43 protein-coding genes (2 of these 43 only partly in view) are annotated in these 57,671 nt (G+C 70.9%); 34 read left to right on the top strand and 9 right to left on the bottom strand.

Annotated features, from left to right (window positions below):
• The 6 genes from miaA to hflX all read left to right on the top strand — a co-directional run.
• Positions 1-879, top strand: the 3' portion of a protein-coding gene (gene miaA, locus ACFWXC_RS11080; protein ID WP_384476499.1) for a tRNA (adenosine(37)-N6)-dimethylallyltransferase MiaA. It extends 60 nt beyond the left edge of the window; 879 of the gene's 939 nt are visible here — the last part of the coding sequence; its start codon lies beyond the left edge, outside the window; the stop codon is at positions 877-879.
• Positions 880-985: 106 nt separating this feature from the next.
• Complete coding sequence (locus ACFWXC_RS11075) at positions 986-1,492, top strand: hypothetical protein (protein ID WP_384476685.1); 507 nt, start codon at positions 986-988, stop codon at positions 1,490-1,492.
• A 132-nt stretch (positions 1,493-1,624) separates the two neighbouring features.
• The gene (dapF, locus tag ACFWXC_RS11070; RefSeq protein WP_384476496.1) at positions 1,625-2,488 is read left to right on the top strand and encodes a diaminopimelate epimerase; all 864 of its coding nucleotides are present in this window, start codon (positions 1,625-1,627) and stop codon (positions 2,486-2,488) included.
• A 296-nt stretch (positions 2,489-2,784) separates the two neighbouring features.
• Positions 2,785-4,902 (top strand): RelA/SpoT family protein, encoded by a 2,118-nt coding sequence (locus tag ACFWXC_RS11065; RefSeq protein WP_384476493.1) that lies wholly within the window; start codon positions 2,785-2,787, stop codon positions 4,900-4,902.
• Positions 4,903-5,004: 102 nt separating this feature from the next.
• A complete protein-coding gene (locus tag ACFWXC_RS11060) occupies positions 5,005-6,486 on the top strand; it encodes a M1 family metallopeptidase (protein WP_384476490.1) in 1,482 nt (493 codons plus the stop codon).
• A gap of 158 nt (positions 6,487-6,644) precedes the next feature.
• Positions 6,645-8,138, top strand: coding sequence for a GTPase HflX (gene hflX, locus ACFWXC_RS11055; protein WP_384476487.1), 1,494 nt, complete (start codon positions 6,645-6,647; stop codon positions 8,136-8,138).
• Between the two features lie 148 nt (positions 8,139-8,286).
• Here the strand turns inward: hflX and ACFWXC_RS11050 are convergent, their stop codons facing one another.
• Positions 8,287-9,504 carry a trypsin-like serine peptidase gene (locus ACFWXC_RS11050; protein ID WP_384476484.1) on the bottom strand — a complete coding sequence of 406 codons (1,218 nt, stop codon included), beginning with the start codon at positions 9,502-9,504 and terminating at the stop codon, positions 8,287-8,289.
• Positions 9,505-9,916: 412 nt separating this feature from the next.
• Here ACFWXC_RS11050 and ACFWXC_RS11045 point away from each other — a divergent pair, with 412 nt between their 5' ends.
• Together ACFWXC_RS11045 and ACFWXC_RS11040 are read left to right on the top strand one after the other, a co-directional pair.
• The gene (locus tag ACFWXC_RS11045; protein ID WP_384476481.1) at positions 9,917-11,764 is read left to right on the top strand and encodes a diaminobutyrate--2-oxoglutarate transaminase family protein; all 1,848 of its coding nucleotides are present in this window, start codon (positions 9,917-9,919) and stop codon (positions 11,762-11,764) included.
• A 375-nt stretch (positions 11,765-12,139) separates the two neighbouring features.
• Positions 12,140-14,281, top strand: coding sequence for an IucA/IucC family protein (locus tag ACFWXC_RS11040; RefSeq protein ID WP_384476478.1), 2,142 nt, complete (start codon positions 12,140-12,142; stop codon positions 14,279-14,281).
• Between the two features lie 227 nt (positions 14,282-14,508).
• On the opposite strand, the gene ACFWXC_RS11035 is transcribed toward ACFWXC_RS11040, so the two are convergent.
• The gene (locus tag ACFWXC_RS11035) at positions 14,509-14,772 is read right to left on the bottom strand and encodes an MJ0042-type zinc finger domain-containing protein (RefSeq protein WP_384476475.1); all 264 of its coding nucleotides are present in this window, start codon (positions 14,770-14,772) and stop codon (positions 14,509-14,511) included.
• Between the two features lie 81 nt (positions 14,773-14,853).
• Here ACFWXC_RS11035 and ACFWXC_RS11030 point away from each other — a divergent pair, with 81 nt between their 5' ends.
• Both ACFWXC_RS11030 and ACFWXC_RS11025 read left to right on the top strand, forming a co-directional pair.
• Positions 14,854-15,612 (top strand): GNAT family N-acetyltransferase, encoded by a 759-nt coding sequence (locus ACFWXC_RS11030; RefSeq protein WP_384476683.1) that lies wholly within the window; start codon positions 14,854-14,856, stop codon positions 15,610-15,612.
• A 261-nt stretch (positions 15,613-15,873) separates the two neighbouring features.
• Entirely contained in the window at positions 15,874-17,850 is a 1,977-nt protein-coding gene (locus tag ACFWXC_RS11025) for an ATP-dependent DNA helicase (protein WP_384476472.1), read from the top strand.
• Positions 17,851-18,000: 150 nt separating this feature from the next.
• Here ACFWXC_RS11025 and lexA read toward each other — a convergent pair whose 3' ends face one another.
• Complete coding sequence (lexA, locus tag ACFWXC_RS11020; RefSeq protein ID WP_351728429.1) at positions 18,001-18,780, bottom strand: transcriptional repressor LexA; 780 nt, start codon at positions 18,778-18,780, stop codon at positions 18,001-18,003.
• Between the two features lie 503 nt (positions 18,781-19,283).
• On the opposite strand from lexA, the gene nrdR reads away from it, so the two are divergent.
• Positions 19,284-19,835 (top strand): transcriptional regulator NrdR, encoded by a 552-nt coding sequence (gene nrdR / locus ACFWXC_RS11015; RefSeq protein ID WP_384476468.1) that lies wholly within the window; start codon positions 19,284-19,286, stop codon positions 19,833-19,835.
• 164 nt (positions 19,836-19,999) lie between these two features.
• On the top strand, positions 20,000-22,894 hold the full coding sequence (locus ACFWXC_RS11010; RefSeq protein WP_384476465.1) for a vitamin B12-dependent ribonucleotide reductase: 2,895 nt from the start codon (positions 20,000-20,002) through the stop codon (positions 22,892-22,894).
• Positions 22,895-22,969: 75 nt separating this feature from the next.
• Here ACFWXC_RS11010 and ACFWXC_RS11005 read toward each other — a convergent pair whose 3' ends face one another.
• Positions 22,970-23,503, bottom strand: coding sequence for a TerD family protein (locus ACFWXC_RS11005; RefSeq protein ID WP_384476462.1), 534 nt, complete (start codon positions 23,501-23,503; stop codon positions 22,970-22,972).
• 151 nt (positions 23,504-23,654) lie between these two features.
• On the opposite strand from ACFWXC_RS11005, the gene ACFWXC_RS11000 reads away from it, so the two are divergent.
• The 3 genes from ACFWXC_RS11000 to ACFWXC_RS10990 all read left to right on the top strand — a co-directional run bounded on the left by ACFWXC_RS11000 (position 23,655) and on the right by ACFWXC_RS10990 (position 25,946).
• Positions 23,655-24,260, top strand: coding sequence for a YdbC family protein (locus tag ACFWXC_RS11000; RefSeq protein ID WP_384476459.1), 606 nt, complete (start codon positions 23,655-23,657; stop codon positions 24,258-24,260).
• An 86-nt stretch (positions 24,261-24,346) separates the two neighbouring features.
• Positions 24,347-25,006, top strand: coding sequence for a histidine phosphatase family protein (locus ACFWXC_RS10995; RefSeq protein WP_384476456.1), 660 nt, complete (start codon positions 24,347-24,349; stop codon positions 25,004-25,006).
• A 10-nt stretch (positions 25,007-25,016) separates the two neighbouring features.
• Positions 25,017-25,946 (top strand): ADP-ribosylglycohydrolase family protein, encoded by a 930-nt coding sequence (locus tag ACFWXC_RS10990; protein WP_384476453.1) that lies wholly within the window; start codon positions 25,017-25,019, stop codon positions 25,944-25,946.
• A gap of 547 nt (positions 25,947-26,493) precedes the next feature.
• Here ACFWXC_RS10990 and ACFWXC_RS10985 read toward each other — a convergent pair.
• On the bottom strand, positions 26,494-28,041 hold the full coding sequence (locus ACFWXC_RS10985) for an MFS transporter (protein ID WP_384476450.1): 1,548 nt from the start codon (positions 28,039-28,041) through the stop codon (positions 26,494-26,496).
• A gap of 189 nt (positions 28,042-28,230) precedes the next feature.
• Between ACFWXC_RS10985 and ACFWXC_RS10980 the strand changes: the two genes are divergently transcribed.
• The 3 genes from ACFWXC_RS10980 to ACFWXC_RS10970 all read left to right on the top strand — a co-directional run bounded on the left by ACFWXC_RS10980 (position 28,231) and on the right by ACFWXC_RS10970 (position 30,336).
• Positions 28,231-28,857, top strand: a complete 627-nt coding sequence (locus ACFWXC_RS10980) for a TetR/AcrR family transcriptional regulator (protein WP_384476447.1) — start codon at positions 28,231-28,233, stop codon at positions 28,855-28,857.
• Positions 28,858-28,939: 82 nt separating this feature from the next.
• Positions 28,940-29,641 (top strand): ribonuclease HII, encoded by a 702-nt coding sequence (locus ACFWXC_RS10975; protein WP_384476444.1) that lies wholly within the window; start codon positions 28,940-28,942, stop codon positions 29,639-29,641.
• A gap of 68 nt (positions 29,642-29,709) precedes the next feature.
• A complete protein-coding gene (locus ACFWXC_RS10970) occupies positions 29,710-30,336 on the top strand; it encodes a hypothetical protein (protein ID WP_384476441.1) in 627 nt (208 codons plus the stop codon).
• Between the two features lie 306 nt (positions 30,337-30,642).
• Here the strand turns inward: ACFWXC_RS10970 and ACFWXC_RS10965 are convergent, their stop codons facing one another.
• Both ACFWXC_RS10965 and ACFWXC_RS10960 read right to left on the bottom strand, forming a co-directional pair.
• Positions 30,643-31,263, bottom strand: coding sequence for a hypothetical protein (locus ACFWXC_RS10965; RefSeq protein ID WP_384476439.1), 621 nt, complete (start codon positions 31,261-31,263; stop codon positions 30,643-30,645).
• 285 nt (positions 31,264-31,548) lie between these two features.
• Positions 31,549-33,714: a RecQ family ATP-dependent DNA helicase gene (locus tag ACFWXC_RS10960; RefSeq protein WP_384476436.1), complete on the bottom strand. Its 2,166-nt coding sequence runs from the start codon at positions 33,712-33,714 to the stop codon at positions 31,549-31,551.
• Between the two features lie 129 nt (positions 33,715-33,843).
• Between ACFWXC_RS10960 and ACFWXC_RS10955 the strand changes: the two genes are divergently transcribed.
• The 7 genes from ACFWXC_RS10955 to ACFWXC_RS10925 all read left to right on the top strand — a co-directional run bounded on the left by ACFWXC_RS10955 (position 33,844) and on the right by ACFWXC_RS10925 (position 45,805).
• Complete coding sequence (locus ACFWXC_RS10955; protein ID WP_384476433.1) at positions 33,844-35,343, top strand: DUF4192 domain-containing protein; 1,500 nt, start codon at positions 33,844-33,846, stop codon at positions 35,341-35,343.
• Between the two features lie 359 nt (positions 35,344-35,702).
• A complete protein-coding gene (locus tag ACFWXC_RS10950; RefSeq protein ID WP_384476430.1) occupies positions 35,703-37,814 on the top strand; it encodes a glycogen debranching N-terminal domain-containing protein in 2,112 nt (703 codons plus the stop codon).
• Between the two features lie 167 nt (positions 37,815-37,981).
• Complete coding sequence (locus ACFWXC_RS10945; protein ID WP_384476427.1) at positions 37,982-38,740, top strand: NUDIX domain-containing protein; 759 nt, start codon at positions 37,982-37,984, stop codon at positions 38,738-38,740.
• 80 nt (positions 38,741-38,820) lie between these two features.
• The gene (locus ACFWXC_RS10940) at positions 38,821-41,715 is read left to right on the top strand and encodes an ATP-binding cassette domain-containing protein (RefSeq protein WP_384476424.1); all 2,895 of its coding nucleotides are present in this window, start codon (positions 38,821-38,823) and stop codon (positions 41,713-41,715) included.
• A 162-nt stretch (positions 41,716-41,877) separates the two neighbouring features.
• Complete coding sequence (locus ACFWXC_RS10935; protein WP_351728463.1) at positions 41,878-42,765, top strand: FadR/GntR family transcriptional regulator; 888 nt, start codon at positions 41,878-41,880, stop codon at positions 42,763-42,765.
• Between the two features lie 498 nt (positions 42,766-43,263).
• On the top strand, positions 43,264-44,817 hold the full coding sequence (locus ACFWXC_RS10930; RefSeq protein WP_384476420.1) for an RNA polymerase sigma factor: 1,554 nt from the start codon (positions 43,264-43,266) through the stop codon (positions 44,815-44,817).
• A gap of 121 nt (positions 44,818-44,938) precedes the next feature.
• A complete protein-coding gene (locus ACFWXC_RS10925) occupies positions 44,939-45,805 on the top strand; it encodes a serine protease (protein WP_384476418.1) in 867 nt (288 codons plus the stop codon).
• Between the two features lie 102 nt (positions 45,806-45,907).
• On the opposite strand, the gene ACFWXC_RS10920 is transcribed toward ACFWXC_RS10925, so the two are convergent.
• Entirely contained in the window at positions 45,908-46,138 is a 231-nt protein-coding gene (locus ACFWXC_RS10920; RefSeq protein ID WP_351326738.1) for a hypothetical protein, read from the bottom strand.
• A gap of 441 nt (positions 46,139-46,579) precedes the next feature.
• On the opposite strand from ACFWXC_RS10920, the gene ACFWXC_RS10915 reads away from it, so the two are divergent.
• The 6 genes from ACFWXC_RS10915 (at position 46,580) to ACFWXC_RS10890 (ending at position 54,036) form a co-directional block, all read left to right on the top strand.
• Entirely contained in the window at positions 46,580-48,703 is a 2,124-nt protein-coding gene (locus tag ACFWXC_RS10915; RefSeq protein WP_384476415.1) for a type IIA DNA topoisomerase subunit B, read from the top strand.
• 755 nt (positions 48,704-49,458) lie between these two features.
• Positions 49,459-49,992, top strand: a complete 534-nt coding sequence (locus ACFWXC_RS10910; protein WP_384476412.1) for a DUF1453 domain-containing protein — start codon at positions 49,459-49,461, stop codon at positions 49,990-49,992.
• Positions 49,989-51,140: a sensor histidine kinase gene (locus ACFWXC_RS10905; protein WP_384476409.1), complete on the top strand. Its 1,152-nt coding sequence runs from the start codon at positions 49,989-49,991 to the stop codon at positions 51,138-51,140. The genes ACFWXC_RS10910 and ACFWXC_RS10905 overlap by 4 nt, the downstream gene beginning before the upstream one ends.
• Complete coding sequence (locus ACFWXC_RS10900) at positions 51,137-51,820, top strand: response regulator (RefSeq protein ID WP_384476406.1); 684 nt, start codon at positions 51,137-51,139, stop codon at positions 51,818-51,820. Before ACFWXC_RS10905 ends, ACFWXC_RS10900 begins: the two co-directional genes overlap by 4 nt.
• 69 nt (positions 51,821-51,889) lie before the next feature.
• Positions 51,890-52,447, top strand: coding sequence for a DUF485 domain-containing protein (locus ACFWXC_RS10895; RefSeq protein ID WP_384476403.1), 558 nt, complete (start codon positions 51,890-51,892; stop codon positions 52,445-52,447).
• Positions 52,444-54,036 (top strand): cation acetate symporter, encoded by a 1,593-nt coding sequence (locus ACFWXC_RS10890; protein WP_384476400.1) that lies wholly within the window; start codon positions 52,444-52,446, stop codon positions 54,034-54,036. Before ACFWXC_RS10895 ends, ACFWXC_RS10890 begins: the two co-directional genes overlap by 4 nt.
• 15 nt (positions 54,037-54,051) lie before the next feature.
• Here ACFWXC_RS10890 and ACFWXC_RS10885 read toward each other — a convergent pair whose 3' ends face one another.
• Positions 54,052-54,744, bottom strand: a complete 693-nt coding sequence (locus tag ACFWXC_RS10885; RefSeq protein ID WP_384476397.1) for a response regulator — start codon at positions 54,742-54,744, stop codon at positions 54,052-54,054.
• Positions 54,745-54,902: 158 nt separating this feature from the next.
• On the opposite strand from ACFWXC_RS10885, the gene ACFWXC_RS10880 reads away from it, so the two are divergent.
• The 3 genes in view from ACFWXC_RS10880 to ACFWXC_RS10870 are tightly spaced (at most 53 nt apart) and all read left to right on the top strand, a layout consistent with a single transcriptional unit that may run on beyond the window.
• Positions 54,903-55,718, top strand: a complete 816-nt coding sequence (locus tag ACFWXC_RS10880) for an ABC transporter ATP-binding protein (protein ID WP_384476395.1) — start codon at positions 54,903-54,905, stop codon at positions 55,716-55,718.
• A complete protein-coding gene (locus tag ACFWXC_RS10875; RefSeq protein ID WP_384476392.1) occupies positions 55,708-56,571 on the top strand; it encodes an ABC transporter permease in 864 nt (287 codons plus the stop codon). The genes ACFWXC_RS10880 and ACFWXC_RS10875 overlap by 11 nt, the downstream gene beginning before the upstream one ends.
• A gap of 53 nt (positions 56,572-56,624) precedes the next feature.
• A protein-coding gene (locus ACFWXC_RS10870) for an ABC transporter substrate-binding protein (protein ID WP_384476389.1) crosses the window boundary here: on the top strand, positions 56,625-57,671 show its 5' portion. It continues 12 nt past the right edge of the window; the window shows 1,047 of its 1,059 coding nt (coding positions 1-1,047); the start codon lies at positions 56,625-56,627; its stop codon lies off the right edge, out of view.

Below are 57,671 nucleotides of genomic sequence, written 5' to 3'. Positions count from 1 at the left end.
AAGTCCGACCTCGGCGTCTTCCTGGCCCAACGGCTCGGCGGCGAGGTCGTCAACGCCGACTCCATGCAGCTGTACCAGGGGATGGACATCGGCACCGCCAAGCTGACGCCCGAGGAGCGCGCCGACGTGCCGCACCACCTGCTCGACATCTGGGACGTGACCGTCACGGCCTCCGTCGCCGAGTACCAGCGCCTCGCCCGCGCCCGTATCGACGCCCTGCTCGCCGAGGGCCGCTGGCCGGTCCTGGTCGGCGGCTCCGGGCTCTACATCCGCGGCGCCGTCGACAACCTGGAGTTCCCGGGCACCGACCCCGAGGTCAGGGGCCGCCTGGAGGAGGAACTCGCGCTGCGCGGCTCCGGCGCCCTGCACGCCCGGCTGTGCGCCGCCGACCCCGAGGCCGGCCGCGCCATCCTGCCCAGCAACGGGCGCCGAATCGTCCGGGCCCTGGAGGTGATCGAGATCACCGGCCGGCCCTTCACCGCCAACCTCCCGGGCCATGACTCGGTCTACGACACCGTCCAGATCGGCGTCGACGTGGCCCGCCCCGAGCTCGACGAGCGCATCGCGCTGCGCGTCGACCGGATGTGGGAGGCCGGGCTCGTGGACGAGGTACGCGCACTGGAGGTGCAGGGGCTGCGCGAGGGCCGCACGGCATCGCGTGCGCTCGGCTACCAGCAGGTCCTCACGGCGCTCGCCGGGGAGTGCACGGAAGCGGAAGCACGGGCCGAGACCATTCGTGCCACCAAGCGCTTCGCGCGCCGTCAGGATTCATGGTTCAGGCGCGACCCCCGGGTGCACTGGTTGAGTGGGGCCGCGGCGGACCGCGAGGAACTTCCGCGGCTGGCCCTGGCGTTGCTCGAACGACCGGTCACAGCCTGATCACGTCATGGCATCGGGATGCGCCACCGGTCATCGGGGCCTCCGGCGCCGTGCCATCATCGAGCTTCGATCGCAAGTGGAGTCCTAGTTGGGAGGGCGCGTGGCGATGGAGGCCGGCCCTCGCGACACCGCACGAAACACCGAGCACGTCGCCGTGGAACCGGGTGATCCGGACGAGGGCGAGATCCGACTGACGCCGGACGGTCCGGACGACACGGTGGGCGGCGGGGTGACCGCCGACGGCCCCGAGCCGGAGGAGATGTTCACCAGCGGCCCCGAGGTCGAGGTCGAACTCCGCCCGCAGCGCCGGCTGCGCCTGTGGCAGCTGGCCCCGATCGTGGGCCTGGCCGCGGTGGGCTCCCTGATGTTCGCCTTCCCCCTGGCCTTCGACTTCGGCGACAGCGGCGCGGTGATCGCGATGCTGGGCCTGCTGATCTGCTCCTGCGCGGCGGGCTGGGGCCTGACGGCGGCCCGCCGGGTGGGCTACACCCTGCCGGGCTTCCCCGCGAAGGGCTCGGGCCGCAGGCCCGACTGGCGCGTGGTGATCGGATACGTGGTCCTGGTGGCGATCGTGGTCGTCCTGGCTGTCTGGCGAGTGGCGCGACTGCGCTGAAAAACGCCCTGGACCGCGGCGCCCCGTAGGGGAGCGGGGCTGCATGGGGTATGCGGCTCCGTCGCGTGGGCGCCACCAGCCCCCACCGGCCCGCAGCCAGAGCACCGCGCACCCCTCCCGTACCCTCGAAGAATGACCATCCCCTTCCTCAAGGGCCACGGCACCGAGAACGACTTCGTGATCGTCCCGGACCCGGACAACGCCCTGGACCTCACCCCGGCCGCCGTAGCCGTCCTCTGCGACCGCCGCGGCGGCCTCGGCGCGGACGGCGTGCTGCACGTCGTCCGGTCCGCCGCGCACCCCGAGGCCAAGGGGATGGCCGCCGACGCGGAGTGGTTCATGGACTACCGCAACGGCGACGGCTCGATCGCCGAGATGTGCGGCAACGGCGTCCGCGTCTTCGCCCGCTACCTCCAGCGTGCCGGTCACGTCACGGAGGGCGACCTCGCCGTGGCCACCCGCGGCGGCGTGAAGACCGTCCACATCGCCAAGGACGGCGACATCACCGTCGGCATGGGCCGCGCCCGCCTCCCCGAGAGCGACGTCACGGTGAGCGTCGGCGACCGCACCTGGCCCGCCCGGAACGTGAACATGGGCAACCCGCACGCCGTCGCCTTCGTCGAGGACCTCGCGCACGCCGGCGACCTCTACAGCCCGCCCCCCTTCAGCCCTCCGTCGGCCTACCCCGAAGGGGTCAACGTCGAGTTCGTCGTCGACCGCGGCCCCGGCCACGTCGCGATGCGCGTGCACGAGCGCGGCTCCGGCGAGACCCGCTCCTGCGGCACCGGCGCCTGCGCGGTCGCCGTGGCCACCGCCCGCCGCGACGGCGCCGACCCCGCGGTCACCGGAACCCCGGCGACGTACACCGTGGACGTGCCCGGCGGACGCCTCGTCATCACCGAACGACCCGACGGCGAGATCGAGATGACGGGTCCCGCCGTGATCGTGGCCGAGGGCGAGATCGACGCCGATTGGCTGGAAAACGTCACTCGTTGAACCGGCCGGACGTCGTGAACCGTGGTCGGGGGCCTCGTACAACATCCGGATCCACGGCCCGCGTTGTCCCTGGTGGCGAGAAACGTCGGCCACCCCCCGAACAGGTGGCGCAAAACCGTAAACCTCCAAGTCGTCGCTCGAATGGGTGATCCGTTTCACGCTGGGCGGGAGGCGGTCAGTCGGGCGTGTTGGGCTCGGTAGCATCAAGCACCGGCACGGACGGGGGAATGTCACCAATCCCTGAGCCGTTGCATGCCCAGGGATCCCGTCCGCCGGTCCACGAGCCGGAGGTGCCCATGAGTGCGGAGGCCACGAACCCTGCGACGCCCGGACCTGTAGTGCCCACAGCGGCCCGCAGGAAGGCCCGCCCCCGGATCGACCTGCGCCGGCTCGGCCGGGCCGCGCTCCTCGGCAACGCGGCGCGCGGCAAGCTGCCCGACGCCATCGGCCATGTCGCCGAGGCGCACCGTGCCCACTACCCCGACGCCGACCTCGAACCCCTGCGCCGCGCCTACGTCCTGGCCGAGTCCTCGCACCGCGGCCAGATGCGCAAGAGCGGCGAGCCGTACATCACCCACCCCCTCGCGGTCACCCTGATCCTCGCCGAACTCGGCGCCGAGACCACGACCCTGACGGCCTCTCTGCTCCACGACACCGTCGAGGACACCGATGTGACCCTCGACCAGGTGCGGGAACAGTTCGGCGAGGAGGTCCGCTACCTGGTCGACGGGGTGACGAAACTCGAGAAGGTCGACTACGGGGCCGCCGCCGAACCCGAGACGTTCCGCAAGATGCTCGTCGCCACCGGCAGCGACGTCCGCGTGATGTCGATCAAGCTCGCCGACCGTCTGCACAACATGCGCACCCTCGGCGTGATGCGCCCCGAGAAGCAGGAGCGCATCGCCAAGGTCACCCGTGACGTCCTCATCCCGCTCGCCGAACGGCTCGGCGTGCAGGCCCTGAAGACCGAGCTGGAGGACCTGGTCTTCGCCATCCTGCACCCCGAGGAGTACGCGCACACACGTGAGTTGATCGCCGAGAACGCGGCCCGCACGGACGACCCCCTCGCCGAGATCTCCGACGAGGTGCGCGGGGTGCTGCGCGAGGCCGACATCCCCGCCGAGGTCCTCATCCGGCCACGGCACTTCGTCTCCCTCCACCGCGTCAGCCGCAAACGCGGCGAGCTGCGCGGTGCCGACTTCGGCCGGCTCCTTGTGCTGGTCAACGAGGACGCGGACTGTTACGCCGTGCTCGGCGAACTGCACACCTGTCTGACCCCGGTGGTGTCGGAGTTCAAGGACTTCATCGCCGTACCGAAGTTCAACCTGTACCAGTCGCTCCACACGGCGGTGGCCCGCACCGACGGGCAGGTCGCCGAAGTCCTCATCCGCACCCACCAGATGCACAAGGTCGCCGAGGCCGGTGTCGTCGCCCTCGGCAACCCCTACGCCCCGGCCGCCGACGCGCCCGGCGCCGAGGCCCCGGCCGACGGCGAGCGGGCCGACCCGACCCGCCCCGGCTGGCTCTCCCGCCTCCTCGACTGGCAGAAGGCCGCGCCCGACACCGACACCTTCTGGTCCACCCTCCGGGAGGACCTCGCCCAGGACCGCGAGATCACCGTCTTCCGCCCCGACGGCGGCACCCTCGGCCTTCCCGAGGGGGCCACCTGCGTCGACGCCGCCTACGCCCAGTACGGCGAGGACGCGCACGCCTGCATCGGCGCCCGGGTCAACGGCCGCCTCGCCACCCTCAGCACGGTCCTCAAGGACGGCGACACCGTCCAGCTGCTGATGGGCCAGGACCCGGCCTCCGAACCCTCCCGGGAGTGGCTGGAGCACGCCCACACGCCCGCCGCGCGCATCGCCATCCAGCGCTGGCTCGCCACCCATCCGGACAGTACCGAAGAGCCCCACGCCCCCGTGGCCGTACCCACGCGCCCCGTCCCGGAGGCCCAGGCACCCACGCCCCGCACCGCCAGCGCCATGGTCGTCGACCGGCCCGACGCGACCGTACGGCTGGCCGGCTGCTGCACCCCCGTACCGCCCGACGAGGTCACCGGCTTCGCCGTGCGCGGGGGAGTGGTCACCGTGCACCGCGTGGCCTGCGCATCGGTGGCGCACATGAAGGGCACCGGGCGCCCCGAGACCGCCGTGAGCTGGGGCGACAGCACCGCCTGCCGGGTCACCCTGGTCGCCGAATCGTTCGGCCGCCCCCATCTGCTCGCCGACCTCACCGAGGCGATGGCCCAGGAGGGCGCCGAGATCGTCTCGGCCACCGTGGAACCACCCAGCCAGCAGCGCGTCCGCCACACCTACACCGTCGAGCTCCCCGACGCGGCCCACCTGCCCGCCCTGATGCGCGCGATGCGCAACGTGGCCGGGGTGTACGACGTGGACCGAGCCCAACACCAGTAGGCGGCCGTCCGAGCCGACGACAGGCGCGTCTGAGTTACTCGTTCGAGTGGATCGGGCGCGCGTCGTCGCCGGCAGCCGGGAGCGCGCTGGTAGCGGTGGTTCATGTCGCTCACCCTCCGCGCCGGTCGGCCCCGGCGCCGGCACACCGCCCTGCTCGCCTCCGCCGTCTCCGTCGCCCTGCTCGGCGCGAGCGCCCCGCCGACGTCGCTGGGCATCGGCGACCGGCTCTTCCCGAACCTCGGCAACCCGGGGTACGACGTGGCGTCGTACGACCTCTCCTTCACCTATCCCGGCAGCAACGACAAGCCGCTCCAGGCCGTCACCACCATCGACGCCTGGGCCACCACCGACCTGGACCGGGTCAACCTGGACTTCGCGCACGGCAAGGTCGAGTCCGTCGAGGTCGACGGCCGGGCCGCCGTCTTCGACAGCGCAGGCGACGACCTGGTCGTCACCCCGGACCAGCCGCTGCGGCAGGGCAGCTGGACGCGGATCACCGTCAAGCACACCAGCGACCCGGTGGCCGCCAAGGGCCAGGACGGCGGCTGGGTGCGCACCACCGACGGGCTCGCCATGGCCAACCAGGCCGACGCCGCCCACCTGGTCTTCCCGTGCAACGACCACCCGTCCGACAAGGCGATGTTCACCTTCCACATCACCGCCCCGAACGGCTACACCGTCGTCGCCAACGGCCTCCCCACCGAGTCCGCCCGGATCGGCCGGCAGACCACCTGGACCTACCGCACCCAGCACCCCATGGCCACCGAACTGGCCCAGGTCTCCATCGGCCGCTCCGCCGTACTGCACCGCACCGGCCCGCACGGCCTGCCCGTCCGGGACGTCGTCCCGAGCGCCGACGCCAAGACCCTCGAACCCTGGCTGGCCAAGACCCCGGACCAGATCGCCTGGCTGGAGGGCAAGGTCGGGACCTACCCCTTCGAGACCTACGGCGTGCTCATGGCACAGGCCTCCACCGGCTTCGAGCTGGAGACCCAGACCCTCTCCCTCTTCGAGAAGAACCTGTTCACCGAGGCCGCGTACCCCAAGTGGTACATCGAGTCGATCATGGTGCACGAGCTGTCCCACCAGTGGTTCGGCGACAGCGTCAGCCCGCGCGTCTGGTCGGACGTATGGCTGAACGAGGGCCACGCCACCTGGTACGAGGCGCTGTACGCGGAGGAGAAGGGCAACCGGCCCATGATCGACCGGATGAAGGCCGCCTACGGCGCCTCCGACCGCTGGCGCGCCGCCGGCGGACCGCCCGCCCTGCCCAAGGCGCCCGACCCCGGCCAGAAGATCAGCATCTTCCGCCCCAACATCTACGACGGCGCCGCCCTCGCCCTCTACGCCCTGCGTCAGGAGATCGGCAAGCCCGCCTTCGAGCGCCTGGAGCGGATCTGGGTGCAGCGCCACAAGGACGCCACCGCCACCACCGCCGACTTCGTGAAGCTGGCCTCCGCGGTCGCGAACCGCGACCTCACCGCCTTCTTCGACGCCTGGCTGTACGGCGAGAAGACCCCGCCCATGCCCGGCCACCCGGACTGGAAGCAGACCCCGGCCCCGGCCAAGCACACCAAGAGGTGACGGCGGCGCGGCCTCCGGAATAACACGGTGCCGTGACGGGACGTACCGTGCGACCATCATGAGGTCGGCACGGTACGGGTCGCGGGGAATCTCCCGGGGTACTCGTACGTTGAGCAAGTGAACGCCGATTTCGGCATCCCCATCGACGTAAGGACCCAATGACCTCCTCTTCTTCCCCTTCCCAGGACAGCAGGCGCCTCGCGCAGGACTACCCCGAAGGTCTTCGGGCCGATGCCCTGATGGAAGAGGACGTCGCCTGGAGCCACGAGATCGACGGAGAGCGGGACGGCGACCAGTTCGACCGCTCCGAGCGCGCGGCCCTGCGCCGTGTGGTGGGCCTCTCCACCGAACTCGAGGACGTCACCGAGGTCGAGTACCGACAGCTCCGTCTGGAGCGGGTCGTGCTGGTCGGGGTGTGGACCACGGGCACCGTGCAGGACGCGGACAACTCCCTCGCGGAGCTGGCCGCCCTCGCCGAGACGGCGGGCGCGCTGGTGCTCGACGGTGTCATCCAGCGCCGCGACAAGCCCGACGCGGCCACCTACATCGGCTCCGGCAAGGCCCTGGAGCTGCGCGACATCGTCGTCGAAACGGGCGCGGACACCGTCATCTGCGACGGTGAGCTGAGCCCGGGCCAGCTGATCCAGCTGGAGGACGTCGTCAAGGTCAAGGTCATCGACCGGACCGCCCTGATCCTGGACATCTTCGCCCAGCACGCCAAGTCCCGAGAGGGCAAGGCGCAGGTCGCGCTCGCACAGATGCAGTACATGCTGCCGCGCCTGCGCGGCTGGGGTCAGTCGCTGTCCCGGCAGATGGGCGGCGGCTCGGGCGGCGGCCTCGCCACCCGTGGTCCCGGTGAGACCAAGATCGAGACGGACCGGCGGCGGATCCGCGAGAAGATGGCGAAGATGCGCCGGGAGATCGCGGAGATGAAGACCGGGCGCGACATCAAGCGCCAGGAGCGCAAGCGCCACAAGGTGCCGTCCGTCGCCATCGCGGGCTACACCAACGCCGGCAAGTCCTCCCTGCTCAACCGCCTCACCGGCGCCGGTGTCCTGGTCGAGAACGCCCTGTTCGCGACCCTGGACCCGACGGTCCGCCGCGCGGAGACCCCGAGCGGCCGCCTCTACACGCTGGCCGACACCGTCGGCTTCGTGCGCCACCTGCCCCACCACCTGGTCGAGGCGTTCCGTTCCACCATGGAGGAGGTCGGCGACGCCGACCTGATCGTGCACGTGGTCGACGGCTCGCACCCGGTCCCGGAGGAGCAGCTGGCCGCCGTGCGCGAGGTGATCAGGGACGTCGGTGCCACCGACGTACCCGAGATCGTGGTGATCAACAAGGCGGACGCGGCCGACCCACTGGTCCTCCAGCGGCTGCTGCGGAACGAGAAGCGCTCCCTCGCGGTCTCGGCCCGCACCGGCCAGGGCATCCAGGAACTCCTCGCCCTGATCGACAACGAGCTGCCCCGCCCGTCGGTCGAGATCGAGGCCCTGGTCCCGTACACCCACGGCAAGCTGGTCGCCCGCGCCCACAACGAGGGCGAGGTCCTCTCGGAGGAGCACACCCCCGAGGGCACCCTGCTCAAGGTCCGGGTCCACGAGGAACTGGCGGCCGAGCTCGCGCCGTACGTTCCGGCTTCTGCTGCGTAACGACTGCTGAGTGAAGGGCCGGCCCCCTTTCAAGGGGGGCCGGCCCTTCATGCCTTCAGCGGCGCGGGAAACCGCGCGAGCAACTACAACGGCGAGTCAGCCGCCGACACACCGTCCCTCTACGGCTCGAAGGCGACCATCAATGCCTTCACTGATCGGCGAACTCCTTGCTGACCCCCTCGTACACACCCTTGGCCACATCACCGAACCGCGGCCCCGCCAGCCACCCCGAACTCACCGGTCCGATCGACGTGTTGGACACCAGCGCCGCCTTGCCGTCGGCACCCGTCTCCACCCAGCCGCCACCGGACGCACCGCCGGTCATCGTGCAGCCGATCCGGTACATCGTCGGCGCCGACGCGTCGACGGACAACCGCCCCGGCTTGTCCGCGCACTGGTACAGCAGCGACCCGTCGTACGGCTTCGCCGCCGGATACCCGGTGGCCGTGATGCTCGACACCTTCGGAACGGCCGGGCCGTCGAAGTTCACCGGAAGCGCCGAACCGACCGTCTCCTCGAGGGACTTGCCGCCACTGCCCTGCTCCGGTGTCACATGGATCACGGCGTAGTCGTACGACGCGCCGTCGCCGCCCGTCTCCCCGCCCTGGTTGATCCACTGCTGCGAGGTCTGCGCCCCGTCACCCCACCAGACGCCGTACGGCGCGATCCGGGAGCGCGTCGCCTGCGTGAGCGCCGTGCCCGTCAGCCCCTGGTCGTTGTACGACGGCACGAACGCGATGTTGCGGTACCAGCCGCCGTTCTTGCCGGCGTGCACACAATGGCCCGCCGTCCACACCAGGTTGGACTTGCCCGGGTGCGCGGGGTCCTCGACGACCGTCGCCGAGCAGACCATCGTGCCCTCGGGGGAGTCGAAGAACACCTTCCCGGCGGTGGCAGCGTTGGCGTGGTAGGTCGGCTGCACGGCCTTCGCCTCGACCGGGTCCGGCGTCGGGTCGGTCACCCCCTGGTCACCGGAGAGGTCGTTGTCGTCGACGCCCTTGTCCTTGTCCGGGTCGTTGGCGTCCCGCATCCGGTCCGGGTCCCACAGGCCCTTGATGATGGGGTTGATGAAGTCGTTGGCCTCGCGCAGCCAGTCGTCCTTGTCCCAGTTCTTCCAGGCGCCGTTCTTCCACTTGTCGATGTCGATCCCGTGCTCTTTGAGCTTGTCCTTGATGTCGTCCGGGATCTTGATCTTGCCGTCGCCGGTGTCGGCCGTGGCGGACGCGGAGGCCGGGCCGCCCGCGTTGTCGTCGCCGGAGCTGCCGCAGGCGGTGGCGGTCAGTGCCAGCGCCGAGGCGAGGGCGACGGCCGCCAGCGCCCGGGGCGCGCCCCTTCGAAGGGTGAACGACGGCCGGATGGATCGCATGGTGGTGACTCCCCCTGTCGGTAAGGAACTTCAGCGCCACACACTATGCGCTCGCTGTGCGGGGCTTCCCATGGAAGGGCAACGGTTTCGCTACGGCCCCTCCGCCCGGACAACCTCGCTCACCTGCACCTCCGGCCACAACCGTCCTCCGTCGGCACGGAGCCCTCACCAGCGCGGGAGCCGCGGCTCGTACTCCGGGTGGATCGGGGAGTGTGCCGAGTGGTGGGCCCTTGTCCGGCAGGCCGAACGGTGGCGGCGGGCAGGTGAGGAGCCGGTCAAGGGCGCGGCAAGGATCTTGAGGCAACCCGTAACCCGCTGGACGGTCCGGGGTTGGTAGCGGTGGGGTTCCGGCTGCCTGTGCCCGGTGCCCGCCGATCAACTCGCCTCTGAACAGCGGGGAGGACAGCGAACCGTGGCCGTGACGGAGTCGGTGACCGGGGGGACGTTCGGGGGAGCGCATACGGCGCACGAGGGGATCCTTAGACGCCAGTCGGCGCGCGAGTCGCGGGCGCGGACCTATGCGCGCGCCCTCCCCATCGTGCCGGTGCGGGCCCGCGGCCTGACCATCGAGGGCGCCGACGGCCGCCGTTACCTGGACTGCCTCTCCGGCGCCGGTACCCTCGCGCTCGGCCACAACCACCCGGTGGTGCTGGAGGCGATCCGCAAGGTCCTCGACTCCGGCGCCCCGCTCGCCGTCCTCGACCTGGCGACCCCCGTCAAGGACGCCTTCATCACCGAACTGTTCCGCACCCTGCCGCCCGGCCTCGCGGACCGCGCCCGCGTCCAGTTCTGCGGACCCGCCGGCACGGACGCCGTGGAGGCCGCCTTCAAACTCGTCCGGGCCGCGACCGGCCGGACCGGCATCCTCGCCTTCACCGGTGCGTACCACGGCATGACCACCGGCGCGCTGGCCGCCTCCGGCGGAGCCGGCGACGTCCGCGTGGCCCGGCTGCCCTACCCCCAGGACTACCGCTGCCCGTTCGGCGTCGGCGGCCCGGGTGGCGCCGAACTCGCCGCCCGCTGGACCGAGTCCGTCCTCGACGACCCCAAGTCCGGCGTCCCGCTGCCCGCCGGGATGATCCTCGAACCCGTCCAGGGCGAGGGCGGCGTGATCCCGGCACCGGACGACTGGCTCCGCCGGATGCGCCGGCTCACCGCCGACCGCTCCATCCCCCTCATCGCGGACGAGATCCAGACCGGGGTGGGCAGGACCGGCGCCTTCTGGGCCGTCGAGCACAGCGGTGTCACCCCCGACGTGATGGTCCTCTCCAAGGCCATCGGTGGCAGCCTCCCCCTCGCCGTCGTCGTCTACCGCGACGACCTCGACGTCTGGGAACCCGGCGCCCACGCCGGCACCTTCCGCGGCAACCAACTCGCCATGGCCGCGGGCACGGCCACCCTCGCCCACGTCCGCGAGAACGGCCTCGCCGAACGCGCGGGCCTCCTCGGCTCCCGAATGCTCTCCCAACTGCGCGTCCTCCAGGAGGAGTTCGCGTGCGTGGGCGATGTGCGGGGGCGGGGGCTGATGATCGGGGTGGAGCTGGTGGACCCGGAGGGGGAGGGGTGTGCGGGCGCTGCCGGGGAAAGGCGCGTGGAGGGTGCGGAGGAGGGGTGCGTGCGGGCCGCGGGGGCTGCGGGAGAGGGGTACGTGCGGGCCGCGGGGGAGGGCGATGGCGAGGTCAGGGGCTCCGGTAGGGCGGTGGAGATGCGTGGCGGCGCCTTGGGCGGCGGTGCCGTCGGTGGGGGTGGCTTGGGCGGCGGGGGCATCGGTACGGGTGGCTGGGACGGCGATGCTGTGGACGGGGATGGCCGGAACGGCGGCGTGGTGCGTGGGGGCCACTGGGGCGGCGGTGGGGTGAGCGGGGGCGACCGGGGTGGCGGCGCGGTGAGCGGGGGCGACCAGGGTGGCGGCGCGGTGAGCGGGGGCGACCAGGGTGGCGGCGCGGTGAGCGGGGGCGACCAGGGTGGCGGCGCGGTGAGCGGATGGGGCGGTGCGGGTCGGCCCCGGCCGCACCCCGCCGCTCCCGAACTGGCCTCCGCCGTGCAGCGCGCTTGCCTGGAACGGGGCCTGATCGTCGAGCTCGGCGGCCGCCATGCCGGTGTCGTACGACTCCTGCCGCCGCTGACCATCACCGACGAACAGGCGACCGCCGTCCTGGACCGCCTCGCCGACGCAGTGGCGGCGGTGGCCCGCGACCCGGCCGCCCACGGCGTCCGGCAGCCTCGCCGACCCGACGGCCGCAAGGAGCCGGCCGGCTAGCCCACTCACCCGGAACGAGCCGACCGGCCACCACGCCCGCGGCGAACCGGCCGAAGGGACCGCCCGGAGGGAGCCGACCCGCCGGACCATCCGGCAGGCGCCCACTCGCCGGACCGCGGTCAGCAGGTCGGCCGCCCGGAGCCGCCGAGCCGCCGTGAGCAGTCCGGCAGCCTGCCGCCGAACCGAGCCAGTCGGCCGGTGCGCACGGAGCGGACCGGCCGGCCCGAAAGGCCCGTGCAGGAGACCCCGCATCGTCCACACCTCTCCCGTAAGGACAGTCAGCACTCAATTCACCTCCTGATCAGCCGAGTTCGCCGCATACGACGGCCAACGCCCACGGCCACCCCGCACCGCCCGAGCCCCCGAGGAACCCCCTTGAACGCCACCCCCGCCCCCGACGACCACGGAGACCAAGGCCCACAGGGACGCCCCGTTCCGCTCGCCGAGTCCGTTCCCCAGCAACGCGGCCGCGCTTTCCAGCCCGAGCGGCCGCGCGAGGACACCGGGGACCTTCTGGAACACCCCGACCCGCAGACCGCCGCCCAGGCCGCCGCCGTGGAGAACCTGCTCCGCTGCTGGGTGCGCGAGACGGATCTCCCCGCGCCCGGCACCGGCACCCTTCGTATCCCGCTGCCCGCCAGCGGTACGGCCCTGATCACCCCGGTCCGCCACTGGTCCCCGACCGGCTGGCACCGCTTCGGCCCACCCCGCCTGGCGAGCGCCCCCGACACCGCCCCACCCGTCGACGCGCTCACCCTCGCGGCCCTGCTCACCCGCGAGACGGCCGAAGCCGCAGGAGGCACGGTGGGCCGAGCCCATAGCGGCCTCGGTCACGTAGAGGGGAACGAAGGCCGAGCCGACGGCAGCGTAGGTCCGGCCGAGGGCACCGCCCCGCAAACCAACGACGGTCCCGACCAGGCCAACGGCGGTCTCGACCAGGCCAACGGCGGTCCCGTCCAGGCCAACGGCGGTCCCGCCCACCCCGGCCACGGTTCAGTCCGCGCCGAAGGCCACCCCCGCCTCGCCGAAGGCACTTCCCGCATTCAGGCCGTTCCCGACGCCGGTGACCTCGTGGCCCGGGTCGCCGACTCCCTGCGCCGCACGGTCACCTTCATCACGGACCGGCGTGCCCACCCCGCCGACGGCCCCGACTGTTTTCTCGCCGCCGAGCAGGCTCTCCTGCTCGGGCATCCACTGCACCCGACCCCGAAGAGCCGCGAGGGCCTGACCGACTCCGAAGCCCGGCTCTACTCACCGGAGTTGCGCGGCTCCTTCCCCCTGCACTGGATGGCGGTCGCCTCCTCCCTTCTCGCCACCGACTCGGCCTGGACCGAGCGTGGCCGCCCCGTCCCCGCGCCGCACCTCATGGAAAGCCTCGCCGGGACGCCCCTGCCCCTGCCCGACGGCTACGGCGCCGCCCTGCCCCTGCACCCCTGGCAGGCCCGCGAGGTCCGCCACCGCGAGACGACCGCCGCCCTTCTCGACGCCGGACTCCTGCGCGACCTGGGCCCCCTCGGCGCCCCCTGGTATCCCACCTCCTCCGTACGAACTGTTCACCGCACCGGCGCCTCCGCCATGCTCAAGCTGTCGCTGGGCCTGCGCATCACCAACTCCCGCCGGGAGAACCTCCGCAAGGAACTCCACCGAGGCGTCGAGATGCACCGCCTGCTGCGCACCGGCCTCGCCAAGCAGTGGCAGGCCGCCCACCCCGGCTTCGACATCGTGCGCGACCCCGCCTGGCTGGGCGTGGACGGCCAGGACGGCCGGCCCGTGCCCGGACTCGACGTGGTGATCCGGCACAACCCGTTCACCCCCGCCGCCGACGTCTCCTGCCTCGCCGGGCTGGTCGCACCCCGCCCACTCGACGCCCCGGTGGCCAACGGCAGTCCCCGGCCGTACCGGTCCCGGCTGGCCCGGGTGGTCGCCCGGCTCGCCGAACGCACCGGCCGCCCCGTCGGCGCCGTCAGCGCCGAGTGGTTCCTGCGCTACCTGGAGCAGGTCGTCCGCCCGGTGCTCTGGCTCGACGGCGAGGCCGGTATCGCCCTGGAGGCACACCAGCAGAACACCCTGCTCCTGCTGGACGCCGACGGCTGGCCCGCCGGCGGGCGCTACCGCGACAACCAGGGCTACTACTTCCGCGAGTCCCGGCGGGCAGAACTCGACGCCCGGCTGCCCGGCATCGGTGAGCACAGCGACACCTTCGTCTCCGACGAGGTCACCGACGAACGCTTCGCCTACTACCTCGGCATCAACAACGTGCTCGGTCTGATCGGCGCGTTCGGCTCCCAGCGGCTCGCCGACGAGCGCCTGCTGCTCGCGGCCTTCCGCCGGTTCCTCACCGACGTGGCCTCCGGACCGGCCCGGCTGCGCACCTCCCTGCCCGGCCGTCTGCTCGACTCGCCCGTCCTGCGCTGCAAGGCCAACCTGCTGACCCGGCTGCACGGCCTCGACGAACTCGTCGGCCCGGTCGACACCCAGTCCGTCTACGTCACCATCGCCAACCCCCTCCACTCCTGACCGCCCGACCGCCCTGACCACGCCGACGTCACCACCGGCCCTCCAACCACCGCCTTTCATCGACCGACCTCCACCGCCCTCCATTCACCGACCCCCATTCACCTCACCGACCGAGGAACATGACCCACCTCGTCTCCTGAGAGGAGCGCACCATGCCTCCCACCGACGCGAGCGCCGACGCAGGCCCCGTACCGGTCCACCCCGCCCACCTCGCCCATCCCGGCCGCTCAGGTCCCGCCGAGGACACCCGGGACTGCGAGGACACCCTGGATCTCCGCCTGCCCGCCGAACTCCTCGCCCTCTTCGCCGGGAAGGCGACCGGCCCCGATCCCGGTGGGACGACCCACACCGACGTCGGCGGGATGCCCGGCCCCGTCCGCGGCGGTGGAGGACTGCCCGCACCGACCGCACCGGACGACCCCCGCACCGCTCCGACCACCGATGCCCAGGCCCTCGCGCTCGACCTCGAACGAGCCGCCGCACCCGCCCATGAACGAGCAGCCGCACTCGACGACGAACGAGCAGCCGCGCTCCGTCACGAACAACCGTCCCCGCTCGCGCCCGGCGGACCGATTGCACAGGATCTTGACGGACCGGCTCCACACGCTCCCGGCGGACCGGCTCCACACGCTCCTGACCGACCGACTCCACCCGCTCCTGACCGACCGGCTGCGCACGCTCCCGACCGACCAACCCAGCTCCACCACGGCCCACTCGACCCGCTCGGCCCACTCGACCCGCTCGGTCCACTCGACCCGCTCGACCTGCTCGATCAGCTCGCCACCTGGGGCCCCACCGAGACTCCCGTCGGCACCTTCCACCTCGTGCCGGTCCATGTCGAACGCGACCTGCCGATCATCAACCGCTGGATGAACGACCCCGCCGTGGCCGCGTTCTGGCAGCTGGCCGGCTCACGGGCGCAGACGGAGGAGCACCTGCACGCCCAACTCGCCGGAGACGGCCGCAGCGTGCCCTGCCTGGGCAGACTCGACGGCACCCCGATGAGCTACTGGGAGATCTACCGGGCCGACCTGGACCCGCTCGCCCGCCACTATCCGGCCCGCCCGCACGACACCGGTGTCCACCTCCTGATCGGCGACGCCGCCAACCGGGGGCGGGGACTGGGATCCGCCCTGCTCAGAGCCGTGGCCGATCTCGTACTCGATCACCGCCCAGCCTGCGCGCGCGTCGTCGCGGAGCCCGAACTTCGCAACACCCCCTCCGTGGCCGCCTTCCTCGGCGCGGGCTTCCGCTACGCCGCCGAGGTCGACCTGCCTGCCAAACGGTCCGCCCTCATGATCCGAGACCGGTCCCTACGTCATCTGATGTAGCGCTGAGTGATGGCACGTACACATGTAGTACGAAGCGGCCGCCGATCAAGTTCCCGGCCACTCGGAAGAATTCGGAAGATTCCAGTTTCCGGCCGCCCGGGAGAAAACGACGCGGTCAAACCCCCGGGCCTGCCCTTTCCTCCGCGCCCCTTCCCCAGCCCCTCCTCAGCCCACCTGTCCAGGAGCACCCGGCGTGATCCCATCCCCCGCCCCCGCCTTGATCGCCCGATTGTCAGTGGCGGGCCGTAGGGTGGTCGCGCTATGACGAAGCCCTCACTCCCTGAACTCCTGCATGCCGCTGTCACAGCTGTCGGCGGTACGGAGCGCCCCGGCCAGGTGACCATGGCCGAATCGGTCGCCGAAGCGATCGACGACGGATCCCATCTGCTGGTCCAGGCCGGTACCGGCACCGGAAAGTCGCTCGGCTATCTGGTGCCCGCGCTGGCCCACGGGGAGCGGGTCGTCGTGGCGACGGCGACCCTCGCCCTGCAAAGACAGCTGGTGGAGCGGGATCTGCCGCGCACCGTCGACGCCCTGCACCCGCTGCTGCGTCGCCGCCCGGAGTTCGCGATGCTCAAGGGCAGGTCGAACTACCTGTGTCTGCACCGGCTGCACGAGGGCGTGCCGCAGGACGAGGAGGAGGGCCTCTTCGACCAGTTCGAGGCGGCGGCGCCGACCAGCAAGCTCGGCCAGGATCTGCTGCGGCTGCGTGACTGGGCGGACGAGACCGAGACCGGTGACCGTGACGGCCTCACCCCGGGCGTCTCCGACAAGGCCTGGGCCCAGGTCTCGGTCTCCTCCCGGGAGTGCCTCGGCGCCTCCAAGTGCGCCTACGGCGCCGAGTGCTTCGCCGAGACGGCCCGCGAGCGCGCGAAGCTCGCCGACGTCGTCGTCACGAACCATGCGCTGCTCGCGATCGACGCCATCGAGGGCGCCCCGGTGCTCCCGCAGCACGAGGTGCTGATCGTGGACGAGGCGCACGAGCTGGTCTCGCGGGTCACCGGCGTCGCCACCGGCGAGCTCACCCCGGGCCAGGTCAACCGCGCGGTCCGGCGTGCCGCCAAGCTGGTCGACGAGAAGGCCGCCGACCAGCTCCAGACCGCCGCGGAGGGTTTCGAGCGGCTGATGGAGCTGGCCCTGCCGGGCCGTCTGGAGGAGATCCCGGAGGACCTCGGCTATGCCCTGGCGGCCCTCAGGGACGCGGCCCGCACCGTGATCTCGGCGATCGGCACGACCCGTGACAAGTCGGTCCAGGACGAGGACGCGGTCCGCAAACAGGCGCTGGCCTCGGTGGAGACCGTGCACGACGTGGCGGAGCGGATCGTGAACGGCTCCGAGTGGGACGTCGTCTGGTACGAACGCCACGACCGCTTCGGTGCCTCCGTGCGGGTCGCCCCGATGTCCGTGTCGGGCCTGCTCCGGGAGAAGCTCTTCGCGGACCGCTCGGTCACCCTCACCTCGGCGACCCTCAAGCTCGGCGGCGACTTCAACGGCGTGGGTGCCTCGCTGGGCCTCGCCCCGGAGGGCATCGAGGGCGATGACCTCCCGCAGTGGAAGGGTGTCGACGTCGGTTCCCCCTTCGACTACCCGAAGCAGGGCATCCTCTATGTCGCCAAGCACCTGTCGCGCCCCGCGCGGGACGGCGACCGCGCCGACATGCTGGACGAACTGACCGAACTGATCCAGGCGGCCGGCGGGCGCACCCTCGGTCTCTTCTCCTCGATGCGGGCCGCCCAGCAGGCCGCAGAGGAACTGCGTGTCCGGATCCCCGAGTTCCCGATACTCCTCCAGGGCGAGGAGACCCTCGGCGAGCTGATCAAGAACTTCGCGGCGGACCCCCAGACCTGTCTCTTCGGCACGCTGTCGCTGTGGCAGGGCGTCGACGTCCCTGGCCCCAGCTGCCAGCTGGTCGTCATGGACAAGATCCCGTTCCCGCGCCCGGACGATCCGCTGATGAGCGCCCGGCAGAAGGCCGTCGAGGACGCCGGCGGCAATGGCTTCATGGCGGTCGCCGCCACCCACGCCGCGCTGCTGATGGCCCAGGGCGCGGGCCGGCTGGTCCGGGCCTCGGGGGACCGGGGTGTGGTCGCCGTACTCGATCAGCGGTTGGCCACCGCGCGGTACGGCGGCTATCTGAAGTCGTCACTGCCCGACTTCTGGTACACCACGGACCGTAACCAGGTCCGCAAGTCGCTGGCCGCCATCGACGCGGTGGCGCGGCAGGCGGAGACGAAGTGATCGCGGGTTAGCCTGTCCCGGCCCGGGACAGGCTAACCCGCGATCCGAAGTGGCGGTCGCCGGGGGTCCGGACAGTGCAGGACCCCGGAACCGGCGCAGGGGTCCCGGGGCCCGATCGGAGGGCGGGCGGATGACCGCCCGCCGCAGGCGTCAGACGCGCCGCAGTACCGCGACGACCTTGCCCAGGATGGTCGCGTCGTCGCCGGGGATCGGCTCGTAGGCCGAGTTGTGAGGGAGGAGCCACACGTGGCCGTCCTCGCGCTTGAAGCGCTTGACGGTGGCTTCGCCGTCGAGCATCGCGGCGACGATGTCGCCGTTCTCGGCGACCGGCTGGCGGCGGACGGTGACCCAGTCACCGTCACAGATCGCGGCCTCGATCATCGAGTCACCGACGACCTTGAGCACGAACAGCTCGCCGTCACCGACCAGCTGCCGGGGGAGAGGAAAGACGTCCTCGACCGACTCCTCGGCGAGGATCGGACCACCGGCGGCGATCCGGCCGACCAGCGGGACATACGACGCGGCGGGCTTTCCGGCGGTGTCCGTGGGCTGCACGGTCACGGCCTGGTCGGAGCCGCGCACCTCGTACGCACGCGGGCGGTGTGGGTCGCGGCGCAGGAAGCCCTTGCGTTCCAGTGCCATCAGCTGGTGCGCCACCGACGACGTGCTGGACAGGCCGACGGCCTGGCCGATCTCCCGCATCGACGGCGGGTAGCCCCGCCGCTGCACCGAGTCCCTGATCACCTCGATCACCCGGCGTTGCCGGTCGGTGAGCCCCGAGCTGTCCGCCCGGATGCCTGGAGGTCGGCCCGGCAGGGAGCGCTTGTGTCCCTCGGGATTCACGGCTTCGTTCATGGCATGCACCGGGTCGAGTCGGCCCTGGGAGCGGTCCTGGGCGGTGATGGTGGCACTGTCTGCGGTCGTGGTCACGTCGGCCCCTCTCGATGGTCTCCCTGCTGGACAACGGTAGTTGCTTTCGAAAGGTTGCGCCAAACACACGTTCGAGTGAAAAAACGCGGTTCACCGTACGCGATCACATGTCTGGGTGTATGGCTCACGCGGTACCCGGCGGACAAAAGGTCCCATGGTTGTACTCTTCACCGCCGGGCTGATGGCCTTGTGGGTGTGCCCAGTCTGCCATCCGGACCGCCGCCGACCGGGACGACCGTCCCCATCTGCGCCGGAGTCGCACGTGACCTCCGTGCGGCGCCCACGGTATCTCCGTATCCGCCGTAGCGGTACGTGTGCGACACGCGCAACCTGGCGATGTATCAGCCAATCACCACATCTAGTGGTTGGATTGCTACGGCAGCCCACAAGTTGTGGTCCCCGGGTCTCCGGTGTCTCAGAGATCGCCTATGCTTGGGGCTGCTTCGTGGGGCCCAGGTGGTCCGGCGAGGTCATCGAGTCTGCTGTGAGGAGGGTTGGAGATCATGTACTGCCCCTTCTGCAGGCACCCCGACAGCCGTGTGGTCGACAGTCGTACGACCGACGACGGCACGTCGATCCGCAGGCGCCGCCAGTGCCCTGACTGCTCCCGTCGTTTCACGACCGTGGAGACGTGCTCGCTCATGGTGGTGAAGCGGTCCGGAGTCACCGAGCCATTCAGCCGTACCAAGGTCATCAACGGCGTGCGCAAAGCGTGCCAGGGGCGGCCTGTCACCGAGGACGCACTCGCCCAGCTCGGCCAGCGGGTCGAGGAGGCGGTGCGGGCCACCGGAAGTGCCGAGCTGACCACCCACGACGTGGGGCTGGCCATACTCGGCCCGTTGCAGGAACTCGATCTTGTCGCCTACCTGCGATTCGCCTCCGTCTACCGGGCATTCGACTCGCTCGAGGACTTCGAGGCCGCGATCGCGGAGCTCAGGCAGGCGGCGCAGGGCCCCGTCGCGGACGACGAAGACGCGGGAACGGGGAGCCAGGAGGACGATCACGGACCGGGCGGGGCCACTCGGGCGCCCGCGCCCGTCCACCTCGCCGGCTGACGGGCGGATCGGAACCGGGCGGAGGGCCCGAATCCGGTTGTCGGACGACGATCCAGACCTTGTTGCGGGTGGCAGTCGAGGGCGCCCGCGACACGAGAACAGAACAGCGTGTCACGGGAACATCGTGGCATTTCAGGGCGTTTTAGCCCGTAGAGGGAGGCGGCATGACAGAGACGGCGAGCGGTCCGGCACGGAGTTCCCGCGCGAAGGGCACCAAGGCCACCAAGGGACTGCGTATCGAGCGCATCCACACCACCCCCGGCGTACACCCGTACGACGAGGTGAGCTGGGAGCGCCGTGACGTCGTCATGACCAACTGGCGCGACGGCTCGGTCAATTTCGAGCAGCGTGGCGTCGAGTTCCCCGACTTCTGGTCGGTGAACGCGGTCAACATCGTCACCAGCAAGTACTTCCGGGGTGCCGTCGGCACCCCGCAGCGCGAGACCGGCCTCAGGCAGCTGATCGACCGCATCGTGAAGACGTACCGGAAGGCAGGCGAGGACTACAAGTACTTCGCCTCGCCCGCCGACGCCGAGATCTTCGAGCACGAGCTGGCGTACGCCCTCCTGCACCAGATCTTCAGCTTCAACAGCCCCGTGTGGTTCAACGTGGGCACCCCGCAGCCCCAGCAGGTCTCCGCCTGCTTCATCCTGTCCGTCGACGACTCCATGGAGTCGATCCTCGACTGGTACAAGGAAGAGGGCATGATCTTCAAGGGCGGTTCCGGCGCCGGCCTGAACCTCTCCCGGATCCGCTCCTCCAAGGAGCTGCTCTCCTCCGGCGGCAACGCCTCCGGCCCGGTCTCCTTCATGCGTGGTGCCGACGCCTCCGCCGGCACCATCAAGTCGGGCGGCGCCACCCGCCGCGCCGCCAAGATGGTCATCCTGGACGTCGATCACCCCGACATCGAGGACTTCATCCAGACCAAGGTCAAGGAAGAGGAGAAGATCCGCGCCCTGCGTGACGCGGGCTTCGACATGGACCTGGGTGGCGACGACATCACCTCCGTCCAGTACCAGAACGCCAACAACTCGGTCCGCGTGAACGACGAGTTCATGAAGGCGGTCGAGCAGGGCGGTCAGTTCGGCCTGCGTGCCCGGATGACCGGCGAGGTCATCGAGGAGGTCCAGGCCAAGGACCTGTTCCGCAAGATGGCCGAGGCCGCCTGGGCCTGTGCCGACCCGGGCATCCAGTACGACGACACGATCAACCACTGGCACACCTGCCCGGAGTCCGGCCGGATCAACGGCTCGAACCCCTGCAGCGAGTACATGCACCTGGACAACACGTCCTGCAACCTCGCCTCGCTGAACCTGATGAAGTTCCTGAAGGACGACGGCAAGGGCAGCCAGTCCTTCGAGGTCGAGCGCTTCGCGAAGGTCGTCGAGCTGGTCATCACCGCGATGGACATCTCCATCTGCTTCGCGGACTTCCCGACCCAGAAGATCGGCGAGAACACCCGCGCCTTCCGCCAGCTCGGCATCGGCTACGCCAACCTCGGCGCCCTGCTGATGGCGACCGGTCACGCCTACGACTCCGACGGCGGCCGCGCGCTCGCCGGTGCCATCACCTCCCTGATGACGGGCACGGCGTACAAGCGCTCGGCCGAGCTCGCCGCGGTCGTCGGCCCGTACGACGGCTACGCCCGCAACGCCGACGCCCACAACCGCGTCATGAAGCAGCACGCCGACGCCAACACCGTGGCCCCCCGCGGGGACGACCTGGACACCCCTGTCTGGGCCGCTGCCACGGAGACCTGGCAGGACGTGGTGCGCATCGGTGAGAAGAACGGTTTCCGTAATTCCCAGGCGTCCGTCCTCGCCCCCACCGGCACCATCGGTCTCGCGATGTCCTGCGACACCACCGGTGTCGAGCCCGACCTGGCGCTCGTGAAGTTCAAGAAGCTGGTCGGCGGCGGCTCGATGCAGATCGTCAACGGCACCGTCCCGCAGGCCCTGCGCCGCCTGGGCTACCAGGAGGAGCAGATCGAGGCGATCGTCGCCCACATCGCCGACAACGGCAACGTGATCGACGCCCCCGGCCTCAAGCAGGAGCACTACGAGGTCTTCGACTGCGCCATGGGCGAGCGTGCCATCTCCCCGATGGGTCACGTCCGCATGATGGCCGCGATCCAGCCCTGGATCTCCGGCGCCATCTCCAAGACGGTCAACATGCCGGAGACGGCGACCGTCGAGGAGGTCGAGGAGATCTACTTCGAGGCCTGGAAGCTCGGCGTCAAGGCGCTCGCGATCTACCGCGACAACTGCAAGGTCGGCCAGCCGCTCTCCGCCAAGACCAAGGAGAAGGAGAAGGCCGAGGTCACCGAGAAGGCCGAGGCGACCATCCGCGAGACGGTCGAGAAGGTCATCGAGTACCGCCCGGTCCGCAAGCGCCTCCCGAAGGGTCGTCCCGGCATCACCACGTCCTTCACCGTCGGTGGCGCCGAGGGCTACATGACGGCCAACTCCTACCCGGACGACGGCCTGGGCGAGGTCTTCCTGAAGATGTCCAAGCAGGGCTCGACCCTGGCGGGCATGATGGACGCCTTCTCCATCGCGGTCTCCGTCGGCCTCCAGTACGGCGTGCCGCTGGAGACGTACGTCTCGAAGTTCACCAACATGCGCTTCGAGCCGGCCGGTATGACGGACGACCCGGACGTGCGGATGGCGCAGTCGATCGTCGACTACATCTTCCGCCGCCTGGCGCTGGACTTCCTGCCCTTCGAGACGCGGTCCGCGCTCGGCATCCACTCCGCCCCGGAGCGCCAGCGTCACCTGGAGACCGGTTCGTACGAGCCGTCCGAGGACGAGGTCGACGTCGAGGGTCTGGCCCAGTCCGCGCCGCGCGCCCAGGAGCTGAAGGCCGTCGCCGCCCCGAAGGCCGAGGCCGTGGCGGCCAAGCCCGCCCTGCAGCAGGCTCACACCAGCGCCGAACTGGTGGAGATGCAGCTGGGTATCCAGGCCGATGCCCCGCTCTGCTTCTCCTGCGGTACGAAGATGCAGCGGGCCGGTTCCTGCTACATCTGCGAGGGTTGCGGCTCGACCAGCGGCTGCAGCTGACGAGTTGATGTGAAGTGAAGTAAGGGGCGTCGGCCATGGCCGACGCCCCTTACCGCTGCTCCTGGCTGCTCGCTGTCACGGCCGACCGAGGCCGCCCATGGCACGGGTGAAGACCACGGGGTCGTCCTCGAACCCGTGCAGGCCGGGACGGAAGCTCCAGTCGCCGGACTCCTCGCGCCCGAACTCCGCGACGGCGGCCGCCGTCGCCCCGAGGACCGAGCCGAAGTCGTCCTCGGCCAGCACGTTGTAGCCCTCCCGGACGCGCACCTCCGGGTTCAGGACGTTCACGAACGTCCGGTGCGTGGACCGCTGCTGGATGACGATTCCGACCACCACGCGCGTGTACCGGCCGTCGAGCCGGTCGAGTTCGAGCGTCATCACCTCGTCCCAGCCGAAGCCCTTGCCGTCCTGGCTGTCCCGGTTGAGAAAGATCGTGCCGTCGGGCGAGCGGCTGTCGAAGTGCACCAGATAAGCCGCGGTCCCGTACGGGTCGCTTGCCGTGTAGGTACCGGCAATGATGTCGAGATCGGTGGGCGGCTGCCCGGCCTGGCTGGGATCCCACTTCAGTGCGACCTCGACCTTGCGGATCGCCTTGCTGAAACCGCTCATCACGCGTCCCCTTCCCCCTAGAGGTCCACTGCCCCAACTGATGGCCTGCCAAGGCTCTTTGTCCATCGTGCCACGCGCGCGGGGGCGCATGCGCGGGTGATCTCCGCCGGAGCGTGACCGACGCCACGTCCCATGGCCTTACGATGGCGCGGTGCTGGTCAAGTGGATTCGCTGCACCGTGGTGGACCGCCGCGGGTTCGAGCGGGGGCAGCGGAAATGGGCGGGGCTTCTGGGGGAGCCGGGATTTCGTGGACAGGGCGGGGGCTGGAGTCGGCAACGAACCGGAGTGGCGCACACCTTTGCCTTCTGGGAAAGCCGTGCCTTCTACGACTCCTTCATGGCGCGCTCGCACGACCGTCTGGCCGCGTCCCAGTCCGGCACGTACAAGGACCAGCAGGTCAAGCTGTTCGAGTACCGGTTCGATGTGAAGACCGGCTTCGAACCGCGGTTCACGGACTCCGACCTGATCCGGGTGGCTCTCTGCCGGGTGCACGAGGAGCGCGTCGAGCACTTCATGCTCATGCAGGAGAAGGTCTGGAACCCGGCGATGGCCGGCTCGCCCGGCATGATCCGCGGCATGTTCGCGGAGGCCCCGGCGCACGAGTTCATGATCCTTTCGATGTGGCGGGCGGCCGCCGAACACGGCAAGTACCGCACCGAGCGGGTGGAACGTCTGGCACTGCGCGCCCAGACGGAGGCCGACATCGCGGCCCTCACGGGCGACATCGTGGAGCTCGAACCGAGCTGGATCGTTTGAACCTCCAAGCCCTGATTTGTGTGACCTACGCTGTATGAAGCCCATCCGAGTGCTCGACTTTCCATCACTCGATCTAGGGTTTTGGCATGGCACGACCACGGCGCATCGTCCTTGTCCGGCACGGCGAGTCAACCGGCAATGTCGACGACTCCGTGTACGAGCGGGAACCCGACCACTCACTGGCCCTGACCGAGCGGGGCTGGCGACAGGCCGAGGAGACCGGAAAACGCATCCGGGAGATCTTCGGCCAGGAGCCCGTCAGCGTGTACGTCTCCCCGTACCGCCGTACGCATGAGACCCTCCGCGCCTTCCACCTCGACCCGGATCTCATACGCGTGCGCGAGGAGCCCCGGCTGCGCGAGCAGGACTGGGGAAACTGGCAGGACCGCGACGACGTACGACTGCAGAAGACGTACCGGGACGCGTACGGGCACTTCTTCTTCCGCTTCCCCCAGGGCGAGTCCGGCGCCGACGTGTACGACCGGGTCGGCGGCTTCCTGGAGAGTCTGTTCCGCAGCTTCGAGGCGCCGGACCATCCGCCCAACGTGCTCCTTGTGACCCACGGCCTGGCGATGCGGCTGTTCTGCATGCGCTGGTTCCACTGGACGGTCGCGGACTTCGAGTCCCTGTCCAACCCCGGGAACGCGGAGATGCGGATGCTCGTTCTCGGGGACGACGGCAAGTACACGCTCGACCGGCCTTTCGACCGCTGGCGGGACCCGGAGTCCGACTGGATGAGCGGCTAGGCTGGCCGAGATGACCATTTCCTCCGACAATTCGAACGCCGGGCGCCTGGACCGCGCCCTGGCCAGTCTGCGCGGACTCGCGACCGGCGACGCGCTGGGCTCACAGTTCTTCGTTCCGGCGAACTACCCGCTGCTGCAGCGGCGCGAGCTGCCGCCGGCCCCCTGGCAGTGGACCGACGATACGGAAATGGCCTGTTCCGTCGTCGCCGTCCTCGCCGCCCACCACCGTATCGACCAGGACGCGCTGGCCCGTTCCTTCGCCGCGCACCACGACTTCGACCGGGGCTACGGCCCCGCAGTCAACCGGCTGCTCCGGCTGGTCAGGGAGGGCGGCGACTGGCGCGAACTGGCGGCCGCGCTCTTCGACGGGCGGGGCTCGTGGGGCAACGGAGCGGCGATGCGGATCGCGCCCCTGGGCGCCTGGTACGCGGACGATCCGGAGCAGGCCACCCACCAGGCCGAGATCTCGGCCTACCCCACGCACCAGCACCGCGAGGCGGTGGTCGGGGCCATGGCGGTCGCCGCGGCAGCGGCACTGGCGGCGGCGCCCGGCGGCCCGCCGAGCCCCGAGGCGCTCCTCGACGGGGTCGTCGCGCTCGTCCCCAGGAGCGCCGTCGGCCAGGGCCTGCGGCGCGCCCGCGACATGCTCGACTACGCCGACGCGGGCACCGTGGCGGCCGTCCTCGGCTGCGGACGGCGTACGAGCGCCCATGACACCGTCCCCTTCGCCCTCTGGTCGGCGGCACGGGCCCTCGGTGACTACGGGACGGCGTTCTGGACGACCGCCCAGGTGGGCGGCGATGTGGACACCACCTGCGCCATCGTCGGCGGCGTGCTCGCGGCCGGCAAGGCGGGAGCGCCTCCGGCCGCATGGACGGAGCGGACGGAGGCGCTGCCGGAATGGGCGCCGACGGGGACGGGGACCGCTGTCGGCGCGTGACCGCCGCAGACGGGGACCGCTGTCGGTGGGTGACCCCCGGCGCACGCAGACCGCAGTCGGTGGGTGACCGCCGACATACGGTGACCGCTGTCGGTGGGTGACCGCCCGGCGCACGAAGGCCGTTCGAGTGGGGCCTTGCGTGGTCTGTGGGGCCTGGGGCTGCGGTGGCGCTGTGAGGTGCCGTGGGTCGCAGTCACCCTGGCTGTCTCAGAGGCGCGATGGTCCTGTGCATACCCCGGCACCGCAGCGGACCCGATGCCCTGGGATCACGGTGCCCCGGGGCGCGATCGAAACTCTCTGTGCCCGACGGGAACTCTCCGTGACCGTCGGGCGTTTTCCCGGCATCCGCTCCGCGCTCCGTCCGAGGGCGGACGGCGGAGCTGGAAGCGGAGTCGAGGGGAGGGTGCCGGCGGTGTGGGTCGCAGTGGCTGTTCTGGTGGTGTTCGCGGCGCTGTCGGCCGTGGTGCGGATGGCCGGACCTCTGCCCCTGCCGTCTGTCCCCTGGCGGCGGTCCGGCCATCCGCGGCTTCGCGCGGACCCGGTGGGTTCAGCCCAGTCCGGGACCGGCCGTCCCGGCGAGGGCTTCGAGGTCGCTCTTGCGGACCTTGATCACCAGCCAGGCGGTGAGCAGACCGAGCCCGGCCATGACGGCGGCGGGGACGAACGCGGTCGAGATTCCGTGCGCGAGCACCTCGTGTCCCCAGGGCGCGGGCAACTGGTGGGACTTGGCGAACTCCGCCTTCTGCTCCGGCGAACCGTCGGCGAGGAACTTCGGCAGCTGCTTCTTCGCCTCGTCCTTGCTGGCCGAGCCGAAGACCGTGGTCAGGATCGACAGGCCCAGCGAACCGCCGACCTGCTGCATGGCGTTGAGCAGCCCGGAGGCGGCTCCGGCCTCGCGCTGGGCGACCCCGGAGACCGCGGTGACGGTCGCGGTCACGAAGTTCAGACCCATGCCGAAGCCGAAGATCAGCATGGGCCCCAGCACCCCGCCGAGATACGAGCTGTCGGGTTTGATGAACGTCTGCCAGGTGAGGCCGACGACCACGAGCGCGGAGCCGGTCATCATGAACGGCTTCGGGCCCAGGGCGGGCAGGAACCGCTGCGACAGCCCGGCGCCGGCGGCGATGGCCACCGTCACGGGCAGGAAGGCCAGACCTGCCCGGATCGGGCTGTAGCCCAGCACGTTCTGCACGAACAGCACGATGTAGAAGAACATGCCGAACATCGCCGCTGCCAGGCTCAGCATGATCACGTAGGTGCCGGAGCGATTGCGGTCGGCGAACATCCGCAGCGGGGTGATGGGCTCCTTCGCCCGGGTCTCGATGAAGACGAAGGCCAGCAGAAGCACCACCGCGGCGCCGAAGGACCCGAGGGTCAGAGCGTCGCGCCAGCCCTCCTCCGAAGCCCGGATGAAGCCGTACACCAAGGAGACCATGCCCAGCGTGGAGGTCAGCGCGCCCGCGATGTCGAACCGGCCGGGATGCCGTTCGGACTCGTTGATGTACTGCGGGGTGAGGGCGACGATCAGCAGACCGATCGGCACATTGACGAAGAACACCCAACGCCAGTCGAGCCAGTCGGTGAGCATGCCGCCGGCCAGCAGACCGATGGCACCGCCACCCGCGGAGACGGCGGCGAACACGCCGAACGCCCGGTTGCGCTCCGGGCCTTCCGGGAAGGTCGTGGTGATCAGTGCCAGCGAGGTCGGCGACGCGATCGCGCCACCCATGCCCTGGAGGGCGCGGGCGGCCAGCAGCTGCCAGGGTTCCTGGGCGAGACCGCCGAGGAGCGAGGCGAAGGTGAACAGCAGGATGCCGGTCATGAACACCCGGCGCCGGCCGAGGATGTCACCGGCTCGCGCACCGAGCAGCAGCAGACCCCCGAAGGTGAGCGTGTAGGCGCTGACCACCCAGGTGAGGTCCGTGGTGCTGAACTTGAGCGCGTCTTGAATGTGCGGGAGCGCGATGTTCACAATCGTCGCGTCAAGTACGACCATGAGCTGGCAGGCGGCAATCACGGTGAGTGCGATGCCAGGGCGCCCCTGCCGGCGGGCCGCACCAGGTTTCTGACCAGGTATCAGTTGAGAGGTTGTCACTATGGATCCCCCACGGAGGTGTTAGTGAACGCTCGCGTTCACTGTCGCGTCAACGGTAGTGAGTCCTCGGTAGAGAACGCAAGCGTTCACTTAACTGCGCGTCGCGTGCCGCGTCCCCCTTTGTCGTCGCGCGCCGCACCTTCCCCGCTCCGGAATCCCCGCTTCCCCTCGCTCGCTGGAGAAACTCAGATGGTTACCTCGCGCTGGACTGCCGCCCCTCCTCAGGCGGCGGCCTCCCCTCGTCGGCGCGGTGCGGTCCTTGAACGCGCGATCCTGGACGCCGCCTTGGAGCAGCTCAGCACCGTCGGCTGGAACGGCCTCACCATGGAGGGCGTCGCCGCCGGTGCGCAGACGGGAAAGGCGGCGGTCTACCGGCGCTGGCCCTCGAAGGAGGATCTGGTCGCCGACGCGCTGCAGGCCGGTCTGCCACGTTTGGAGGAGGCCCCCGACCTCGGAAGTGTGCGCGAAGACCTGCTGGCACTGTGCCGGCAGGCCCGGGACGCGATGTTCTCGCGCCCTGGCTTCGCACTGCGGTCGGTGATTCACGAATGCGATCCGACACAGGTCGAGCGCTTCCATGGCGTGATCTTCGACGGGGTCGTGGGGCCGACCACCAAGCTGATCGGTGAGATCGTCACCCGTGGCATAGAGCGGGGGGAGGTGCGTGCCGATGCGGCCAACGACTATGTCCTCGACGCCATTCCGGCGATGATGATGTACCGCAACAAGATTTCTGGAAGCGAATGGAATGACCAGGAGGTCGAGCGGATGATCGACCACTACATGCTTCCGCTGCTGCTGTCGCACGGAGCCTGATCCACCGCTCCGGCGGCCCGCCCTCCTGCCGGGGGAGCCGGGGTGTCGCTCGGGGATCGGCGCGGCGTACCCTAAGGGCGCTATGCCGTACGAACCGCCTACTCACACCGTCGAGCGCTCCCTCCGCGCCACGACCGGAGCGAAGGTCATTGCCGGTGTCGACGAGGTGGGGCGCGGTGCCTGGGCCGGGCCCGTCACTGTGTGCGCCGCGGTCACCGGTCTTCGCCGGCCGCCCGACGGCCTCACCGACTCCAAGCTGCTGACCGTCAAGCGCCGTACGGAACTTGCCGAGACGCTGCGGACATGGGTCACGGCCTACGCCCTGGGCCATGCCTCGCCGGAGGAGATCGACAGCCTCGGCATGACGGCCGCACTGCGGCTGGCCGCGGTCCGTGCCCTGGAGGCCCTCCCGGTCCGCCCCGACGCGGTCATCCTCGACGGGAAGCACAACTACCTCGGTGCCCCGTGGCAGGTGCGCACGGTCATCAAGGGTGACCGATCGTGTGTGGCCGTCGCGGCGGCCTCGGTGATCGCCAAGGTTCAGCGCGACAAAATGATGGCCGAACTGGGTATCGACCATGCAGACTTCGGATTTGCGGACAACGCCGGGTATCCGTCACCCGTGCACAAGGCCGCACTGGAGGAGCGGGGCCCCACCCCGTACCACCGGTTGTCGTGGGCGTATCTTGATGCGCTGCCCCAGTGGCAGCACCTCAAGAAGGTCCGCAGCTGGGCGGAGGGAAGCGTTCCGGAGATCGAGGGTCAGCTCGGCTTCGACTTCTGACGTTCCAGTCGCACTGTTGTGCCACCCAGTTCACGTGACCTGCACCAACGTTTGATAGATATCAGCTCATGCCTCTCATTCCCGAGGAGCCTCAGATTCACGAGAGTGCCCAGGGTCCCCGCGCCACTCCGGCCAGTGGCCGTACCGCGCCGACCCCCCGTCCCGTACCCGGCCCCCGCCCCGCGGCTCCGTCGCGTCCCGGTCGTCCCGGCCCTCCGCGGCCCACGCCGCCGGTACAGCGCACGCCGCGTGACGTGGCCAAGCCAGGCCAGTCCGGCCCGGCCGTGCCCGCCGCGGCAGCGGCGGCCCCGCAGATCCAGCTGATCCCGGCTTCGGTCGAGAGCGCTCTCGACTCGGCCGAGGAGGCAGTGGACCTGCTTCTCGAATCGGGTCGTGCCCCCGGTGACGTGCTGGTGATCACCACCGGTGCGCAGCATCCGTGGGCCGACCACGAGCTGTCCTTCGGCGAAGCCTCCTACTGGGCGCAGCACGACGCGGGCGACGACGTCTTCTACACGGACGCCGCCGTCGCCACCCGTGCCGCGACCCGCCCTGTGGTCGTGGTCGCCGTCAACGGCGGTTCCGACTCCGTCGCCTCCACCGCCCTGCCGCTGGCCCTTTCCCGGGCCGGTGCCCTGCTGATCGTCTGCGGCGACCCGCAGCGGATCAACTCGGTGCTGGGCGCCGGAGTCTGAGCCACCTCCGGCGCCTCCGGGGTTCCGGAGGTACCGAAGGAGCCGCAGCGACGGATCCGCACGGTGGTGCCTGCGGCATGCCCGGATGCTGGGCGAGGGGTACCGACCGTCGGTGCGCGGCCGTTCGGCGGACGGAGGATCCGAGCCTGGGCACCCGGCCGGGTCTGTCTCGTGACCGGACGACGGGACGTCCTGCGCGGCCCGGGGCACGGAGAGCGACCCCGCTGAGCACGCCGTGCGGCATGCTTCAGCGTGCCGTGCCCGGTGGTGCGTGCTCGGCCGGTGCCCCCGCGCGGGGGGCCGGCTTCAGCGGGCGGCCGCGCGGCGCAGTAGTTCGGAGGCGGCGCCTCCGGTGCGCGGTGACAGGGGCGCGGCCTCGGACAGGGCGAGGGGTTCGGGAGGCGAGTCGGCGTTCGGGCGCCGCCCGCCGCGGCCCTCGCCGAGCACCTGCCAGCCGTCGTGGGTCAGCGTGATGTACGCCCCGCAGCGCAACCCGTGCAGAGTGCAGGCGTCCCGCAGCCCCCACATCCAGGCGCCGTCCTCCTCCGTCCAACGCGCGTCCCCCTCGCGGCAGTAGAGCAGTACGGCGGTCCGCACCGGAGTGCGGCGGCGCAGGTCGTGCGGGATGACCCGGCGCAACTGGGCCAGCAGCGCGTTGCGGAACATCCAGCCGTCCGCCTGGGCAGAGCGCCGGGTGAACGAGGCGCTCGCGCAGAGCCGTTCCTCCGGGTCGAGGACGGCCACGATCGCCGTCGCCGGCTTGGGGCGGTGCCGGGCGTGCAACCCGCTGACGACCTCACGGGGGTTCCGGAGCAGCGGTATTCCGGCATCGGCCCACTCCGCGGGCTCGAGCAGACGGCTGGCGGAAGCGGCGGACGCGGAAGTCGACAGCGATGCCGCCGAGGACGGAGCGAATCCGAAGGTCACGTTCCTCCCTTCGGCTACGCGCCCACACAGCGGGCGAGATCGGATTCAGGGGAGCGCGCACCGCAGTAAGGCCCAACCGGATCACGGACGAACCGTGCGGGGAGCGGACTTCAATTCTTCCTGTCGAACTTGAATGCGGCAACGAGCAAATGGGGCCACCGACTGTTATCTGGTGGTGCGTGGCTTATATCCCTACCCGGTGAGGCATCGGAGGACCCTGGGACGTTCGAGTCCGGCACGTGAGTGCGTCGCACCCGGTGCCGTATTCGAACAGCATCGGGTCTATCAGCCCTGAACGGCCAGGACCAGCGGCAACACCCCGCGCGCCCCGGACCTCCGCAGCATGCGCGTCGCGACCGCCAGCGTCCAGCCGGTCTCGGTGAAGTCGTCCACCAGCAGAACCGGACCCTGTGCCGCGGCGAGCGCGCTGGCGAGGGCGGGCGGCACGGTCAGCGATCCGTCGAGGGCCTTCAGACGCTGGGCGCTGTTGCTGCGTGAGACGTGCGGTGCCTCGCCCGCGTACTCCACGGAACCCAGCAGGGGCAGTCTGCCGATCTCCGCGATACGGGCGCCCAGGGAGTCGATCAGCCAGGGCCTGGAGCGCGAGGCGACCGTGACGACACCCACCGGGCGCGGCTGCGCGTCGGCTGCGCCCGCGGCCCATCCGCCGGGGCCCTTCGCCCAGTCGGCCAGCACCTCCACCACCGCGCGGGCGACGTCGTCCGGCACGGCCGTGTCCGGAGCCTGGGGCGCGAGCAGCGGCCGTAGCCGGTTGCCCCAGCCGATGTCCGACAACCGCCCCAGGGCACGCCCCGCCGATGCCTGTTCACCGGCCGGAATGCGTCCCTTGAGGTCGATGCCGATGGCCGGCAGGCCGGTCGGCCACATCTTGCGGGGCTCCACCTCGACGCCCGCGCGGCCGAGGTCGACCCGTGCCGCGTCCAGTGCGGCCGTGGAGGTGTCCGCCGTGAAGCGCGGCCGGGCGCAGTTGTCGCAGCGGCCGCAGGGCTTGGCTCCCTCGTCGTCGAGCTGGCGCTGCAGGAACTCCATCCGGCAGTCCGTCGTGGCCGCGTACTCGCGCATCGCCTGCTGCTCGGCCGCGCGCTGCCGCGCCACCCACTCGTACCGCTCCGCGTCGTACGTCCACGGCTGTCCGGTCGCGATCCACCCGCCCTTGACCCGCTTGACGGCGCCGTCCACGTCGAGAACCTTCAGCATCGTCTCCAGCCGGGAGCGGCGCAGTTCCACCAGCGGCTCCAGCGCGGGCAGCGACATGGGGCCGCCGGCCTGGGAGAGGACGTCCAGGGTGCGGCGCACCAGATCCTCCGACGGGAAGGCGAGCGAGGCGAAGTAGTCCCAGATCGCCTCGTCCTCCCTGCCCGGCAGCAGCAGTACCTCGGCGTGCTCGACACCGCGCCCCGCGCGGCCCACCTGCTGGTAGTAGGCGATGGGGGAGGAGGGCGAGCCCAGGTGCACCACGAACCCGAGGTCGGGCTTGTCGAAGCCCATGCCGAGGGCCGAGGTGGCGATCAGCGCCTTGACCCGGTTGCCGATCAGATCGTCCTCGGCCTGCTGCCGGTCGGCGTTCTCCGTCTTCCCCGTGTACGACGCCACGGCGTACCCACGCTGCCGCAGGAAGGCGGTGACCTCCTCGGCGGCGGCCACGGTGAGCGTGTAGACGATGCCGGAACCCGGCAGTTCGTCCAGGTGATCCGCGAGCCACGCCATCCGGTGCGCGGCGTCCGGCAGCCGCAGCACACCGAGGCTCAGGCTCTCCCGGTCCAGTGGACCGCGCAGCACCAGGGCGTCCGAGCTGCCACCGGTGCCGAGCTGCTCGGCCACATCGGCGGTCACGCGCGCGTTGGCCGTGGCGGTGGTCGCCAGCACCGGCACACCCGGCGGCAGGTCGGCGAGCATGGTGCGCAGCCGCCGGTAGTCCGGACGGAAGTCATGGCCCCAGTCGGAGATGCAGTGGGCCTCGTCCACGACGAGCAGTCCGGTCGCCGCGGCCAGCTTGGGCAGGACCTCGTCACGGAAGTCGGGGTTGTTGAGACGTTCCGGGGACACCAGGAGGACGTCGACCTCACCGGCTGCGATCTCCGCCTGGATCGCCTCCCAGTCCTCGGTGTTGGAGGAGTTGATGGTGCGGGCGTGGATGCCGGCCCGGGCCGCGGCGCCCACCTGGTTGCGCATGAGCGCGAGCAGCGGGGAGACGATGACCGTCGGGCCGCTGCCCGCGGCCCGCAGCAGCGAGGTCGCCACGAAATACACCGCGGACTTGCCCCAGCCCGTGCGCTGGACGACCAGGGCTCGTCGCCGGTCGGCGACCAGCGCCTCGATCGCCCGCCACTGGTCCTCGCGCAACCGGGCCGTGCCCGTGTCGTCGCCGACGAGACGGGCGAGGACGGCGTCCGCCCTTGCCCGGAGTTCCGCGTTGCTCGTGTGCTCCATGCGTCCCATACAACAGGACCGGACCGACAGCCGGGCGGGCTGTGGACGAGCGAGACGGCTTTGGCGTGTCCCTGATTCGACTTATCCACAGGCAAACCGGAATCCTGAGATCCGCGAGATCGTCGGCGCATGACGAATCACAGCGAAACCACCGGACCCTCCGAAAACGGCGACATCACGGGAGCTGCGGGGCCCCTCGGCCGATCCGCCCACGACAACCAGATCACCCTGCGCACCCCGGCCGAACTGGCCGACGCGCTGCCCTATCTGCTCGGGTACCGCCCCGAGGACAGCATGGTGCTGGTGGCCCTGCACGACCGGGGCGGCCGCGGACGCTTCGGCGGACGGGCCCGGCTCGGGATCCCCGCGAACAAGGACGACTGGGAATCGGCGGCATGCCAACTGGCGCAGGGCCTGATGACGGGCAGCGAGCGCCGCGGAACCCGCCCCGAGCAGATGGTCGCCTACGTCTGCCAGGAACCCGCGCCCGGCGAATCGGGCCGGGACGTCATGCACCGGCTCGCCCCGCTGGCCCACCTCCTGCGCACCGAGTGCGGCCGCCTCGACGTGCCGGTGATCGAGGCTCTCTGTGTCTCGGAGGGCCGCTTCTGGTCCTACTGCTGCCCGGCCGATGAGTGCTGTCCTCCCGACGGTGCCCCCATGGGCCTGCCCGGTACCTCCGTGCTCGCGGCCGCCGCCACCTACGCCGGGATCCAGGTGCGCGGCACCCTGCGCGAGCTGCGGGCCAGGCTGCAGCCCCGGGAGACCGGCGCCGCGCTGGAACAGGAGATCGCCCTGGACCGCGCCGGAATGGCACTGGTGCCCCGCATCCTCCACGACGCCTCCCGCGCGGAGGTGGCCGAGGAGACACTCGCCCTCGCCGAGCGGATCATGAGCCGGTACGCCGTGGCCATCCCGGTGTCCGGCATCCACCAGGCGGACCTCCGCGACGACGCCCTGCTCGCCCACGACGAGGCCGCGATGCTGATCCTCGGACTGCAGGACCGCACGACCCGCGACCGAGCGGCCGCCTGGATGGAGGGCGACGAGGGCGGACCGGCTCTGCGCCTGTGGCGAGCCCTCGCCCGCCGCTGCGTCGGCCCGTACGGCGAACACGCAGCCGCTCCCCTGACGCTGGCCGGCTGGGTCGCCTGGTCGACCGGCGATGACCTGGAAGCGCGGGAGGCCCTGGCGATGGCCCTGGGCGCGGACCCCGAATACCTCTTCGCCCGCCTGCTGCACCAGGCCTGCAACGAGGGCCTGGACCCGGAGTCGATCCGCCGCTGCCTGCGTACGGAACGCGCGGTGCGCGAGCCGGCGGACAGCACGGAAGCCGTCGGCGACACCACTCCGGTCGAGCCGGTCGCCGGCCACGAACCGAACGCCGCCGCCGAAACCCGAGATCGCCACCATCCGGGCACCGAAGGCGGGCCCGACCTGCGGCGGCCACGGCCGACGGGCACCCGTCCGCGACCGACGGGCGCGGGTCGCACCCGAACCCGCCCCGGTTCGTCCAGGCCGGGCGACGGCACGCGCACACGCGCGGCGGAGAAGAGTGACACCCGAGGCGGCCGGGCCGCGCGCGAGGACACACGCACCGGGAAAGGCCGTGGCGAGGGGGACGAATGAACGAGGACCGGCCAAGGGTGGCATACGGACAGGCGTGGGTCGGTGCCGTCCGCCGCTGGACACGCAACCTCGTCGGACGCACGCGGTGCCGCGGCCGCTCGTCCGTCGGCCGGCGTCCTATCGGCCGGTCGGTCTTCGGTGTCCGAGAGCACAGGCCGTCCGGACCGAACGACGTCTCTCCGCACCGTCGCCCGATCGGGTTCGACGGGCGGGGGCGTGACCAGGAGGAGCCCTCCTCCGTTCACCTGAGTGGCGGAACGCCTGGACGGGCCGTGCCGTCGCCCGTCCCCGGTCCCTCCGGAGCCCTCCGTCCGGCGCCCGCACGGCCAGGGCGCACAGAGCGCAGAAGGAGCCTCCCCATGCATCAGCCGACTCCGCCCTCCACCGCCGACGACAACCACCGACTCCGGGACGGTCCACCCTGGCTCCCGCCGGCCGAGGGCGTCGCGGAACGGTCGCGCACCCGCACAACCCGGCCCACGCCCCCACGACCGGCTCCGGGCGCCCAGGGCCCGTGGCACGTCGGCGGGCTGCCGCCCACGCACACCGCCCTGATCTGCGTCGCGCTGCCCGGCCTCGCCATCTCGACGGAGCAGGGCCAGTTGACCGGTCGCGGCCTGGAGGGGTTCTACCGGGCGGGCCGGCGGCTGCTCGCGCGCTGCCAGGTCCGTGTCGCCGGCCGCGAACCGCTCCCCGTGCAGGCGCGGATGGCGGGGTCGGACTCCGTCCGCTTCGTGGGCACCCTGCGGGCCTCGCCGGCCGCGGGCCCGGATCCGGACGTCGTCGTGGAACGGACCCGTCACGCCGAGGGCACCGAGCGCATCACCCTGTACAGCTCGGCGCGTCACCCCCTGCGCCTGCCGCTGGAGGTGGCCCTAGGTACCGACCTCGCGGAACTGAGTGCCATCGCCTCCGGCAGCCCCGGCCCCGAACTCCTGCCCAGCGTGCACGACTCCGGCCTGCGCTGGACCACCCGCACCGGCAACTCGTCGGTCACGGCGGACCCGCCACCCGCCGACGCGCTGGCCTCCGCGGGACTGCTGCGCTGGGAGTTCGAACTGCCCCCGGGCGGGACGGCGAGCGTGGAACTGCGGGTGCGTCCGGACGGCGCGGGTCCCCTGCGCGCCGTGGGACGCGCGGCCACGAGTCCACTGGCGCCGGCCAGGGCCGCGGGCGACGATCCGAGAGCCGGGGCGCTGCTCAGGACCAGCATCGAGGATCTTCAGGCGCTGCTGCTCCGCGACCCGGCGCACCCCTCCGACACCTACCTCGCGGCCGGGGCGCCCTGGCGCTGTGGTCTGGCCCCGGCCGAGGCACTTGCCGCCGCCCGGATGACCCTGCCCCTCGGCACCCGCCTCGCCGCCGGCACGCTGCGCACCCTGGCTCGCACCCAACTCCGCGGCCCGGGACCGCAGGCCGGCATGATCCCCGGCCCGCGCCGCGACGCCGGAGCACATCTGCCACCGGGCTGCACGGGTACGGAGGCCACCCTGCTCTTCCCCGTCCTGCTGGCGGAGGCCCGCCGGTGGGGGCTCCCGGAGCAGGAGACGCGGGAGCTGCTGCCCGTGGCCGAGCGCTGCCTGGCCTGGCTGCGCACCACGGTGGGCGACCACACCTACCTCTGCGACCCGCAGCCCGGCGGCCCCGCGCGCAGTGAGACCCAGGCCCACGCCCACCGGGCCGCGGTGCTCGGCGCCGACCTCCTCGACGCGTACGACCGGCCCGGCGGCGCCGGGCTGTGGCAGTGGGCGGGAGAGCTGAGGAAGGCGTTCCAGGCGGACTTCTGGACCGAGGACAGAGGCGGCGGCCATCCGACGGCGGCACTGACCCCGGACGGCCGCCCCCTGACCCACCTCGGCTCCGCCGCCGTCCACCTGCTCGACACCGGGCTGCTCGGTGCCGGCAGACCGGCCGTCGGCCTGCTCGACAAGGTGCAGACCGAGCAGCTCGCCCGGTTGCTCGGGGGGCCGGCCCTGGACTCGGGGTGGGGGCTGCGTGGACTGGGGGCCAAGGAGGCAGGACACAATCCGTTCGGCCATCGGGCCGGGGCCGTCCGGGTCCAGGAGACGGCTCTCGCCGTCGCCGGGCTGGCCGCCGCGGGCTACGAGAAGGAGGCGGGCGGGCTGCTGCGCGGCCTGCTGGCGGCGGCCGAGCACTTCGGCCACCGGCTGCCCGAGATGTTCGGCGGTGAGCAGCGCACCGACGGGAGCGCCCCCCTTCCGCATCCCGCGGCCTGCCGTCCGGCGGCCACGGCGGCCGCTTCCGGGGTGCTGCTCCTCACCACGCTCGCCGGCATCCGCCCCGACGCCCCCGCCGGGACGGTCACCCTCCGGCCCGTCCACAGCGCGCCCCTCGGCGAACTCAGCCTGACCGGCCTGCGGGTGGCCGGCGCCCCCTTCTCGATACGGGTCAGCCGACTTGGCCTGGCCATGGTCGAGGAGGCCGCGGACGGCCTTCAGCTGGGGGCGTGACCCCTTGGGCGACCTTGCCGGACGTGACCGCCACGGCGAACGGGTGGCCGGACCTCGGACGCCTGCCGGAACGAACCGTGAGGCGTATACCTGAGCGAAGTGGATCAGTCGTCGAAGCGAGCGACGAAGGGAGTGTTTATCGTCAGGCAGACGACTATGATCACCGCATGCCCTACGACCCGTCAGCCTTTCCGCCCTTCGCCGTCACCGTGGACCTGGTCGTGCTGACTGTGCGCCGCCACGCCCTGTGCGCGCTGGCGGTACGCAGAGGGGAGCAGCCCTTCCAGGGGCGCTGGGCGCTGCCGGGTGGCTTCGTACGGGCCGACGAGGATCTCTCGCAGGCGGCGGCGCGGGAACTCGCGGAGGAGACCGGCCTGCGCGCTCACGACCTCGACGCACCCGCCCAGGACGGCGGAGCCCACCTGGAACAGCTGGCGACCTACGGTGACCCCAAGCGCGACCCCCGGATGCGTGTGGTCAGCGTCGCCCACCTCGCCCTCGCCCCCGACCTCCCCGCACCCCGTGCGGGCGGCGACGCCAGCAACGCGCGCTGGGCGCCGGTCGAGGAACTGCTCGCGCAGGGCGGCTACGGCCGGGACGGCGAGCCCGTCGCGCCGCTCGCCTTCGACCATGCCCAGATTCTGTCCGACGGGGTGGAGCGCGCCCGCTCCAAGATCGAGTATTCGTCCCTGGCCACCGCGTTCTGCACGCCCGAGTTCACGGTCGGTGAGCTGCGCCGTGTCTACGAGGCGGTGTGGGGCGTGGCGCTCGACCCGCGCAACTTCCACCGCAAGGTGACCGGCACCCCCGGCTTCCTCGTCCCCACCGGCGGCACGACCACCCGTCAGGGCGGCCGTCCGGCCCAGCTTTTCCGCGCCGGCGGCGCGACTCTGCTCAACCCGCCGATGCTGCGACCGGAGGTCTGACCCTCCGACAGCGCGAATCCCGCCGAGGTTAAACCCTTCTATACCTGGAAAAACGGTCATTCCGCGCTATCTTCCCTAAGGTGATCGAGGCCTTCGGACTGACCAGCAATCCCCGCAAGGCGCACCCGCCCGCCGTCGACGACGTGACCTTCGAAGCGTGCGCGGGCCGCGTCACCGCACTCCTGGGTGAGGAAGGCGCGGGCAAGACCACGGCGCTCAGACTGATGCTCGAACTCCAACAGGGCCGTGGACTGACTTACTTCAGGGGCCGCCCCCTGCATCGCATCGCCCACCCCTCGCGTGAGGTCGGCGTCCTCCTCGGCGACGTCCCCGGTCACCCGGCCCGCTCCGTCCGCGGCCATCTGCGCATGCTGTGCGCCGCGACCGGAGTCCCGGTCCGGCGTGCCGACGAAGTGCTCGAAGCCGTCGGACTCGTCAGCCTCCGCGAGGAGCGCCTGGGCACGCTGTCGCGCGGCGTGGACCGCCGGCTGGGCCTCGCCTGCGCCCTCCTCCCCGATCCACACACCCTCGTCCTGGACGAACCCGCGCACGGTCTCTCCACCCGCGAGGGTCACTGGCTGCACCGCATGCTCAGGGCCCACGCCGCACAGGGCGGCACGGTCCTGTTCACCACCTCCGACTCCAAGGAGGCCGCTCGCGCCGCCGACCGGGTGGTCACCCTGGAGGCCGGCAGGCTCGTCGCGGACCAGGAGGCCACCGACTTCGCCCGCACCCGGCTGCGCCCACGTGTGGCCGTCCGCAGCCCCCACGCCGCCCGGCTCGCCGCCCTCCTCACCAAGGAGGCCCGCACGACCCATCGCTCAGTGGAGGTCGTCAGCGAAGGCGGCAACCGCCTGTCGGTGTACGGCAGCACCACGGCCGAGGTCGGCGAGACCGCGTTCCGTCACGGCATCCTCGTCCACCAACTCGCCGACGAGGTCGGCGACATGGGAGCGGGCGCCGGAGCCGAGCCGCCGACGGAGGCCGTACCGGAGGCTGGACCGGAGGCCGAACGACGGCAGCGGGGCGCGAGCGAGCCGGCTGCCGTGGACGGGGCTCGGACGGCCGACGAGGCGCCGACCACGGAGCGACGGGACACGCCCGGCGCCGATCGGCGCCGGGACACGGGCGGTTCTCCGGTCACCCCACAGCCACGGACATCGGCCGGACCGAGGCCGGCGAGTCAGGCACGCACCGCCGACGAGGAGCCGGTCCCGGATCCGTCGTCGGGCGCAGCGGAGTCCTCCGTCACGGCTGGACAGGAGCCGTCCGCGGCCACCGGGGCACTCGCCGACGGCCCGGCGGTCGCGCCTAGATCTCCGCACGCGGAACCGTCCGGCAGCGCCCTGGCCACCGAGACCCCGGCCGTCGGGCGCTCGCCCCAGTCGGCAGGCGCCTCCGTAACTGCCCGGCCGTCGTCGGCCGCCACCGCGTCCTTGCAGTCTCCGGCCCCGGCAACAGCGTCCGAGCCGCCGACCCGCGCCACCTCCCCGGACCCGATGTCCGCCACCGTGCCCGCCCAGCCGCCCTCCACTTCCGGCTCCGCCCAGCCCTCGGCCGCCGCGTCCGCTCGCCCACCGGCCGGCGTCGCCTCGGCTCACTCATCGTCCGCCCCCGCCCCTGCTCAGCCGTCGGCCGCTGCCTCCTCCGCTCACTCGCCAGTGGTCACCGCATCCGTCCGGCCACCCGTTGGCGCTGCTTCCGCTCACCCGTCGGCAACCGCCCCCTCGGCCCAGGCGTCGGCCACCGCCGCATCCGTCCAGACGCCGGCGGCCACCTCATCCGCCCGGCCGCAGGCCGCTGCCGCATCCGACCAACCGCAGACCCCCGCCGTATCCACCCAGCCACCGCCCCACCCCGTGCCGGGCGATCCCTCCACTCCCGCTGCCTCCTCCCAGCCGCCGGGCTCCGCGGTACCCGGCGAAGCCCCAACCACCCCCGCTGCCTGTTCCCAGCCACCGACCCCCGCCGTACCCGGCGAAGCCCCGACCACCCAGCTCTCCGTCAAAGAGCAACCGCCGCAGCCCGGCCAAGCCCCCACGGCCAAGCTCTCCGCCAGGCAGCCGAAGCCGACGCCCCGGTCCGGCGAACCCCCGACAGCCGGTGGTGACCCCACCCCGCCTCTGGCCGGTCCTGCGCGGTCGGCGAGGGCCGGCGCCCTGCACGACTCCTCCCCGCTCCCACCCGCCATCGCTGTCCGCTCTGCCCCCAGCCCCCTCCGCCCCCTGCGCTACGAGCTCCGCCGGGCCGCCGGGATCGGTGCCGGCTTTGTCACCTGCGGTGCTGTCCTGGCGGTGTCCGCCCTCATCGCCGTGCTGCTCGCCAGGCTCGGGCACACTCCGCAGGCCCGGCTGTTCGCCGCCTGGCCGCGGGAGCTGCCGCTGCCCCCCGCAGCGCTCGGCGCGGGGCTGCTCGGGGCGCTGGCCTTCGGAGACGAGTTCCGCCACCCCGCGCTGGCGGCGGACCGCGGCACCGTGCCCCGCAGGCTGGGGCTGCTCACCGCGAAGCTCGTGGTCTCCGGAGCCACCGCCGTGCTGCTCTCGTTCCTCACCCTGGGCTGCGACGCCGAAATGCTCTATCTCGTCTACGGCCGGGAACTCGCGAAGGTTCCCGCCGACTGGCTTCCGATGACCGCGAGTTGGTTCGGACTGATCGTCGGCTGCGCCTGGGCCGGTGTGCTGGCGGCGGGTGTCTTCCGGTCCACCACGGCCGGTCTCGCCGCGGTGCTCGCCGTACCCGTACTCGTCGTGCCCGTCGTACACAAGGCGCTGCAAGGGTCGGGTGTGCGGATGGCCGCCGGACTCCCGATGCGGATGCGGGAGATGTTGCTGCTGCAGTGGCCCTTCGGGGGCGAGCGCTATCTGGTCGCAGCGGCCCGGGTACTGGCCCAACCCGTGGGCGGGGCACTGGCGTTGTCGCTGACCGCGCTGCTCTGCGCGTACCTGTTCACCACCCTGCGCACCAGGCTCCGATGACCACGGACCGGGCGCTTCCGATCCTCCCGTGGGCACAACTCCCCGCAGAAAGGCCATTTCTTTCCGATAAGGCGTCAATTGCGATGGGGTGAGCGATCACCCTTTCGTGTGCTTTTCACCAAAGACCTCAAGGGAGTTGGAGGCAGCGCCGACAAAGGATCCGTGAGTACCCTTGCGCACACCATGATGACCGCCGCCCGCTCCGCAGACTCTGGTCTGGTCGGCCCGGGCGAACTCGACCGCTACCCGTACGTGGATGCCCCCGTCAACGATCGTGTCGGGGCGCCCTCCTGGGAGGGCCCGGACCCGGAGCTGGGCCGTGTGGGACGACGTGCCGCGGGCAGCCGCGGCCGCGGACTGCACGGTCAACTCGTCCAGCAGCTGGGTCAGATGATCGTCTCCGGCGACCTGGGCGCGGACCGCCCGCTGGTGCCCGAGGAGATCGGCCAGCGTTTCGAGGTCTCCCGCACCGTCGTCCGTGAGTCCCTTCGGGTCCTGGAGGCCAAGGGCCTGGTCAGTGCCCGCCCGAACGTCGGCACGCGCGTGCGTCCCGTCAGCGACTGGAACCTCCTCGACCCCGACATCATCGAGTGGCGGGCCTTCGGGCCGCAGCGCGACGACCAGCGCCGTGAGCTCAGCGAGCTGCGCTGGACGATCGAGCCACTCGCCGCTCGGCTCGCCGCCGGGCACGGGCGCGAGGACGTCCAGCAGCGCCTGTCCGACATGGTCGAGATCATGAGCCACGCGATGGCGCAGGGCGACGCGCTGACGTTCTCGCGCGCGGACGCCGAGTTCCACTCGATGCTCATCCAGATCGCGGGCAACCGCATGCTGGAGCACCTCTCCGGCATCGTGTCGTCGGCCCTCCAGGTCTCGGGCGGCCCGGTCACCGGCTGTGAGCGGCCGAACGAGACGTCCCTGGCCCAGCACGCGCGGATCGTCGACGCGCTCGGCACGGGCGACGGCGCGGCGGCCGAGTCGGCCATGCGTCAACTGCTCACCGTCCACCCCGAGGTCGAGCGCGTGGTACCCGCCCCGCGTGAGCACTGACCCACATCGAGAGCGGTGTGCTCGGTCGGTTCCGCGTTCTTGGGGCGCCGCCGACCCCGGACCCCGCTTCCGCCGGACCCCGCCGGCGCCCTCAGGGCTCCGGCGGGGTCCGGCGCGGCGGGACGGGTGGGCAGCGGTCGTATGACAACACCGCGACGGTCGAGCGGTGTATGGCAGGCTCTGTGGCGGTCCTACGGTGCACCCGCTGCCGTCGGAACGGCCCGAAGGGATCATCGGCGACAACCTCTGCCCATGTCTGACCGTTTTTGAGCGCTTACGGGGTGTGACTCGGGCCACGTAGATTGGGCGTAACGCTCTTGCGAACAACGCGATGACCTAAGAGGTGACTGCCGCGGAGGGAATACGGACGCCATTCATGGCGCTGTGTATCTTCCCGGCCCCCGCCCGTTCCGTCGGCCCATCCCCAAGCCGGCGGTCGGCTCCAGTCCGTCCAGGACGGGGCCGGAAGCCGTTTTCCAACGTTCCGAGAGGTTGTTCGTGTCGGCCAGCACATCCCGTACGCTCCCGCCGGAGATCGCCGAGTCCGTCTCTGTCATGGCTCTCATTGAGCGGGGAAAGGCTGAGGGGCAGATCGCCGGCGACGATGTGCGTCGGGCCTTCGAAGCTGACCAGATTCCGGCCACTCAGTGGAAGAACGTACTGCGCAGCCTCAACCAGATCCTTGAGGAAGAGGGTGTGACGCTGATGGTCAGTGCCGCGGAGCCCAAGCGCACCCGAAAGAGCGTCGCAGCGAAGAGTCCGGCCAAGCGCACCGCCACCAAGACGGTCGCGGCGAAGACGGTGACGACCAGGAAGGCCACCGCCACGGCCGCCCCGGCCGTGCCCCCCGTCGTAGCCGACGATCCGACCGACGAGACGGCGGCCGCCAAGAAGGCCGCTGCCAAGAAGGCCGCCCCCACCGCCAAGAAGGCGGCCGCGAAGAAGACCGCGACCGCCGCGAAGAAGACGGTGCCGGCGAAGAAGACCGCCGCCAAGAAGGACGACGCCGAGCTTCTCGAGGAAGAGGTCCTCGAGGAGGGCAAGGCGGGCACCGAGGAGCCCGAGGGCACCGAGAGTGCGGGCTTCGTCCTGTCCGACGAGGACGAGGACGACGCGCCGGCGCAGCAGGTCGCCGCCGCCGGTGCCACCGCAGACCCGGTCAAGGACTACCTCAAGCAGATCGGCAAGGTCCCGCTGCTCAACGCCGAGCAGGAGGTCGAGCTCGCCAAGCGCATCGAGGCCGGTCTGTTCGCCGAGGACAAGCTGGCCAACGCCGACAAGCTCGCCCCGAAGCTCAAGCGCGAGCTGGAGATCATCGCCGAGGACGGCCGCCGCGCCAAGAACCACCTCCTGGAGGCCAACCTCCGTCTGGTGGTCTCCCTGGCCAAGCGCTACACCGGCCGCGGCATGCTGTTCCTGGACCTCATCCAGGAGGGCAACCTCGGTCTGATCCGCGCGGTCGAGAAGTTCGACTACACCAAGGGCTACAAGTTCTCCACGTACGCCACCTGGTGGATCCGTCAGGCGATCACCCGCGCCATGGCCGACCAGGCCCGCACCATCCGTATCCCGGTGCACATGGTCGAGGTCATCAACAAGCTCGCGCGCGTGCAGCGCCAGATGCTCCAGGACCTGGGCCGCGAGCCCACCCCGGAGGAGCTGGCCAAGGAACTCGACATGACCCCCGAGAAGGTCATCGAGGTCCAGAAGTACGGCCGTGAGCCCATCTCCCTGCACACCCCGCTGGGTGAGGACGGTGACAGCGAGTTCGGTGACCTCATCGAGGACTCCGAGGCTGTCGTCCCCGCCGACGCCGTCAGCTTCACGCTCCTCCAGGAGCAGCTGCACTCGGTACTGGACACCCTGTCCGAGCGCGAGGCCGGTGTCGTCTCCATGCGGTTCGGTCTCACCGACGGCCAGCCGAAGACCCTCGACGAGATCGGCAAGGTCTACGGCGTCACGCGCGAGCGGATCCGCCAGATCGAGTCCAAGACCATGTCGAAGCTGCGCCACCCCTCGCGTTCCCAGGTGCTGCGCGACTACCTCGACTAGGTCGCGCCCATACGACGGCGAAGGCCCGGCTCCCCACGGGGGAGCCGGGCCTTCGGGCTGCGGGTCGCGATGCACTGGATGACTCTGGGTGTCCTGGTACCACCCAGAGTGAGGAGTGTGCATGCGCCGTCCTTTTGCCCCGGTCCTGATCCGACCGCTGATCCTGGCGGCCGTCGCCGCCGTGATACCGCTGGCCGGCCCGCCTCCGGCAGCCGCCGACAGCGTTGTCGTCGGCGGGTTCCCCGTCGACGTCTCCCAGACTCCCTGGACGGTCGCGCTGTCCAGCCGTGACCGGTTCGGGGGTACACGGGCCGGCCAGTTCTGCGGCGGCGTGGCGATCGGCCGGACCACGGTGCTGACCGCGGCCCACTGCCTGGCCGACGAGGTGATCGGGGGGCCCGCCGACCGGGTGCACGACCTCAAGGTCATCGCGGGCCGCACGGATCTGCTCTCGACGCAGGGCCAGGAGATCCCGGTGACCCTCGCCCGGGTCAATCCGCGTTACGACGCCGATGCGAACACCGGCGACTTCGCCATCCTCACCCTCGCCAAGCCCCTGCCGGCCGACGCCGTCGTGAAGATGGCCGCTGAGGGCGACACCGCCTACCGGACCGGCACCGGTGCCCTGGTCTCCGGATGGGGCGACATCACGGGCGGCGGCGACTACGCGCGCCGGCTGTACGCCGCGCAAGTCCATGTGCTGCCCGACGAGGCGTGCGAGCGGGCCTATCCCGGCGGCGCCGACGGCACCTACCGGGCGGACTCCATGGTGTGTGCCGGGGAGGCCCTGGGTGGCCCCGACGCCTGCCAGGGCGACAGCGGGGGACCGCTGGTCGCCGGGGGGCGGCTGATCGGGCTCGTGTCGTGGGGCAGCGGCTGCGGGCGTCCGGGGAGTCCCGGCGTCTACACGCGCGTCTCCGAGGTCGTGCGGGCGCTGGGGCCGGGTGGTGCCTTCGGCGGCTCACGGCGGCCTCAGGGGCCCTCCTGAGGGCCCTCGCGGGTACATGACGACGGGCGGTCGCTCCCTCCGAGGGAGCGAACCCCCCTTCACCCGGGTGGGCCGGAGCTGGCTCGTCGTGTGTGCGAGAGGTCAGCGCTCATCTTCGGAGGCGGTGTTCGGAACGGACGTCAGCCGCTCCGTCTCGTCCTGTATCTCAGCGGCGATCTTCTTGAGTTCCGGCTCGAACTTGCGACCGTGGTGGGCGCAGAAGAGCAGTTCTCCGCCGCTGAGCAGCACGACGCGCAGGTATGCCTGGGCGCCGCAGCGGTCGCAGCGATCGGCGGCCGTCAGGTGGCTCGCGGGGGTCAGAACAGTAGTCACGTCGCCTCTTCTCTAGCTCGACGAGCTGTCGTACCAGGGTCAACATCCAACCAGCCCGAAAACGTTCCCGCTCGGGGCTTCTCCTCGAAAAAAATCTTTCGAGGTGGCCGTCTGCTGCCGGTTGGCGGCGAATGTGCCGTATTGCGTCGTCTTCGGTGCTTACGGGTTCGCGCGGTTCATCGGTCTCATCCTCCCGGCCGGGTTGCCGGTTGTTTGTGAGGACGTGCCCGGAGCCTAAATGGTTCATGCCTCGAAGGGAACGTGATATGTACTTCACTCCATCGAGGGATCGAACACGCATACGACCGTGGACTAGTGTGAGTTCACGACGAGGGTGGCGTTACAACGGCTCTACCAGGCCTCGGTACCCTCTGAACGGCGACCGAAGCCGGCCCCTTACCCAAAAGGGGCTCCACTGAAATTCAGCGAGGAGCGAACCGCGTGACCGCCGATACGTCCGTGCCGTCCACAGCGCTGCTGGCAGGAGCAGACCGGGACGGCTCCAACTACACCGCGCGGCACCTGCTCGTCCTCGAGGGCCTCGAAGCAGTGCGCAAGCGCCCCGGTATGTACATCGGCTCGACCGACAGTCGCGGCCTGATGCACTGCCTGTGGGAGATCATCGACAACGCCGTGGACGAGGCCCTGGGCGGCTACGGCGACCACATCGAGGTCATCCTCCACGACGACGGCTCCGTCGAGGTCCGGGACAACGGCCGCGGGATCCCCGTGGACGTCGAGCCCAAGACCGGGCTGTCCGGCGTCGAGGTCGTGATGACCAAGCTGCACGCCGGCGGCAAGTTCGGCGGCGGCTCCTACGCGGCCTCCGGCGGCCTGCACGGCGTCGGCGCCTCGGTGGTCAACGCGCTCTCCGCGCGGCTCGACGTCGAGGTGGACCGCGGCGGCCATGTGCACGCGATCAGCTTCCGCCGCGGTGTCCCGGGTGCCTTCGCAGGTGACGGCCCGGACGCGAAGTTCGAGGCCAAGAGCGGGCTGCGCAAGACCAAGAAGATCCCCAGGACCCGCAGCGGCACGCGCGTGCGTTACTGGGCCGACCGCCAGATCTTCCTCAAGGACGCCAAGCTCACTCTGGAGACCCTCCACCAGCGGGCCCGCCAGACCGCCTTCCTGGTGCCTGGCCTGACGATCGTCGTCCGTGACGAGTACGGCCTCGGCCCGGACGGCAGCAAGGGCGAGGAGTCCTTCCGCTTCGACGGTGGCATCAGCGAGTTCTGTGAGTATTTGGCCACCGACAAGCCGGTCTGCGACGTCCTCCGTTTCTCCGGACAGGGCACCTTCAAGGAGACTGTCCCGGTCCTGGACGACCACGGCCAGATGACCCCCACCGAGGTCACCCGTGAACTCGGGGTCGACGTGGCGCTGCGCTGGGGCACCGGTTACGACACGACCGTGAGGTCGTTCGTCAACATCATCGCCACGCCCAAGGGCGGCACCCACATGGCCGGCTTCGAGCAGGCCGTCCGCGAGACCCTCAACGAGGTGCTGCGCGCCAAGAAGCTGCTCCGCGTCGCCGAGGACGACATCGTCAAGGACGACGCCCTGGAGGGCCTCACCGCCGTCGTCACCGTCCGTCTCGCCGAGCCGCAGTTCGAGGGCCAGACCAAGGAGGTCCTCGGCACCTCGGCGGCCCGCCGGATCGTGAACAACGTGGTCACCAAGGAACTGAAGGCGTTCCTCACCTCCACCAAGCGGGACGCGGCCGCCCAGGCCCGCGTGGTCATGGAGAAGGTGGTCGCCGCCGCGCGGACCCGCATCGCCGCCCGCCAGCACAAGGACGCACAGCGCCGGAAGACCGCCCTGGAGTCCTCGTCCCTGCCGGCCAAGCTCGCCGACTGCCGTAGCGACGACGTCGAGCGCAGTGAGCTCTTCATCGTTGAGGGAGACTCCGCGCTCGGTACGGCGAAGCTGGCCCGGAACTCGGAGTTCCAGGCGCTGCTGCCGATCCGGGGCAAGATCCTCAACGTGCAGCGGTCCTCGGTGACGGACATGCTCAAGAACGCCGAGTGCGGTGCGATCATCCAGGTCATAGGGGCGGGTTCCGGCCGCACTTTCGACATCGACGCGGCCCGCTACGGCAAGATCATCATGATGACCGATGCCGATGTCGACGGTTCCCACATCCGCTGCCTGCTGCTGACGCTGTTCCAGCGCTACATGCGGCCCATGGTCGAGGCCGGCCGGGTCTTCGCGGCGGTGCCGCCGCTGCACCGCATCGAGATCGTCCAGCCCAAGAAGGGCCAGGACAAGTACGTGTACACGTACTCGGACCGTGAGCTGCGCGACAAGCTCATGGAGTTCCAGAGCAAGGGCGTCCGGTACAAGGACTCCATCCAGCGCTACAAGGGTCTCGGCGAGATGGACGCCGACCAGCTGGCCGAGACGACCATGGACCCGCGCCACCGCACCCTGCGCCGGATCAACCTCTCCGACCTCGAAGCGGCGGAGCAGGTCTTCGACCTGCTGATGGGCAACGACGTGGCCCCCCGAAAGGAGTTCATCTCCGGCTCGGCGGCGACGCTGGACCGGTCGCGCATCGACGCGTAGCCGCTGCGCCGGGCCTTGGCCGACGGGGCGGTGAGCTGGGCGCCGGTCAAGGTGGGTGCCGATGCCGATGCCGATGCCGGTGCCGGTGGGCGGTGCTGAAGGGCGGCGGCGGAGAGTTGGGCGGGGCGGCCTGGGCGGCGGTGGGTCGCGCGATGGTGTGGAGCCGGGCGGTGGTGAGGCTGGGCGGGTGGTGAGCATGCGTGCTGACCGTGCCTCAACGGGTACCCGCCCGACTGCCCCGCCCGTGTTCCGGTGACTGGCCGACAGGGTGCGCACGCACCCTGGCCCCTCGGCCGAGGGCGCTCCTCGGCATGACCTGGGAGATATCCGCCAACCGGTCCACTGGTCACCGACCAACCGTTCCACGAGTCACCGACCGGCTGTTTCACGAGACACCGCCCGGTCGGATATTCATTGCCTGCCGCCTGCCGCCTGCCGCCTGCCGCCTGCCGCCTGCCGCCTGCCGCCTGCTGCCTGCCGGCGGAGATCGGCAGGCGCCTGTCTCTCGTCGCCCACCCGTCCCCGCCAGCCCGTCGGCGCCCTCCGACATGACGCCCGCCGACGGCCACGCGGTAGCGGTCCGCGCAGCCCCGCGCACGGTTCTCCACCCGGGGGTGGAGAGAACCCGCTCGTCGGATTCCACCCGTGATCCACCCACGCTCCGATCTGCTGACCTGCGCATTTCCGTAGCGTCGGGGGTGTCGGCGGCTCCCGCTCCCGGCACCCACCGCCCCTTCCCGCTCACGGAGGCTCTGATGGCCGGGCTCGTCAACGCGTTGCTGATTGCGGCAGTCGTCGTCGTGGTGATCGTGCGCCAGTTCCGCGCCCGCCCGATCGACACCGGTCGGCGCTGGTGGCTGCTGCCGGTGATCCTCGCGGTCGTCGCGCTGCGCGAACCCGGCATACTCGATGCCCATCACCGCACGGAATCCGCTTTGCTACTCGGCACCGAGATGCTGGTGGGACTCGGGACGGGTGCCGCCTGGGCCTGGACCACCCGGGTGTGGACGGAGCCCGACGGGGTCGTCTGGACCAAGAGCACCAAGGCCAGCGCGGCCGTCTGGTTCGTCGGGATAGCCGTGCGCGTCGGTCTCGTCGCCCTCAGCGCTCTCGCCGGCGTCCATCAGGACAGCTCGGCCCTCATGCTCGGACTGGCGGTCACCCTGCTGGTTCGCGCCGGCATCCTCGTCTGGCGTGCGCAGTCGCTCCCCTCCGCCCCGCCCGCGGGCGGACCCACCCGGGCGTACGGTGACGGCATGGCCCGGGTCACCAGGAAGGAAGGCGTGTGACGGAGAACGTCTGGACGCGCTGGCCCTCGCGTGAGGCGCTGAGCCGCGCGGGGGTCTCCCGGCCCCGGCGCATGCTCGCCTGGGCCGTGCGACTGGTGATCCTCGCCCTGCTGCTGTGGGGCGCCTTCAGCCAGTCGCACGTCCACGGCTGGAACATGGCCGCGGCCGTGGCGGGTGTCGTCGTGACCGCCGTGGCGTCCTGGGGCTTCTACCGGACCACCTACGCCCACCGGCTCGTGCCAGCCCTGCTCCTCATCGGCGTCCTCCTGGCCGTCGCGGTCGCGGCGGAGGTCAACGGATTCCGGGGACCGGCCCTCGTGATCTGGTGCGGCTGCGGCATCTCCGCCCTGGAGCGGCTGCCGATCGCGGTCGCGGTGCCCGTCACGTCTGTGGCCCTGGCCTCGTACTCCGCGTTCAACAACGACGTGTGGCTGACCACCGCGGCCACCGTCGTCGGACTGGCACTCGCCGGGTACGTGATGAGACTCGATGCCGAGGCCCGGGGCCACGCTCAGCGGCTGCTGGCCCAGGAGCGCGCGGCGAGAGCGGCCGAGGCGGAGTCGGCGGCGCTGGCGGAGCGGGCCAGGATCGCGCGGGAGATCCACGATGTGCTGGCCCACAGCCTCTCGGCCCAGATGGTGCACCTGGAGGCGGCGCGGCTGCTGATCGAGCGCGGAGCCGACCGGGAGCAGATCCTCGAACGGGTGGTGGCCGCCCGGGGTATGGCCCGGGACGGACTCGCCGAGACCCGCCAGGCCCTGTCCGCCCTGCGCGGCGAGCTGACCCCGCTGGAGGAGTTCCTCACGGAGATCGTCGCTTCGACCGACGGCGCCGAGGTAACCGTCACGGGTGCGCGCAGGGCCCTGCGCGCGGAGGCTTCGCAGACCGTGCGACGAGTCGCCCAGGAGGCGCTGACGAACGTCCGCAAGCACGCCTACGGCGCCAAGGTTCAGGTACGGCTGGACTACCAGGAGCACGAAGTGACCCTGAACGTGAGGGACTCGGGTGGTCGTCCCGGCGAACTCGCCGACGCCGGCGGCGGGTACGGTCTGCTGGGTATGCGGGAGCGGGCCGAGTTGCTGGGCGGGTCGCTGGTGGCAGGGCGTGACGACGAGGGCTTCGAGGTGACGTTGAGGGTGCCCGTATGACGGAGACGGAGGCGGAGAAGAAGCCCGCGCGGGTGGTGGTCGCCGACGACCAGACAGTGGTCAGGGAGGGCATCGTGATGCTCCTCGGCCTGCTGCCCGGTGTGGAGGTCGTGGGAGCGGCGGGGGACGGGGAGGAGGCAGTGCGACTGGTCGCCGAACTCGCTCCGGACGTGGTGCTGATGGACCTGCGGATGCCCCGCTGCGACGGTGTGGAGGCGACCCGGCGGATCCGGTCGGAGTACCCGGGGACTCAGGTCGTGGTCCTCACCACGTTCGCGGACGACGAGTCGCTGTTCCCGGCGCTGAGAGCCGGTGCCCGTGGCTACCTCACCAAGGACGCGGGCGGCGACGAGATCGTGCGGGCGGTGCAGAGCGTGCTCTCCGGAGACGCGGGACTGTCGCCGAGCATCCAACGACGGTTGCTGGAAAGGCTGTCGCAGCCCGAGCCGGCGCCCGTGGCCACCGAAGCGCCCGACGGGCTGACCGCGCGGGAGACCGAGGTTCTGGTGCTGATCGCCGAGGGGCTCACCAACCAGGAGATCGCCCGTCGGCTGCATGTCTCCACCGCGACCGTGAAGACACACATCAACAACCTGTTCGCCAAGACGGGGCTCAAGGACCGGGCCCAGGCGGTTCGTTACGCCTATGGGAAGGGATTGGTACGGCCACCAGCGGATTGAGTCACCTGATGGGGTGAAGAGCCGCGGGAAGAAGTGTCGGGGATCTTCCCGGTCTGTCCATCCTTGGGCATGCAGTCAAGCAACGGTCGCCACCGCGACGGCGGGGGCGGTCCCGAGAGTTCGGCCGACAAGCACGAGGACCAGGGCGAGTACGGCTCGGCCTCCCGAGAAGTCGGGTACGAGGACCCCTGGTACGACGCACTGGCCTCCGGCTGGGGCGAGCTGCACGGCACCGGGGTGCCGGCGCCCGCCGTACCGGCCGCGCGAACGGAGTGGGAGGGGGCGGCCGTTCGCGCCCGTGACGTGTATCTGGAGGTGCAGCGCAGCGCGGCCTTCCAGGAGGTACGCAGCCGCTACCGGAGGTTCGTGGTGCCGGGAGTCGCCGTCTTCCTCACCTGGTACGTGGGGTACGTGGTGACCGCGACGACCGCGCCGGGGTTCATGGCCAGGCCGGTGGCGGGGGCGGTGAACGTGGCGATGGTCGCGGGACTCGGGCAGTTCCTCACCACGTTCCTGCTCGCCTGGGCCTACGCCCGGCACGCGCGGTTGCGCAGGGACCGTGCCGCGCTGGAGCTGCGCTGGGACACCCAGGAGCTGACCCGGGGCGCTCGGGGTGGTGAGTCATGACGGGGCATCATCAGACGCTGGCGTTGCTGCTGTTCAGCGCGTTCGTCGCGGTGACGCTCGGGATCACGACGTGGGTGAGCCGGAGACGGCACGGTTCGGCGGAGGAGTTCTACGTCGGCGGGCGGCTCTTCTCTCCGATGGAGAATGGTTTTGCCATCGCGGGCGACTACATGTCGGCGGCCTCCTTCCTGGGGGTGACCGGGCTCATCGCGCTCTTCGGCTACGACGGGCTGCTGTACGTGGTGGGCTTCCTGGTCGCCTGGCTGGTGGTGCTGTTCCTGGTGGCCGAACTGGTGCGCAACTGCGGGCGGTTCACGCTCGCCGATGTGATCGCGGCGCGGATGCGGGAGCGGCCGGTGCGGATTGCGGTGGGAACTTCCTCGATCACCGTGTCCGTTCTCTATTTGGTGGCGCAAATGGTCGGAGCGGGCAGCCTGGTGGCGCTGCTGCTGGGGCGGACGAGCCAGGCCGCGCAGGCGTGGACGGTCATCGGGGTCGGCGCGCTGATGGTGATCTATGTGTCGTTGGGAGGGATGCGGGCGACCACCTGGATCCAGATCGTGAAGGCGGTCCTGCTGCTCAGCGGGACGATGGTGCTGACCGTAATGGTGCTGTTGCGGTTCCACGGAGACATCGACCGCTTGCTGCTCACGGCAGCCGACCACAGCGGACACGGGCAGGCGTTCCTGGCGCCGGGCCTCAAGTACGGCGGCAGCTGGAGCGCGCGGCTGGACTTCATCAGCCTGGGGCTGGCGCTGGTGCTGGGGACGGCGGGGCTGCCGCACATCCTGTCCCGTTTCTACACGGTGCCCACGGCGCGGGCGGCACGGCGTTCGGCGGTCTGGTCGATCGGGCTGATCGGCGGCTTCTACCTGATGACGATCGTGCTCGGCTTCGGGGCGGCGGCCCTCGTCGGACCGGACGCGGTGCGCGCGTCGAACGCGTCGGGGAACACGGCCGTTCCGCTGCTGGCACTCGACCTGGGCGGTGGCGCGGGCTCCACAGGCGGAACGGTTCTGTTCGCCGTGGTCGCGGCCGTCGCCTTCGCGACGATCCTCGCGGTGGTCGCCGGGATCACCCTCGCCTCCTCGGCCTCCGTCGCCCATGACCTGTACGCCTCGCTGCGCAGGCCGCACGCCAAGCAGCGCAGCGAGGTGGCGGTGGCGCGCACGGCCGCGGTCGGCATCGGGGTGGTGGCGATCGCCCTCGGCCTGCTGGCCCGTGACATGAACGTCGCCTTCCTGGTGGGGCTGGCCTTCGCGGTGGCCGCTTCCGCGAACCTGCCCGCGCTGCTGTACTCGCTGTTCTGGCGGGATTTCACGACCCGCGGCGCGGTATGGGCCGTATACGGCGGGCTGGTTCCGGCGCTGGCACTGGTGGTGCTGTCGCCGGTGGTGTCGGGAAGCCCGGGCGCGCTGTTCCCGGGCGTGGACTTCCAGTACTTCCCGTTGCAGAACCCGGGGATCGTCTCCATTCCGCTGGGCTTCCTCGCCGGCTGGCTGGGCACCGTCACCTCGGACGAGGTCCCGGACGAGGCCAAGCACGCGGAGACCGAGGTGCGGTCGCTGACCGGGGCGGGGGCCGTCTGATCCGCCTCGGAGCCGCTACGGCGCCACCCAGGCGTACCGGTGTTCCGGGCGGCCCGTGTCGCCGTACTTCAGGGAGAGGTGGAGCCGGCCCGCCTGTTCCAGATGGCGGAGGTAGCGCTGGGCGGTGGAGCGGCTGAGGCCGGTCTCGGCGGCGACCTCGTGGGCGGAGAGCGGATGGTCGGCGCGGTGCAGGACGCCGCAGATGAGGTCCGTCGTGGGTTCGGACTGGCCGCTGGGCAGGCCGGGCGCGGACGGTGCCGGTGAGGTGCGCAGGGCGCCGAAGATCCGGTCGACCTGCTCCTGGCCCGTCAGGCCCCGGCCGCCGACCCGGTCGACGGTGCGGCGCAGGGCCGCGTAGGAGTCGAGGCGGGTGCGCAGGGCGGCGAAGGTGAACGGCTTGACCAGGTAGTGCAGGGCGCCCAGGCGCATGGCCTTCTGGACGGTGGTCACATCGCTGGCGGCCGTGATCATGATGACGTCGGTGCCATGGCCCTGTTCCCGCATCCGGTGGACGAGTTCGAGGCCGGTCTGGTCCGGCAGGTAGTGGTCCAGCAGGACCAGGTCGATGGTGCCGCGGTTCACGGCGGCCAGGGCCTGGGCGGCGCTGTGCGCGCGGGCGGCCACCCGGAAGCCGGGAACCTTCCCCACGTACTTGGCGTTTATCTCAGCGACGCGGAAGTCGTCGTCGACCACCAGGACGTCAATCATCAGGCCTCTCCTTCAAGGCCGGCGAGCGTTAAGCCCGTGTTTCGGCTCCGCAGTTGTAGCGCGAGCAAAAAGAGCACAACAGATGCTTGCGAGCAAAAGAACGGCTTGCGCCCAGAAGACTGCTGCTGTGGTCCGGGCCACACCTACCGTCCCGGCCCATGAGCGCAGACACCAGCCCCGCCATCGAGCTGCGGGGCGCGAGCAAGACCTTCAGGACCCCGTCGGGGGGTCTGCACACGGCCGTCCGGGGCCTTGACCTCACGGTCGGGCGCGGCGAGTTCGTGGCCGTCGTAGGACCGACGGGTTGTGGCAAGTCCACCACGCTGACGCTGGTCAGCGGGTTGGAGGAGCCCAGCCAGGGCGAGGTGCTGGTGGCCGGTGAGCCGGTGGCCGGTGTCGGCGACAAGGTCGGCTTCGTCTTCCAGCAGGACGCCACCTTCCCCTGGCGGACCGTGCTGTCCAACGTGATGGCCGGCCCCCGCTTCCGGGGCGTGCCCAAGGCGGAGGCCAGGGAGAAGGCCCGCGAATGGCTGGCCCGGGTCGGTCTCGCCGCCTTCGAGGACCGTTACCCGCACCAGCTCTCCGGCGGGCAGCGCAAGCGCGTGGCGCTCGCCGCGACCTTCGTCAACGACCCCGAGATCCTGCTCATGGACGAGCCGTTCTCCGCGCTCGACGTGCAGACCCGGGCCCTGATGTCGGACGAGCTGCTGGAGCTGTGGGAGGGCATGGGCGCCTCGGTCGTCTTCGTCACCCACGACCTGGAGGAGTCCATCGCGCTGGCCGACAGGGTCGTCGTCATGACCGCCGGGCCGGCGACCGTCAAGCAGGTCTTCGAGATCGACCTGCCCCGTCCCCGCAAGGTCGAGTCGGTGCGTCTGGAGCCGCGGTTCATCGAGATCTACCGCGAGATCTGGGAGTCCCTCGGCGAAGAGGTCCGCATCACCCGTGAGAGGGGCGCCGCTCATGTCGCCTGACGTCCTCAGCACACCGGTCGTCGACACGGCCAAGACCCCGGACCGCGCCCAGTCGCGGGCCCAGGCCGCCCGCAGACGCAAGGCGATCGTGTTCGCCGTGCGCGTCCTGCTCCTGGTGGCGGTGCTCGGTCTCTGGGAGGTCCTGTCCCGGGCCGAGGTCATCGACCCGTTCAACTTCTCGATGCCCTCCAAGATCTGGGACCAGATCTGGACCTGGGTGACCCACGGCACCGCCCTGGGTTCCCTGGGCGAGCAGATCTGGTACACGCTCTACGAGGCGCTGCTCGGCTGGGTCATCGGTGTCATCGCCGGTGTGGTCTGCGGTATCGCCCTGGGCCGGATCGCCTTCCTCGCCGATGTCCTCGGTCCCTACATCAAGGTGCTCAACTCGATCCCCCGGATCGTGCTCGCCCCGATCTTCGTGATCTGGTTCGGGCTCGGGGCCTCCTCCAAGGTCGCGTCCGCCGTCGTACTGGTGTTCTTCCCGGTGTTCTTCAACGCCTTCCAGGGTGCCCGTGAGGTCGACCGCAACCTGGTCGCCAACGCCCGGATCCTCGGTGCCAGCGACCGCAGGGTGACCCTCCAGGTCGTCATCCCGTCCGCCACCTCCTGGATCTTCACCAGCCTCCACGTCAGCTTCGGCTTCGCCCTCATCGGCGCCATCGTCGGCGAGTACATCGGCGCCACCAAGGGCATCGGCCTGCTCGTCGCGCAGTCGCAGGGCACCTTCAACGCGGCCGGTGTGTACGCCGCGATGGTCATCCTCGCCGTCGTCGCGCTCGCCGCCGAAGGCCTGCTCACCTTCGCCGAGCGCCGCATCTTCCGCTGGAAGCCGTCGGACTCCGACAGCTGACCACCCCCCTCGGCTTCTCCCCGCACCGCCCTCTCACAAGGACGTGAACCGTCATGCGCAAGTCCGCCAGATACTCCACCCTGGCCGCCGCCGGCCTGCTCGCCCTCTCCTCCCTCACCGCCTGCGCCAACGACGCGGCGAGCACCGCCTCCACCGGCTCCGGCAGCAAGGGTGACGGCAAGGGTACGAAGGTCAAGATCATGGTCGGTGGCCTCGACAAGGTCATCTACATGCCGGCCATGCTCACCCAGCGGCTCGGCTACTTCGACGCCGAGGGCCTCGACGTGGAGCTGCTGACCGAGCCCGCCGGCGTACAGGCTGAGACCGCGCTCGTCGCCGGGCAGGTCCAGGGGACGGTCGGCTTCTACGACCACACGCTGGACCTCCAGACCAAGGGCAAGGCGGTGGAGTCCGTCGTGCAGTTCTCGCGCGCGCCCGGTGAGGTGGAGGTCGTCTCCACCAAGGCGGCCGGCGACATCAAGTCGCCCAAGGATTTCAAGGGCAAGAAGCTCGGCATCACCAGCCTCGGGTCGTCGACCGACTTCCTCACCAAGTACCTCGCCGTCAAGAACGGGGTGAAGGTCAGCGACTTCTCGCCGGTCGCCGTCGGAGCGGGCGCGACCTTCATCTCAGCGCTCCAGCAGGGCTCGATCGACGGCGGCATGACGACCGATCCGACGGTGGCGACCATCCTGGACAAGAAGGCGGGCAAGGTCCTGCTGGACATGCGGACACCGGAGGGCTCCCAGGAGGCGCTCGGCGGTCCGTACCCGTCGTCAAGCCTGTACATGCAGACGGACTGGGTCAACGGGCACAAGGACACCGTCCAGAAGTTGGTCAATGCATTCGTCAAGACACTCAAGTGGATGTCCACGCACAGCGCTGCCGAGATCGCGGCCAAGATGCCCGCCGACTACGCCCAGGGCGACAAGGCTCTCTACACGCAGTCCATCAAGAGCACGCTGCCGATGTTCACCGACGACGGCGTGATGCCCGAGAACGGCCCGGAGACCGTGGAGAGGGTGCTCAAGGCGTTCAACACGAACATCCAGAACGCCGATGTCGACCTCAGCAAGACGTACACGACCGAGTTCGTCGAG

The sequence above is a fragment of the Streptomyces sp. NPDC058683 genome (genome assembly GCF_042716195.1).
Classification (GTDB): Bacteria; Actinomycetota; Actinomycetes; order Streptomycetales; family Streptomycetaceae; genus Streptomyces.
The sequence above is the reverse complement of the archived record's forward strand: the minus strand, read 5'-3'. Positions and strand labels throughout refer to the sequence as shown.

What these genes read in the sequence shown, in the direction of transcription:
- ACFWXC_RS11075 (WP_384476685.1), top strand. Translation starts at nt 986, where the DNA reads ATGGAGGCCGGCCCTCGCGACACCGCACGAAACACCGAGCACGTCGCC.
- dapF (WP_384476496.1), top strand. Translation starts at nt 1,625, where the DNA reads ATGACCATCCCCTTCCTCAAGGGCCACGGCACCGAGAACGACTTCGTG.
- ACFWXC_RS11065 (WP_384476493.1), top strand. Translation starts at nt 2,785, where the DNA reads ATGAGTGCGGAGGCCACGAACCCTGCGACGCCCGGACCTGTAGTGCCC.
- ACFWXC_RS11060 (WP_384476490.1), top strand. Translation starts at nt 5,005, where the DNA reads ATGTCGCTCACCCTCCGCGCCGGTCGGCCCCGGCGCCGGCACACCGCC.
- hflX (WP_384476487.1), top strand. Translation starts at nt 6,645, where the DNA reads ATGACCTCCTCTTCTTCCCCTTCCCAGGACAGCAGGCGCCTCGCGCAG.
- ACFWXC_RS11050 (WP_384476484.1), bottom strand. Translation starts at nt 9,504, where the DNA reads ATGCGATCCATCCGGCCGTCGTTCACCCTTCGAAGGGGCGCGCCCCGG.
- ACFWXC_RS11035 (WP_384476475.1), bottom strand. Translation starts at nt 14,772, where the DNA reads ATGGGCGGGTGCGGCGGCTCGTTCGAGGTCGAGCGCGAGGGCCTGGGC.
- ACFWXC_RS11025 (WP_384476472.1), top strand. Translation starts at nt 15,874, where the DNA reads ATGACGAAGCCCTCACTCCCTGAACTCCTGCATGCCGCTGTCACAGCT.
- nrdR (WP_384476468.1), top strand. Translation starts at nt 19,284, where the DNA reads ATGTACTGCCCCTTCTGCAGGCACCCCGACAGCCGTGTGGTCGACAGT.
- ACFWXC_RS11010 (WP_384476465.1), top strand. Translation starts at nt 20,000, where the DNA reads ATGACAGAGACGGCGAGCGGTCCGGCACGGAGTTCCCGCGCGAAGGGC.
- ACFWXC_RS11005 (WP_384476462.1), bottom strand. Translation starts at nt 23,503, where the DNA reads ATGAGCGGTTTCAGCAAGGCGATCCGCAAGGTCGAGGTCGCACTGAAG.
- ACFWXC_RS10995 (WP_384476456.1), top strand. Translation starts at nt 24,347, where the DNA reads ATGGCACGACCACGGCGCATCGTCCTTGTCCGGCACGGCGAGTCAACC.
- ACFWXC_RS10990 (WP_384476453.1), top strand. Translation starts at nt 25,017, where the DNA reads ATGACCATTTCCTCCGACAATTCGAACGCCGGGCGCCTGGACCGCGCC.
- ACFWXC_RS10980 (WP_384476447.1), top strand. Translation starts at nt 28,231, where the DNA reads ATGGTTACCTCGCGCTGGACTGCCGCCCCTCCTCAGGCGGCGGCCTCC.
- ACFWXC_RS10975 (WP_384476444.1), top strand. Translation starts at nt 28,940, where the DNA reads ATGCCGTACGAACCGCCTACTCACACCGTCGAGCGCTCCCTCCGCGCC.
- ACFWXC_RS10970 (WP_384476441.1), top strand. Translation starts at nt 29,710, where the DNA reads ATGCCTCTCATTCCCGAGGAGCCTCAGATTCACGAGAGTGCCCAGGGT.
- ACFWXC_RS10960 (WP_384476436.1), bottom strand. Translation starts at nt 33,714, where the DNA reads ATGGAGCACACGAGCAACGCGGAACTCCGGGCAAGGGCGGACGCCGTC.
- ACFWXC_RS10955 (WP_384476433.1), top strand. Translation starts at nt 33,844, where the DNA reads ATGACGAATCACAGCGAAACCACCGGACCCTCCGAAAACGGCGACATC.
- ACFWXC_RS10950 (WP_384476430.1), top strand. Translation starts at nt 35,703, where the DNA reads ATGCATCAGCCGACTCCGCCCTCCACCGCCGACGACAACCACCGACTC.
- ACFWXC_RS10945 (WP_384476427.1), top strand. Translation starts at nt 37,982, where the DNA reads ATGCCCTACGACCCGTCAGCCTTTCCGCCCTTCGCCGTCACCGTGGAC.
- ACFWXC_RS10925 (WP_384476418.1), top strand. Translation starts at nt 44,939, where the DNA reads ATGCGCCGTCCTTTTGCCCCGGTCCTGATCCGACCGCTGATCCTGGCG.
- ACFWXC_RS10910 (WP_384476412.1), top strand. Translation starts at nt 49,459, where the DNA reads ATGGCCGGGCTCGTCAACGCGTTGCTGATTGCGGCAGTCGTCGTCGTG.
- ACFWXC_RS10900 (WP_384476406.1), top strand. Translation starts at nt 51,137, where the DNA reads ATGACGGAGACGGAGGCGGAGAAGAAGCCCGCGCGGGTGGTGGTCGCC.
- ACFWXC_RS10895 (WP_384476403.1), top strand. Translation starts at nt 51,890, where the DNA reads ATGCAGTCAAGCAACGGTCGCCACCGCGACGGCGGGGGCGGTCCCGAG.
- ACFWXC_RS10890 (WP_384476400.1), top strand. Translation starts at nt 52,444, where the DNA reads ATGACGGGGCATCATCAGACGCTGGCGTTGCTGCTGTTCAGCGCGTTC.
- ACFWXC_RS10885 (WP_384476397.1), bottom strand. Translation starts at nt 54,744, where the DNA reads ATGATTGACGTCCTGGTGGTCGACGACGACTTCCGCGTCGCTGAGATA.
- ACFWXC_RS10880 (WP_384476395.1), top strand. Translation starts at nt 54,903, where the DNA reads ATGAGCGCAGACACCAGCCCCGCCATCGAGCTGCGGGGCGCGAGCAAG.
- ACFWXC_RS10875 (WP_384476392.1), top strand. Translation starts at nt 55,708, where the DNA reads ATGTCGCCTGACGTCCTCAGCACACCGGTCGTCGACACGGCCAAGACC.